The following is a 57,671-nucleotide window of genomic DNA, read 5'->3' as shown; positions in this document are numbered from 1 at the left end:
TCTCTCTATTTTCGGGGTTTTGGTTAAAGATTGCAAGGGTGCTCCCTATTTTTCTTGTGAATTTTACAAGATTTTTTGTGTTTTTTCGATCAATTTTTACAAAAATCTGTATTGAGCTTCTATTAATCCATTATAAACTCCTTGTTTCTGGATAAGTTGCTCATGGTTTCCTTCTTCCTTGATTTCACCGTGATCGAGCACAATAATGTTATCTGCATTCCGGATCGTCGAGAGTCGGTGAGCGACCATGAAAGAGGTTCTGCCTTTAAGCAGCACTTTCAGTGCTTCCTGAATTTTGAGCTCTGTCTCGGTATCGATGCTTGCTGTTGCTTCATCCAAAATAAGAATCCGTGGATCCGCGAGCAAGGCACGGGCGAAGGACAACAGCTGCCGTTGTCCCATGGACAGCACGTTTCCTCTTTCTTCAACCTCCGTATCATATCCACCAGGCAGCTTCATAATAAATTCGTGAGCATTGACTGCCTTCGCAGCCTCCTCCACTTCTTCATTTGTTGCATCCAGTCTGCCAAATCGAATATTGTCTCGAATCGTTCCGGAGAAGATAAAGGTATCCTGCAAGACAATGCTTACCTGACTGCGCAGACTCTCAACCCTAATATCCTGTATATCATGGCCGTCAATCGTCAGTCTTCCTCCGGAAATATCATAGAAGCGGCTAATCAGGTTGATAATTGTACTTTTTCCTGAGCCGGTGTGACCAACCAGTGCAATGGACTCGCCTGCTGCAGCCTTAAAGCTGATTCCTTTAAGCGCCTGTCTGCCTTTCTCGTATTCAAAAACGACATTGTCAAAAACGATATCGCCTTTAATAGAAGGAATCGGCTTCGCACCCGGTTTGTTTGCAATGCTTGGTTCCTCATCCATGAATTCGAAAATACGTTCGGAGGAAGCCATAGCTACCAGCAGTTGATTGTACATCTGGCCCAGACGGTTGATCGGATCCCAGAAGTTACCGACATAGTTGGCGAAGGCTACAAGCAAACCAACAGTTAACTGACCATCTTGAATCAGGTAGGCACCAAACCAGAACAGGATCAATGTACCGAAACCGCCGGTAATTTCAATAAGCGGTCCAAAGCCCTGGTTCATGGCTGATGCTTTGTCCCATGATTTTTTGCTGGACATGTTCATGTTGTCAAAGTATTTCATGTTTTCTTTTTCCTGTGTATACGCCTGAGTCACTCGAATCCCCTGAATGGATTCATTCAAGTGGGAGTTGATGCGGGAGTTCTTCATGCGTACATCCTGCCAGGCACGGCGGATCAATACGCGCAGCTTGGTGGAGATAATAAACATGATCGGTACCGTAATAATAACGGCAAGGCCGAGTTTCCAGTTGATAAGCATCAAAATAACGATAATTCCCAATAACTGCACGCAGTCGATCATGACGTTGACTGCACCATTGGTGAACAAATCCTGCAATGAGTTGATATCATTCGTGACACGAACGAGTACGGACCCCGCCGGTCTTTTGTCAAAAAAGTTAAAGGACAGTTTCTGAATATGTTTGAACAGATCCGAGCGAAGGTCATAAATGACCCGCTGTCCTATAATGTTGGTTAATTTGATCCGGTACGTATTGGCAGCCCATTGAATGAGATAGAGCAGGAGTACCGAACCCCCAATAATATATAACAGGGTCATGCTTGGCAGTCCGCTCTCCGGTGCTATGGCTCTGTCAATCGCCAGACTGATCAAGAAAGGAACCGATAATTTCGTGATCGTACCCAAAATCATCATCAATATGATCAGCGGCAGAAGCTGCCTTGCGTAAGGTTTCATATAGCCGAACAAACGTCCAAATTCTTTCCAGTTAAACGGTTTCTCAATGATCTCATCGTCCTGATAAACGAATCGTTCATTTATATTCTTCTCAGAGGTCCCTTTGACCTCGCGCCTGTCTGCTACCGTTTCGGCACTCATGAGTTCACCTGCTCCCCAGCCTCCCGCTTGCCGCGGGCGATGTAGTCTGCGTATTGAATTTTGTAAACATCCTGATATGGTCCAGGTTCTTCAATAAGACGTTTGTGTGTGCCGCGCTGAACGACACGCCCTTCATCCAGTACCAGGATCTCATCTGCATGTCGCAGTGAGGAAATCCGGTGTGCAATGATAAAGGTTGTTCTTCCTCGCATAACTTCCTGGAAACCGGACTGGATCTCATGCTCGGTCTCCATATCCACTGCACTAGTTGCATCATCAAGTACTAGAATTTTCGGATTTTTGAGCAAGGCTCTTGCAATCGCAATCCGCTGTTTCTGACCGCCGGAGAGACCCATGCCTCGTTCACCAACAACCGTGTCATATCCGTCCGGAAACTCCATAATGAAATCATGTGCTTTGGCCAGCTTCGCTGCCCGAATAATGTCATCCATGCTTACGTTTTTGAGACCATACGAGATATTGTTGCGTATGCTGGAAGAGAACAGGAACGTTTCCTGAAATACGGATGCGATCTGGCTCCGCAAGCTGCGTATCCCCATGTCCTTAATATTTTTGCCATCCAATTTGATGGTTCCCGAATTGACGTTATACGCACGCATCAAGAGCTGAATAATGGTGGATTTACCGGAACCTGTGCCTCCGAGGAAACCGATAACCGAGCCCGGAGGTGCATCAAAATTGATATCGGTTACGGCCGCCATTTTATTGCCATACGCAAAGGTTACAGAATCAAACGTTACATGCCCCTTTACCTGATCAGCCTCGACAATGATTGGATCTTCTGTCTCCTGCACGTCCACCGGTGTATTCAGCAGTTCAAGCACCCGTTCGCCCGAAGCTTTGGATTGCGTATAGTTGTTGATATGGAATCCAAGGTTCCACATTGGTCCGATTATGTACCAGATCAAACTGAAAAAGGCAACGAGTTCACCAAGTGACAAGGTCCGATTAATGACCATTCTTCCTCCAATGATAAGAAGGAGTACAACGCTTACAGAAGCAAGAATCTCCATGATGGGAAAATAACGACTCCACAATGTTGCAGCATGAATCTGATTCGTTTTATAACGCTCGTTGCGTGTGGAAAACTTCTCCACTTCGTAAGGCTCACGTGCAAAAGATTTTACGGTACGCACTCCAGTAATATTTTCCTGTACGGCTGTCGTCAATGAACTGAGCGCCAGTCGCATCTCCTGGAATGCAGGATGGATCTGGGATTCAAATCTTAGCGCAACAAAGGCAAGCAGAGGAATACATATGAGCGTCAGCAGGGTAAGCTGCCAACTCATCGTCATCATCATGATTGCGCCGAATACGACCATCAAAACCATGTTGAGGATCTGTGCGAAGCCAAATCCGATAAAGTTGCGGATGGCTTCCAGGTCTCCCGTGAGGCGGGACATCAGATCACCCGTCTTGGCCGTATCATAATACCGGAAGGATAAAAATTGAAGCTTTTCGTAACATGCGTTACGCAGTCGGTACGCCAGGAAGTTACCAAGCCGTCCTCCATAAAACCCGTGTAAAAACTGCATACCCGCTTTCAAAATCACAACACCTAACACGGTTAAAGCAAGTATGGGAACGTCTTCAAAATTGCGCGGTATAATTACATCATCAATCAGTATCCTGAGCAAATTCGGATACACCAGCCCGAGCGCGGTCGCTATGGCGAGGAACAAGATTGATACAAATAAATACGTGCGCTTTTCCCAAAAAAAGGTTTGCAGTTGCCTGAGAACATCCATGTTTCTCCTCCTCTTGTCTCGTTCAAAAACGGTATGAACATTTATGAAGTTTATCACCGTCCCCCATTCGCGGCAAAGCGAATAACTGACCATATTCAGGCTACTTTCTCCTTAATGCGTCATTAACAGGAATAAAAGACCACCTATCAATCAAATGTTTGAATATTCTCTTTGTTTCAGGTTGTTCGGACAAAAAAAGGCTCCCTGTATGACCTGGTCGGTCAGGAGCCTTTTTGCAGATACATATGCATACACTCTACGTGTATACTTATTCGTGTACGAATTGCTGCACTTGGGCTGAAAGACTGTACCATTCCTCTGCTGGAACGCCACTTGTCAGTGTCTCATTCAATGCGGCAACAGCTTCTTTCAGTCGCTCTTCCAACTGGCTGGCTTGATGCTGCAGCGACTGGTGCAGTTGGGCATCATAGAACTGAACCAGTTTTTCCTGTGCAGCAGGAAGAGCGCCAGCCACCATTTGTTTGATGACCGGATCGAGCGCTTCCTGGAGTCGTTGTCTCCCCTCACCTTCAAAGAATTGCTTAGGGTTGCGGAAGTAACTGAGATACGTTTTCCATCCTGACGGTTCCTCCAGCCGGATTTCCTCGAGCACAGGTGTACTCCAGTTCTCATTAAAAGCAAGCGAAAGATCCATTCCGCCTGATCGCTCTTTAAGTTCCTGAACGCAATCATCGATCTGTCTCATTAACCAGCTCTTCCCTGCCTGTTCCAGTCGGAGTGTCGTCGCAAGCAATTCCTGTTCCAGCTCTACAGCGATCATACGCAGCAGTTCACGTCCGCATGCTGCAAATGCACCTTTTAGATTACCACGGTCTTCCCGCAGAACGGAAGGATGAAACGCTTCTGCCATAAAGAGCCCCAGTCGATAACCCAGCCGCTGTCTAACATGAAAGAGCAATTCAGCCGTCTCCTGAGCAAGCTCTTCTCTCATGGAGCGCTCGGCAAGGGTTCGGATTCGCACGAGAGACTGATCCATGACGGCATGCAGTTCCTGCCTCCGCTGCTGCAGCACTTCTTCACCCTGAACCGCATCGTGTGCACGCTGATCTAACCGCTGGATAACCCTCGACAGTTCTTCGGCAGCACCTCCAACCGCAAGGTCAGCAAGTTCTGTGCCGGCAAACCGATTGAACTCTTCCTCAAAACGAAGGAAACCGGATTGCTCAAGCATATCCGCATCTCCCATGCTTTTGCCTTCCATGGCAAGCAGGCTGGAAACCGGAAACAATCGTGGGGCCCGAATCCCATTCGTTCGAAGCTGCGTACTGACATGCTCCAGTACCTGTTCAAGTTCATCTTCGGATGATGATAAGTCACTGGCATTCACCACGAAGAACATCTGGTCCATGGCCGAGCTGTCTTTCACCCGTCCCAGTTGGTTGAGAAACTGTCGATCCCCCTGGGAGAAAGCATGGTTGTAGTAGGTTACAAAGATAAGCGCATCCGCATTCTTCATATAATTGAATGTAACACCCGTATGACGTGCATTCACCGAATCGGCCCCAGGTGTATCGACCAGCACAATGCCTTGCTCCGTAACGTCACAGCTGTAGTACAGATCAATGCTGTCGACAAAGCAGGATTTCCGTTCATTGGCCACAAAATTTCGGTATCCGTTAAGGTCTACCTGAACATCTTGACCAAGCTGATCCATCGTGTCATCCCAGCCTGCAGCTGCCGCCTGCAGGAAGCTGTAGTGCGGCCGTCCTGCGGGATGTACATCTTGGGGCGATAAGGACTGGACCCGTTTCTGCCAATCCGCTCCCGGTTCGCCCAATCCAAGCAAACGGAAGGAATAGGCCAGATCTTCCTGAAACGCGGCCAGGGTCTTCATGCGGACCCGGGCCGTTCCATGCTCCGCGCCTCCGGCCGGAGCCATGATCCGGTTAATCGCCGCTGTCGTTGGATGCGGCGATACAGGGAGTACAGCTTCGCCCAGCAACGCGTTGGCGAAGGAGGATTTGCCGGCGCTGAAGGCTCCGAACAGCGCCAGAGTAAACGTGCCGCCCGCAAGCGAAGCCGCGCGTGCACGCAGGTCCCGTACCGCCGACCCCATGGCGGGGTACGGCTCTACCAGCGCAGCAGCGGCTTCCAGCCGTGCCGCAGCTGCGTCCAGGCGCCGGCGGCGCTGTGCGCCAGCCGCCGGCTGCATGTGCGCCGCAGCTTTGCGCGGCGGCGCTTCCGTCTGTGGCTGCGCAGCCACAGACGCGGATGTGCCCGGGTCAGAGCCGTGAGCTTCGCTCGGCTCTTGCGCGGGCACATGCGGGCCCTGCACCTCCGGCAACAGCCCGGAGGGGAGAGGGCCCGCAGGAGGCAGCAGGCTGCGCAGCCCTGCTGCCTCGGCGACGGCGGCGCGCTGCAGCGCCGTATAGCGCGCCGCCGCCGCGGATTGCGCCAGCACCGCTGCGCGGCTGGCGTCCAGCGCCTGAAGCGCGGCTTCGCCCTGCGCGCCCAGCGCCTCAAGCATCCGGTCGACCAGCATCATGGCCGACCTGCGGTAGCGGGCCTCAATCTCGCCCCGCACCTCCTTGCTGAATTGAAGCACATACTCGGGAGACACCTCTGCGCCAGCGCTTCGTTTCATCTCCAATAGTGCTTCATCCAGAACAGGCAATTCAGTATTCAATGCCTGTTCCCAGTCCGTGTTCCACAGCTGATGGGCTTCTCCCAGCTTCCGAAGCATGGTGCGAATATGCACTTCCACTTGACCCGAAGTTTGATCCTGCAGCATTTTAACGAGCTCAGCTGCACGGCGCTGCTTTTCCTGTTCGGTCTTCCCACCTGAGAAAAGCAATCCTACCCGAAATCCAGGTTTCCGGCTCTCAAGATAGGCTGCGGCCGAAGTACGGATATCTGCAGGAGTGAGGTTGGCATTCGATAACAGGGACTCCAGCTCCCCCCGGAACTTCTCACGCTCCCGTGAGGGCTTGGCACGAAGCTCGTCTTCTTCAGCCTTTAACTTATCCAGCTCTCGTTCAAGTCGTTCAATGCCTTCCTGTCCTCCGATTTCGTCCAGCAGAGCTGCCTCTTCGTCCTCTCGCCGTTCAGCCTGTCTGATGATGTGCTGCTCGGTGATGTGACTGGCCGAACTTGCAAGACTATGACGAATGAGTGCTTCCTTCTCGTTCAACATGTGTTGAATCAAATCAGGGAGCACATGCCATTGGTTATAACGATGATCCTTATCGCGAAGCGAAGTGAACAAGAGCCCATCATATCTGACTTCCCACGCGTCAAAAATCGCCTCTACACCTTTCACATACTCGTCAAACGCTAGCTCACGTTCCCTATGCTTATCAATCTGATTCACGATGAGAAACAGCGGCTTCCCCCAATCCGATAGGCTTTTGGCGAAAGACAAATTGCTCTCAGACTGAACATGGTTATAATCCATCACATAAAAGACCACATCAGCAAGGTGAAGCGCCGAATGTGTTGCCAAGCCATGTCCCCGGTCAGTCGAGTCCACACCTGGTGTATCGAGCAGCACAGCATCATCTGCCAGCAAAGGGATGTCATCCCACACTTCAATGGAACGATATGCACCACCATTCTTGCAGTACTCTTCCAGTTGCTCAGGAGAGACTTCAAGCGGATCTGCGAGTACTTCCTGATTGTCAGCGCTTTCGTTAGCTGCCGTATAAATCAGCGCTCGCGGCGCGCCATTGCGAATGGACACCACATTGGCACTTGTCGGCACAGGGCTTGATGGCAGCACCCGTTTACCACATAAACTATTGATCAAACTTGATTTTCCTGCAGAGAAGTGTCCACAAAACGCGATCGTCAATTGCTTCATCTCTGCCTTGCTCATCAGATCTGTTAACGCATGTACAGCAGTATGGTCCTCTGTCTGCTCCATTGCCTTGCGCAGCGAAAGCAGTGGTTCAGCCAATTCTACTGGGTAATCTGTTCTGGTCATGTCTGGCCTTCCCCCTGGCTCCTCTTTATTGTACCTGTCATGTCTTTATAATAAATGTATTTTAACATTAGACAAACCGAATTTGAACGGTTTCGTTCATTTAAAGCTAAGCGTTGCAGAAAGAAAACATCATTTTTACTTAAAAAAAATAAAACCGATCTGTCGGTTTTATCTGAATAATGGTTCTATTGATTACACAATGCTGTTCACTGTGCGCAGCTATGTATGCTGCATTCAATGCCCGCATGAACTTATGTGATAAGCTCAACGCCAGCATTGATGCAACATGTCTTGCATTGACCAGGAGAATTAGGAAACAGCATTCTCCAGGGAAGGCAGCAAAATTTCAAATACTTGTCCATGCTGCAAAATCGTAATGTCTCTTCCTTTGTCTCTCATAACCACAACTTCCGGTTTGGTAGACATACGCTCCAAATAGTGCTCAGGCACGTCGCCAGAGTGGCTTACTGTGATGCCTTCGACTTCTTTCTCTTCGTTCTCAGCCATTTCCTGTTCTACGATTTGCTCAAAAATATCGGAGAAGGCCTCAAAATTGTCAGTGTACACGGAAATGCATTTCATCATTACTCATCCTCTTCTGGTCATTAATTTATTTTTCGTTTTGGGCTTGTAGCACGTTCCTTATCTTTCCTGATTTGGGACGTTTTCATACGCTTTTTCCCTTCCCGGCATACGTCCAGCAATGGACAAATATGACACGCGGGATTTTGCGCCTTGCAATGGTAGCGTCCAAAGAAAATAATCCGGTGGTGAGTTAAAGTCCACTCATCCCGGGGTACGCGCTTCATCAGTTTTTTCTCGACTTCAAGTACGGAGTCGTCCCAGCCTGCCAGCCCGAGCCGTTTGGATACACGTTCAACATGCGTATCCACCGCAATGGCCGGTACACCAAATGCATTGGAAACAACCACATTCGCGGTCTTCCGCCCTACACCTGGCAGCGTCACAAGCTGATCATGTTCCTGCGGTACATCACCGCCATACTGCTCTATTAAAATACGGCACATGTTCTGAATATGCTTGGCCTTGTTCCGGTACAAGCCAATACGCCGGATGTCCTGTTCCAACTCTTCGAGCGGAACCGCCAGATAGTCGGCAGGACTGGTGTACTTTTGGAACAAGTCTGCAGTCACCTTGTTTACCGTTTCATCGGTACACTGGGCAGACAACAGGACAGCTACAGTCAATTCAAACGCATTGCTGTGATTTAATTCGCAATGTGCATCAGGGAACATCGCTTCCATCGTATCGAGTATGTGCCTAACCGTCGCTGCATTCATGAAGAGCTACCTCCCACAAAATCACCACACGGTGTGGAGACTTACTTTCCAAGCTTATTTCGAGTGCTCTGATGGGACGCCAAAAAGCTTGCAAAAAAAACGTCCTGATGGGGGAAAGATCCCGCATCAAGACGGTCATTCTTTTGATCCTCGAAAAAAACGATTACTGTTTTTGGATCTCCATGACTACGTTATTCAGGAGATACAATACAATATTATCATTATCTTTGAGAGATTGCACGCTTAAAGTGTTGTCACCCTGGTGAACAAATACGCCTGTACCAAGTGCAAAACGGTAATTTGTATCTGAAGTGGACTCACGTTTAACCAGGATTTGGTTACCAACGCCATCATAAGACCAGAACTGCTTACTCATAATGGTCATCACTCTGAAACGAGTGGAATTATCCGTATCCTTGGTCATTTCGACACGGTCACCCACTGTAAGGCTGTTTAACGTGGTTAATGTAGAGCCGGACTTGATTACTTTTACAGCACCGCTAACAGGTACGGTTTCGCTCTGTCCATTAAACAACTTCAGCGTTACCGAAGTCGCATCAACAGATGTCACTTCTGCCAACGTCCGTTTCACGACCTGAACCGCTTTAGGAGTCGTTCCTTCGAAAGTCACGTTAATCAAATTCCCGGCAGTCAGTTGAGAAGCTGTAATACTTTGTCCACCTTCACCTGTCAAAACAGCCTGATCCACGTAAAACTGGCTTGTCAGGGAGTCCGATTTTACACGAACACGACCATTGGTCTCTACAGATACGACTTCAAATTGTGCCACGGTGTTCAATGACACTTTTTGTACGTAATCCTGATTGGATCCAAGCGTAACGGTTACTTTATCACCAATCTTCAGGTCACTCAGACTTGCTCCAGACTTGTTGTAGATCTCTACTGCCGGAACGGTAGAATAAGGAACCGTGATGGTTTGATTACCAGACAATACGCTGATGGTTTTTTTATTTGTATCCATGCCGCTAAGCGTACCTTCGTATTTGTAAATGACTTTTACGGACAACGCTCTGGTTCCGACATACGTCAGATCGAGTTTGCGCCCTTCGTTCAATAGCGATTCCAATCCTGCAAGCGTAGGCTTGGTTGTATTGTAGTCCAGCTTCGTTTTGTCATCCAGCGTAAATACAAATGGTTTTTTGTTACTGTCAAGTACAGTCAACACTTTGGTTTTGCTGTTGTAAGAAACTACTGAAGCACCGTTCATCGGTTCCATCTGACGTCCAATAACCTGAATTCGAGTTACACGATCTTCACCATTTAGCGTCAGCTCAACCTGGTCACCATTCGTTGCATCTGTAATCAGATCTGACAATGATGCGTCCTGGATTCCGTTGATTACTACCTCCGGATTTTCCGCCAGCAGTTTCGCCTCAAGAGAGCCACCTTCACGTTTAAACGTCAATGTGGACTGATTGCCACCAATCTCCACCAGCGTGCCACGTACAGACTGCTCTACACCCTGAGACAATTCAATGCTTTGCAAAACACTGTCCTTCACGGTGTATTTTACTGCACTGCCTGCTTTAAGCTCTGCTAGAGACAGAATTCGATCCTGATAACGAATAATCAGATTATCACCATACGTAAACTGCTCTGTGGTTCCTGCTGCATTCGTGAACTTGATCGTTTTCCCGGTTGTGCTCACTTCCGCAATCACTCCGCTGTCACTTTTGTTGACAATGCCGGACTTCACGCGGATGGCCACCGTTTTTTTGTCTGCGGAGAAGGTCTCACGCTGTACTTCAATAATGCTGTCAGCTGTAATATCAGCCAACTTGATCGCATTTCCGTTCTGGTCGATAAATGCCGTTGCTTCATCATACCCGTAAGTTTCATAGTTCTCGCCAACAAAGATCCCAATTTTATTGCCCGACAACGAACGCGCAAATGTACCTTCGACGCTCTCCACCTGCGGCGTCGCATCGATGACTTCCACATAAGCTGCATTTCCAGCAGATCCAACTACCTGTACTTTGGTATAGAGTTGAACATTCGGTTCTGCCGCACGTGTCTCACTATCTTTTGTAAAATATGGAGTGCTGCTGTTCACCGTAAAGTTTGTTACTTTACCATTAACCAGCAGGCTGATCTGACCATCTTTTAATCCAGTTACATAACCCGTGTACGTGTTCGGATAAGCTGTATCTGTTAACGCTTCTCCTCTGCTAAAGAAAGTCGCTAATTGGGCCCGGGTTACCGATCCGGTTGGATTAAATTTGTTGCCTTCCACACCTTTGGCAAGCTCCAGGCTCACTGCCAGATTGACGTAACCTTTGCCATCTGTGGAGATGCTTGCATCATCGGCGAAGCCAGTGGACTGACTGTTCTGAGCCTTCGCTTCAGCCTCTTTGTCCAATGAACGGATCAGCAGCTTGGTAATCCACTCACGCGATGCAGGCTTTTGTCCCCATGTTGTTTTAGATACGTCTGCTGTAGCTTCTTCCGTTTTATCAATCAGTCCCAGTTGAAGCGCCAAAGCCACATATGGCTTGAAATAATTCCCCACTTCCATATTTGTCGGTAATGCCGTAGCCGTGCTGTCGTTCAACTGGCCTTCCTGGTTCATAAAACGGATCGCCATGGTTACAGCTTCCTGTTGTGTTACCGCATCTCCAGGACGGAACAGACCATTGTTACCGAGAAGGATACCTTGGTTTGCCAGCTTATATACATGCTTCTCAGCCCAGTATCCAACCTTGATATCACTGAACAAACCTGCAGGTGCAGTCGTATTGCTTACAGCCGCAGTCTGGCTCTGCTCCGCTTCTGTTGATTCTGCTGCCATGGCAGCTCCGCCAGCGCTAAGGGCCATCATGCCTGCAAGCACGGCTGATACTACTTTTTTAGAGTGTGATGGATTGTTATATTTAAAAGTCACCTATGATTTCCCCTCTCATGTAAAACGGTCGATATCCATTGGAAAACGGTAAAACAACATGCTGCAGGAAACTATTCGGATCTTGTCATTGGATGCTCAAGATCGACATGGCCCATCAAGCTCTCAGATTGCTGCCCGTCCACTAGCAAATCAAGCGATTTAACTTCATCAAACTGGAAGAATGTTTTCTTCAAGGCATCAATTGCATAGGCTTCTCCACCTGCACCAAGACGTGCAGTATCAGGCATATGAATGTCCAATGTAAGTGCACCTGCATCAAATTTTACGGACTTCAATTCAATATCTTTGGCCCACAGTGGAACAAGTTTGTCATCAGACGTTTGTTGTAAAGCCGCAAATGCTTCCTTGTATTTATCATCATCTGCTGCATAGGAGATACTCGCAGTGGCTTCATGCAGATCCAGCTCTTCCGGATCGGTATAAAACACCTTGATTGTTTTTTGTTCTGTACTCTGTGAAGTGCTGCTCGAATCCGTAGAAGTTCCTCCCGAAGAAGTTGTTCCTTCTGAACCTGAGCTGGAAGGTGTTGAATCCGGTGTAGATGTTGTACCTTCTGTTTCCACAGTTACAGGATCAGTAATTTCCGTATCGTTTGTCTCATTTGTCTCATTCTCATTCGTTTGATCCTCAGGGACACTAACTTCCGTACCTGCCCCTTGAGTCTGACTTGGAGCAGGAGCTGCTGTTGGCTTGCTTCCGCATCCGGCAGCAACTGCCATAACCGTTACCAGCAGTGCTGCAATCCATATTTTTTTGTTCATTCTAACTCCGCCTCCTGATCATAAGGGAAACCCTTATTTAATTCCCAGATACTCCTTGATTCCTGCAACAATACCCTTGGCAACACTGTTTTGGAAACTTTCAGTGAACAGAGCTGCTTCATCACTCTTATTGCTCAGGAAACCGCCCTCCAGCAGAACAGCTGGCATTGTCGTTTCACGGGTAACATGGAGGCTTGCCGTTTTCACGCCACGATCCTTTAATCCCGAAGATTGCAGAAGATATTTGTGCATGATGGTAGCCAATTCCTTACTAGTGGATCGAGTATAGAAGGTTTCTACACCGTTCGCAGCAGCAGGTCCACTATTGGCATGAATGGAAATGAAAATATCCGCGTTTACCTTTTCGGCAATTTTCACACGTTCACTCAAAGCAAGAAAAGTATCATCGCTGCGGGTTAACACAACGTCAATTTTAGACTCTTTTTTCAGCAGTGCTTCCACTTTCAAAGCCATTGCCAAGTTGAAATCCTTTTCTCGTTTACCGGTAACACCAATTGCTCCAGGATCGTGATCCCCGTGTCCTGCATCAATGACGACAACTTTCTTGCCATTATCTCCAACTGGAGGAGTAGGTGTCGCGCCTTGTTTGTTCAGATCAACCATAATCAAACCCGAATCGTTCTGAACGTCATAACCTTTGGCACTCGAAAGGTCAATGACAAAACGAACAGTAGAAGGGCTGTTGCTGTATAACGAATACCGAATCTTGGAAACATCGGGATAACCGCTGACTACAAGCTGTCCATTCTGGTTGCTGTCAAGAGCTTGTCCCTCACTGAAAGAATCAGCAAATGCTGTATTAGGTAAGTCGATAACAATCCGATCCGGTCCTGTCATCGTGAAGACGTTCGGCTTCGTTTCTCCGCTGGTTGCAATAAAGAAGCGGTTGTCACTGAAGCTGATGCCGTTCACCAGTACAAGACCTTCCTCATTCGTACTTCCGCCATTATTGCCGGAGTTCGGAGGAGTTGTTGTCCCGTTTCCGGAACCTGAATTCTGGGTAACTAATGTTACCGTCTTCGTAGTGTTGTTCCAACCCACCTTAAGACCCATTTGTTCACCGATAAATCGGAGTGGCACAAGAGTCGTACCATTTTTTACGAGTGGCGGGGCATCCAGGTTCACGTTACTGCCGTTCACCGTTGCCGTCTTCTGTCCTACAATCATCTGCATGGCAGTGTTGTCTTTGCTTATCGTCACGGTGCTTGTACTTTGCTTCCATTCCACACCGTACCCCAGACTCTCGGAAATAACCCGAATCGGCACCATCACTTTGCTATTGATGATTTCCGCTTTGGCATCCGATGGCTGCACAATTTCTTTCCCGTCTAGGATAATTTTCGTATCCACAGCTGCATGACTATAGCCCGGGAAAACGAGCCCAAAGACAAATAACAGTACCAAAAAACCGAACTTCTTCATCCTTCACCCCTACCATTCTCATATTTTTTCGCCGCATGTTGTGACTTACAGCTCCGACTGACCACGTGGGCATTACCAGACACCTATTAGACGCCCCGTACTCTCAAAAGTTGCGAATATATTCCAACATAACAGAAAAAAAACGTTGTAAAATCAAGCTTTTTCTACATTTTAATGTCTTTTTATTTCCTTTTTTATCAATTAAACATCTGAAAACAACGAGCTTTCCTAAACTGCGCATTTACGAATAATCGTACTTAAAGCCCTAAAAATTCTATAATTCCATCTACAATTGCTTCTGCACAACGGTTCTGATAATCTTCTGTGAGCATGAGTGCTTCATCTGTTGGATTACTCATAAAACCTAGCTCAAGCAGAACTGCTGGCATGGACGTCTCACGAGTTACATGCAGGCTGACCATTTTCACACCACGATCCTTGAGGCCTGCAACTGGCATGATATGTGTATGAAGCACATCGGCCAGCGTTTTGCTCTCCATCCGACTATAGAGCGTTTCTATTCCGTTCGGATCAGCAGTCGTAAATTTGTTCCCGTGAATGGATATGAAAACGTCCGCCTGATTAAGTTCTGCCATCTCGACTCTCTGCTGCAAGGAAAGTTCAGTATCATCCTGACGCGTGATCACCGTTTGAATATCTTCATGCTTCTGCAGCAGTGCTTGTACTTTCAAACCCACTGCAAGATTAAAGTCCTTCTCATACTTTCCGGAAATACTTACTGCTCCCGACTGCCTCCCGCCGTGCCCGGGATCAATAATCACTATTTTCTTGCCATCATCCGTTGGTAAGGCGGGTTGACTGGCAGACTCCCCATTACTTGCTGTCAGATCAACGAGCAGCACATGGTTATCTCCAAGCGACCATTTAGCCGTAGCACATTGTTTCAGATCAAACACAACACGAACCGTGGATGGTGAATGGCTGAACATGGCGTATCGCACCTTGGATACCACAGTGGAATCTGTAACGACAATGCTGCCGCTGCCATCCGAACTGAAATCCTGTCCTTGGATGAAAGACTCAGAGAACGTGGTTTCAGGCATATCCACAATAATCCGATCCGGTGCACCGAGAGTGGACAGTTTCGGCTTGACTTCTCCACTTGTCGTTATCATCAATTGATTACTGCTGAAACTTATACTTTGAAGCTCAGCCTTCAAGCTGGGAGAAGGAGTTGTGGTAGCCTCATCCTCTTCCTCTTGTTCTGCCACTGGTGGAGCGGTGCGTAGGCTGACTGTCTTGGTTCCATTGTCCCATCCTACTTCAAGCCCCATGCCTTCTCCGACGAAACGCAAGGGGACCAGCGTCGTTCCTTGTTTGACCAAAGGTGGGAAATCCAGTTCTACAAGGCTTCCATTGACTGTTGCTGTATCTTTACCGGCCGTCATTGCTATACTGCGGCTCCCTTTTTGAACCAGAACAGACTTGGTTTCCTTTTCCCACTTCACCTGATAACCGAGGTTTTCTGAAACAATGCGGATTGGGACCATCACGGCATTTCCAACATTTTCTGCTGGTGCACTTGATCGCTGATCAAGGGTTACTCCATCAAGAACAATTGAAGGCACAACGCCAGCTTGGGCTGCGATTGGAAATAAACACATGAACAGAAAGATAACGACTGCAGCCGACCATTTCTTCATAGATCATCCACCATTCTGTTGTGTTCTGTACCTACGTATTGTCCTCTATGTAACCTTCCATAATATACTAATCAGTTTATCAGATAATGGCTTTTTATCCGGTTACAACGTTGTCATATTTAGTCGGAACCACGATGAAAAAAGAAATCAAATTGGAGAAATATCTTCTTTTTAGTCCATACGAATTGAATATTTTGTCAAAAAGATCATCATTGATGCTATTATATTTTATGAGGCACCATAAGAAGACTCTCATACATAGCCAGTTGTCCAATCTACTTTGTATCGTAAAGAAAGAATGAAAGTCATTTTATTCATAGGAGGGAAACCAGTGATCACTTTGTATAAACAGGCATCCAATGGCAAGCTGCTCTACGCAGAATACTGGATCGAAGAGGATCAGGTTGTGGAGCATATCGGCGAAGTCGGTACTGTGGGTACAACGACCAGAATGGATCTTCCAGCCCCGTTTAGCGATGAGGACGAATTCAAGGTTGATTTTCTTAATCGCTACTCAGACCAGGGTTACAAACAACCTTCTGAAGACGAGGGTTACATGCTGATTATTCAATATCCGATGAAGAGTCTTACAGGCAGCAAACGTGATCTTTGGCTCAAGGATAAAGCCAGTGAGGCACTGACAAGTGAGCTAGGATGGAAAGGACTCGGTATTGTAGATGGACATGATATGGGCAAAACGGCAAATCCAGTCCCCCAGTACGCTTTGAATATTTACTGCTTTGTAATGGATGAGACACTTGGAATTCAAGCAGTGAAGCGTGTGCTCCGAGAGACGCGACTGGACTATACCAAGATCAAAATCGCATCAAGAGATTTAAAAAATGGCGGGGATTACATATTGAAGTATTCTGCAAAAAACAATCAGGAATTCTACGTATAGATCACTTGGTTTAAATGTATAATTCTAACAAGGTAGCAAGATTAATCAGCACTGGATAATAGAAAAAGCTTCTGTCTCTGATCGGAACAACGTTCCTACGGAGAAGCAGAAGCTTTTTTATTCGATATGTCAGATATTAGCCAAACAGTTTTGCGGCATGACGCTGCTCATACGCTGTAATCTCATCATCATGTTGCAATGTCAGACCGATATCGTCCAGACCTTGCAGCAAGAATTGACGACGATGTTCATCCAGATCAAAATCGATATGCAGTCCGTGTGCATCGGTAATCGTTTTGTTTTCCAGATTAACATTCAGTTCATAGCCTTCATGGGCAGCTGTACGCTGGAACAGATCTTCTACTTGCTCTTCAGACAATTTAATTGGCAGGATGCCGTTTTTGAAGCAGTTGTTATAGAAGATATCTGCAAAAGATGGTGCGATGACACAACGGAATCCATAGTCCATAATCGCCCAAGGTGCATGCTCACGGGATGAGCCACAGCCGAAGTTTGCACGGGAAATCAGAATGGATGCTCCTTCATAACGGGATTTGTTCATTTCGAAGGAAGGGTTGTTGTTTCCCTCTTCATCGAAACGCCATTCGTAGAACAAAAATTGTCCAAATCCGGTACGTTCAATCCGCTTCAGAAATTGTTTTGGAATGATCGCGTCTGTATCTACATTGACCCGGTCTACCGGTGCAACGATGCCTTGCAGTGTTTTAAATTCTTCCATGTGATCCGTTCTCCCTTCTGTCCGTTACCTGTTAGATAACTGCTTCCGTTTTAAAATTCCAGTCACGTACGTCAACGAAGTGACCTTTAACCGCTGCCGCTGCAGCCATTGCCGGAGATACCAGGTGGGTACGTCCTCCGCGTCCTTGACGTCCTTCAAAGTTACGGTTGGATGTTGATGCACAGCGTTGTCCTGGTTTCAATACATCCGGGTTCATTGCAAGACACATGCTGCATCCTGCATCACGCCATTCAAATCCTGCTTCCGTGAAGATTTTATCCAAACCTTCTTTTTCGGCTTGAATTTTAACACGTCCTGAGCCAGGAACCACGATTGCCGTAACATTGCTGGACACGGTATGGCCTTTGGCAACCTTGGCTGCCGCACGCAGATCCTCAATCCGTCCATTCGTACAAGAACCGATAAATACATAGTCTACCTCAATTTCAGAGATAGGTGTTCCAGGTGTAAGACCCATATATTCAAGCGCCTTTTCAGCTGCTTTGCGTTCATTTTCAGTTGGCAGTTCTGCCGGAACAGGCACTTTGGATGAGATATCCGTTCCCATACCCGGGCTGGTACCCCAAGTTACTTGAGGAATCAGAGACTCCACATCGATCTCTACAACACGATCAAACTCGGCACCCTCGTCTGTAACAAGCTCTTTCCAAGCTGCAACAGCTTCATCAAACTTCGCATCAGCAGGTACATATTCACGTCCACGCAGATACTCAAATGTCGTTTCATCCGGAGCGATCATGCCTGCTCTTGCTCCACCTTCGATAGACATGTTGCATACTGTCATACGCTCTTCCATGCTGAGTTCACGGATCGATTCGCCCGTATACTCAATAACATAACCTGTTGCAAAATCTGTGCCATATTTGGCAATTACTGCGAGGATCATGTCTTTTGCTGTTACGCCCGGATTACGCTTCCCGACGAAGCGAACCTCCATGGTTTTTGCTTTTGCTTGCTGCAGACATTGAGTAGCCATGACATGCTCCACTTCACTGGTTCCGATTCCGAATGCCAGTGCACCAAATGCTCCGTGTGTGGACGTATGGCTGTCACCGCAAACAATGGTTTTACCCGGGTGAGTCAGACCAAGTTCTGGTCCCATAACGTGTACAACACCTTGGTCAATCGTATCCAGATCATACAGTTTTACGCCAAAGTCACGGCAGTTTTGAGAGAGTGTATCAATTTGTTGTTTGGAGATTGGATCTGTAATATTGAAACGATCCTTGGTAGGAACGTTGTGATCCATTGTCGCAAACGTTAATTCCGGGCGACGTACCTTGCGTCCTGACAAACGCAGACCTTCAAAAGCCTGTGGAGAAGTTACCTCGTGCACAAGATGAAGATCGATATACAGAATGCTCGGTTTTCCTTCTTCCTGATGAATTACGTGATTATCCCAAATTTTCTCAAACATCGTTTTTTTACTCATCATTTTCACCTCATCTTAAGTTCGGTCCTTGGAAGAGCCTCTGTTTTTGTCTAAAACCGTGAAGCTCTTGAATGACATAAATATATCACCCTGTCCTTCATTGTTCCAAGATATAATATCTATAGATGTAATAGGTTTGACCTATAATGAGTTAAACGACAATAAACCACTGTATCCACAGCGGCTCTTAATTGATAACAATTATCATTATCATATACTGCTTATACTACGTTGCTTCACTACGAGTGTCAATGCTTTTTATCTATATTCATTATAGAAAAATGATTTATTTATCCAGGATGATATAATAGTGGCATAACGAAAGGAATGACAAGTCTTATGGAATTCAGACAACTTCAATATACGCTGCAGATTGCTGCAGAACGGAATTTCTCCAGGGCGGCAGAGAAACTTCATATTGCTCAGCCTTCGCTCAGTCAGCAATTGTCTAAACTTGAGAAAGAGCTTGGCGTTCTGCTCTTTCAGCGTAATACCAGCACGGTGGAGTTGACCCATGCTGGGGTCACCTTTGTGGAGCAAGCCCAAAAAATTGTAGATGCTGTGGAATTACTCAGACAGGAAATGTCAGATATCTCCCAGCTGCGCAAAGGCAAAGTCGTTGTGGGCAGCATGCCGATCACCGGTTCCCATCTTCTGCCGCATGTACTCCCCGCTTACCAGCAAGCCTATCCGGATATCGAAGTTACGCTGCTTGAAGACGCCGGTCTAACGCTGGAGAAGCTGACAGCCAGTGGCAAAGCTGATCTCAGCCTGCTCTCCTTGCCCTTGCAGGAACCAAGCCTGTCATACGTTGCCATCGGCGAAGAGCGAATCGATCTGGCGGTACCTCCTCATCATCCCCTTGCCGTCCGGGGGAATCCGGATCATCCGATCCCTGTGCATATGGAGGAGCTTCGGGACGAGTCGTTTGTTGTATTGAAAAAAGGACAAGGCTTCCGCAAGCTGACCTTTGATCTGTGTGAGCAGGCTGGATTCAATCCGAGTGTCGTATTTGAGAGCAATAACATAGAAACCGTGCAATCCCTTGTAGCTACAGGCATGGGCATTACCCTTGTTCCACGATTTATAGCCAGGGCACCACGCAGTGAGTTTGTACCTGTCTATGTACCACTTGCTGAACCTGTCCCAAGTCGTACTCTCGTGGTCGCTTACCGTCAGGGACGTGTACTGTCCAAGGCGGCAGAAGCTTTTATTGACACGTTTAAACAGACGGTTGCCAAGCTTTCCGAAGGAGACTATGAGAATCCTGTCTCTGTAAATTAATCATTTCAAAGATAACAAAATAAACAAAGGCTTGACCCATATGGGCCAAGCCTTTGTTCTATACTCTTCTCCCGCATAAGCAGGATCAAGTTCTTGCATGAAATCGCAGTACATCGTTACATCACAATGTTGCTGATATCATGATCTAAAGTTAACGTAGAAACGTACATAAGAGATATTCATGTCTTGTTGTTTATTTTCGCAAATTACGTTCACTCGTCAGCCTGTTCTAGTTGATTGACCAGTCGGCCTTCGTCCTGAACAGTTTGTTCAGGCGGTGATAGCCCTCCTGCTCCATTCTCTAAGAATGGCCTCAAGTGATCTTCCCTTGTGTTTTCCTGTTCCAGTCTCCTGAGCGTATCTTTCACATGGTTGTCCATTGATTGATCATCCTCCTTGGTGACGGGATAGTTATCATTACCCGCCTCCTGGAAGAATAAACACTTTACTGGAATTATTATTTTTTTTATTTTGCACCAAAATAAATACCAGGTCTGCGGTCTTCAAAAACAGGAATGCGTCCCCGCACTTCATCAACAAGGGAAGGGCGAATCAGCCCGGTCACGATCTCTTCCCCTTCTCCTCCCTCAGCCACAATTTCGCCCCAAGGATCAATAATGAGAGAGTGTCCAAAAAATTCAGTCTCTCCCCCTTTACCGACCCGGTTGCACGCAATCACATACATTTGATTTTCAATCGCTCGTGCTGTCAGCAGAGTGCGCCAGTGGTGCAAACGTGGATTCGGCCATTCTGCAGGTACGATCAATGCTCTGGCCCCATTCAATGCAAGCGTACGGGCTAGTTCTGGAAATCGGATATCATAACAGATGGACGCCCCCGCTGTCAGACCGTTCTCCAGTTCGAAAATTTCAGGATCAGCTCCAGGCTGCAAATATTTCTCCTCATCCATCAGGCGGAATAGATGCAATTTATCATAACGTGTAACCTGCTTACCTTCACTGTTGTAGGCATACATGGTATTAAAAATTTGTCCATTTCGCTTCTCTGCTATGGATCCACCGACAATTGAAATCTGATGCTTCTCGGCAAATGCCGATAACCACTCCCGTGACTTTTGCCCTTCCGGGTCAGCGAGCTCGTGGATTTGTTCCAAAGCGTAACCTGTATTCCACATTTCCGGCAGCACGGCCAGCCCCAGATCCGGATATTGTTCAACTGCTTGTTGAAGCAGAGTCTGCATATGTTTATGATTGGCCTCAGGATTACCAAGCTGAATGTCACCCTGGATCAGGGCAACACGCATTTCCCCCAATTGTTGTTTTGTCATGACGTGCACTCCTCCGAACTTTAATACCTGTTATCATAGCTTGATCCGCGTGAAGGCTGCAACAACGTTTTGATTAACCTTATTTATGACTTCAATGGCTGCTAATGGACGATTAGAGAGGATGGGCCAGTTCGTTTCAGCAATTCAGGGAACAGGCTCTGCAATCTGCTGTACGATAAGGCATCTCCCATATTCCACACCTGCTCATCCAACGTGTACACTGTTCCTTTTTTTACAGCGGGCAGCGCCTTCCACTCATTACTTTCAAACAGATTCTCCGTTGCTGCCCTGGCTGCATCGCTCTCTGGCAACATGACAAAGATATGGTCACCCGCATACTGGCTTATCGACTCTGTTGAAATCTCCTTGTAGGCTCTCCCTGCTGCTAGAGCTTCCTGCACTTTGCTTACAGGCACAAACCCCTGCGGGTGATACAGAAACGGAGCCAGTCCGATATTGCCCATGACAAACAAGCGGGCACCGCGATGATGCACAAGCACTGAAGCCGTTTCGCCAAGCTGAATCCATGGTTTTATGCTGCTCCACATCTCCTCTGTTCTCCTATGATAAGATGCTATCCATGTCTCTGCATCCAGCTCCATGCCAAACCAGCTTCCCACTTTGCGGATACGCTCCTCCAGGTTCGCATAGGAATTGTATATCAAAGTAGGAGCAATACGGGAAAGCCGTTGGTATAACTGTTCATTCGTGCTATCCAGCAAAATCAGATCCGGCTGCTTCTGCACGGTCCATTCCAAATCAATGGAAGGTAACACATCATAAGCTTTGCCATCAAGCACGGGAAGCCCCAACGCAAGTAAGTCCCCTGCCGAATCTCCATAGTATAGAATCCGCTCAGGGTGTCCAGGAATGTTTACTTCATGTCCAGCCCAATCTTGAACAAGCGTATGTCGTTGAAGAGATCGATCATATTGCCGGGGAGCCAGTCCGGTGTGCTGCCTGAAGCGTCTGCTGAAATAGTACTCATCCCGGAAGCCTACACGACCCGCAATATCGCGCAGAGGTTCATCGGAAAGGGACAGCCATTCCTTTGCCTGTTCAATGCGTACATGGTTCAGGTATTCAAGAGGCTTACGGCCTGTAATTTGCCTAAACAAAGCTGTAAATTGAGCTGGTCGAAGATTCGCGAGCCGCGCTAATTTCTGTACACTTATATCCTGAGCGTAATGCTCGTCCACGTATTGAATTGTGCTCTGTACCCTGATATCTGGGCTTTGTTCTGTTTTGGGCAGTGTATAGCGGGACACCACTAGTTCCATCAATTTTTGAAAATGTACATTTAACCGGCTATATTCCGCATCCGTTTGATAGAGGGCAGCCGATTCCAACAAATCCAGCATGCCGAATAACGCGCCGGGTGAAAAATCGTTCATCTTGTCCCTTTCTTCAAATAAAGAACGTGTGTAAAGTTCCGGATCTCCTGTTACCATGTGCACGGCATCGAAATGAAGCACCGTATATCTCAGCTCACCAGAACGGTTATGCTCCAACTGATAATTCTCTCCTGGTGCCATGGGGTATATCTTGCCGGAGATAAATGGATGTAACTCAGATCCGATATATATGCGGCCTTCGCCCTGTTCACAGAACAGCAGCGTATGCCGTTGACAGCTGACTTCAAGCATAACCTGTTCAGAAGTTTCGATATGACGCTTGATATGAACATAACGGAACAGGAATGCGGAGAAAAATAAGGGATTACCGTTTGCGATCATTTGCTGCACTTCCGTTTCACCTCATACTTACTGTAAATGAGAATGGTTATCATTAATCTATTCTGATTATACGTCGCAAAGCCTCATTATTCCAGCATATAAACAAAAGACACTGATACACGATCAGAAACATTAATAAGAGCCCTCAATGATACGCTGAAGGCCCTGTTCAGGATATGAATGGTCTTTTATTGAATCATCTGTTTCGGCAATTCTTGCAAAAGCCACTCTCTTGATGTAGCATCGCTCGATGCTTTGACGATATCAAATCGATAAACCTTGCCTTCCTTGACTGCAGGCAGATTATTCCACACCACACTATTCATCAATTCTTCCGTTGATTGTTGTGCCCCTTGATCTACTGCATTCAAAATAAATATGCGGTCTCCAGCGAACTCTGCCATTTTTTCCTGTGATATCTCAACAAATCCTACTTCTTCATCCAGTATCTTTTGGATTTCAGGGGTTGGCTTCATACCACCAGGTCCGTACAACAGCTGGGGCAATCCTGCACCCGCCATCACGAACAATCGATTACCTGGATACATGGTAAAAACCGATGCGGTTTCGTCTTCCTTCAGCCCATTTGCACGCAGCTGACTCCACATATCCTCTGTTGCCTTGGCATGAGCGGCAAGCCAGTCTTCCGCCTCCTGTTTTTTGCCGAGCAAATCTCCCAGGAATCGCATCCGTTCTTCGAGTGGCCAGAAGGAGTTGAACGTCACCGTTGGAGCAACTTTTGAAATCTGCTCGTATTGCGTTTCATCATCATTCGAGAATATGATCAGGTCCGGATTGAGTGACAGCGATTTTTCAACACTGATTGGAAAACCAACATCTTCTACATATGCCACCTGATCATCGAATACCGTACCTTCATTCTTAAGAATACCTACAGGAACTACCCCGAGAGCCAATAGATCCCCAGTAACCTCGCCGTGGTATATGACACGCTGCGGATGGGTTGGAACTTCCACTTCGTGCCCGGTCCAGTCTTTAAATATTTTCGTTTTACTCGTGTTGTCTGCCTCTGCCACCTCTTCTTGCCCGGTATTCTCTGCTGCTGCCTGCGATTCATTGGATGTTGCTGCAGCAGTTGTCTCTCCGTCACCTGAACCGTTCGTGGATGAATTGCCGCAAGCAAGCAGCAATACCGATAACGCTGCAATCATGAATGTCGTGCTCATCACACGAAAGACGTTTTGTTTCATTTTTTCTTTCCCCCTAGGTAGATAAGCGTTCTCTCAATGATATTGATTATCATTATCATAAACGATCATAAGATAAAGCATCTTCTACGACAATGGACAAACACGAATCTGGCCAATTCTGTTTTGTACAAAAACCCATTTACACGGCAGATAAAAAGACCTCAAATCACTTATCCCCTCTATACAGCTCGGGATTAGCGTGATAAATTAATGAATACAATTCCCATTTATATGAACCGGAGTGATGAAATTAATGAGTAATCTACAGCAAAATTCGGGTCGTTCCGCCTTTGACATACCTACCTCAGACGTCATGACACAGCTGCCAACGCAATTTTTTGCAACACTCGTGCAAAATGTTAACCATGAAATCGCAAGTGGTCACGACGTGATTAATCTTGGTCAGGGGAACCCGGACACTCCTACACCACCGCATATCGTAAAAACATTGCAGGAGTCTGCCGAAAATCCGCTTTATCATAAATATTCACCTTTTAGTGGACATGCCTTCCTGAAGGAAGCCATTGCCAAACGTTATCAAGAAGATTACAACGTTGACCTTGATCCGGAGACTGAAGTTGCCATTTTGTTTGGTGGGAAAACGGGGCTTGTACAGCTGCCACAAGTGCTGCTTAATCCCGGGGACGTATGTCTCGTTCCTGATCCGGGTTATCCGGATTACTGGTCCGGGGTGGCTCTTGCCAAAGCGCAAATGTCATTTATGCCTCTTTTGGAGTCGAATGCATTCCTTCCTGATTATGAGGCAATCTCGGATGAAGTTCGCGACAAGGCCAAGCTGATGTATTTAAACTATCCCAACAACCCAACATCCGCGACTGCCCCGCTGTCATTCTATGAAGATACCGTGGAATTCGCCATCCGGAACAAGATTGTCATTGCCAGTGACTTCGCATATGGTGCGATAGGGTTTGACGGACATCGTCCGGTCAGTTTCCTGCAGGCGCCTGGCGCCAAGGAAGTCGGAATTGAATTCTATACGTTATCCAAAACCTACAATATGGCAGGCTGGCGGGTTGGGTTCGCCCTGGGGAATGCGGAGATCATCTCCAAAATCAATCTGCTGCAGGATCACATTTATGTTAGCCTATTTGGCGGTATCCAGGCAGCGGCAGCTGCTGCCCTGACTTCCTCCCAACAATGTGTTACCGAACTGGTCGCGCGGTATGAATCCCGCCGTAATGCATTATATGAAGCACTTTCCTCCATCGGATGGGTGGCTTCGAAGCCCGGGGGTTCTTTCTTCAGCTGGCTGCCTGTTCCTTCCGGGTTTACCTCAGCCGAATTTGCAGATTTGCTTCTTCGGGAAGCCAAAGTCGCTGTAGCACCGGGTATCGGGTTTGGTACACATGGGGAAGGCTACGTCCGCGCAGGTTTGCTGAGTGACGAGAAGCGATTGGAGGAAGCTGCCAGAAGGATTGGCAAGCTGAACTTGTTTAAGTAATTAAAGGCCGCATACCCCTTTGCATCTGCCAAGTTTCCATGGTATGTTATTAACAAATATCGAACGAAACGTGATGACGGGACCAGTACGAGAGAACAAGCCGCGCCCAGAGAGTAAATTCCACCGGGCTGCAAGAATTTACCGCGGCTTCTCTCCGAAACCTACCCCTGAGCGGCCTGTTTATGCAGGACAGTGCCTTCTGTTACAGGGCTAGAGCCGGATGATGCAATCATCAATAAAGGTGGTACCGCGGAAGCAACAAACTTTCGTCCTTTTTACAACAAAGGACGGGAGTTTTTTTTGTACCTGAATAAAGGTCCATTGGTATCTCATTCATTATGTTTAAGGAAGTGAAAGCATGTCTTCACGAATAGTAGTCAAGATTGGGAGCAGTTCTCTTACCACCGAGGAAGGCGGCCTTGACCGCAGTTCCATATCATTTTACGCCAGTGAGATCGCTTCGCTCTATGAACAGGGCCATGAAGTTCTCCTGGTCACTTCCGGAGCCGTTGCTGCCGGATTCCGTGAAATTGGTTACCCTCAGCGTCCCAAAATGCTGCATGAGAAGCAAGCGGCAGCCGCAGTAGGTCAGGCATTGTTGATGCAGGCATATCAACAGGCTTTTGCAGCGCACCGCGTTACTACAGCACAAATTCTGCTAACCAGAACCGATTTTCACAGTCGGAAACGGATGGGAAATGCAGGCATGACCGTGGAAGAGCTGCTCAGACAACGCGTCATTCCCATTTTCAACGAAAATGATACGGTATCAGTAGACGAGTTGAAATTCGGGGATAACGATCTGCTCTCTGCGCTCGTTGCCAATTTGGTGAAAGCCCAGCATCTTGTTATTCTCACGGATACCAACGGACTCTATACGGCAGATCCCCGGAAGGATCCGAGTGCTGTACGTTATGATCGAATTCCTGAAATTACAGAAGAAATCTATGCGTATGCCGGAGGTTCAGGTTCATCGGTCGGTACAGGTGGCATGCGGTCCAAGGTTGATGCAGCCAAAGTGGCAACACGAGGAGGCGTCCCTGTCTTTGTGGGCAGCGTCAAGGAACCCGGCGACTTGCAAAACGCGGTGGAGGGCTGCGGCAAGGGGACGTATTTCGAAACTCGTCTGGCCGCACTCTCCCGCAAGAAACAATGGTTAGGCTTCATGTCAACACCTCTCGGTACAGTTGTCGTGGATGCCGGTGCCGAAGATGCCCTCGTTCACGGCGGTCATAGTCTGCTGCCAGTAGGCGTCAAACGAGTTCTTGGCACATTCCACGCAGGTGACGTTGTCGAGGTCATGGGTATGGATGAAACACTACTTGGCCGAGGCATTGTCAATTATGATGATGATCAGCTTCGCCTTATCGCAGGTTTGCCAAGTGGAGAAGTCATGAAGACCCTGAATGCCATTCATCGGCTTGAGGTCATCCATAGAGACGAATGGATTACGTTAAAATAACAAGTATTTGTATGTGTAGGTTAGAGACATGGACTTGCATAAATGAAGGAGGAATTTCAGATGAGTGAAGTAAGACAAAAAGCCAGCAAAGCTCAATCGTCTGTTCCACAGTTAAACCGTTTGAGTACAGACCAGAAAAATAAAGCCTTGCTTGCTATGGCGGATGCGCTTATTACGGAATCGGAATCCATTATTACGGCCAATGCGGAAGATCTCGAACGTGGCAGAGAGCAAGGGACACCAGAATCCATGCTTGATCGTCTCGCTTTGAACAAAGAGCGTATCGCGGGAATTGCGGAGGGATTGCGTCAGATTGTTGAACTCCCAGATCCTGTTGGTGAAGTACTGGAGTCATTTACGCGTCCAGATGGACTCCACATTGAAAAATTAAGGGTGCCGATTGGCCTGATTGGCATCATCTATGAGGCCCGTCCTAACGTTACGGTTGATGCAGCAGGACTATGCCTTAAGACAGGCAATGCCGTTCTGCTGCGTGGGGGTTCTTCTGCCCTCTCTTCCAATCGTCGTATTGTAGAAGTACTCCACCAGGCACTAGCCAAAACAGACCTTCCGCCGGATGCGCTGCAGCTCGTGGAAGACGCTAACCGCTCTTCCGTCGATGAAATGCTCAAGCTGAATGGACTACTGGACGTCATTATTCCAAGAGGCGGTGCTTCACTGATTCGCAACGTGGTGACCAATGCAACGGTACCTGTCATCGAAACAGGCGCAGGCATCTGCCATACGTATGTGGATGAAACGGCGGATCCGGTCATGGCAGCAGAAATTGCGATCAACGCAAAAGCACAGCGCCCATCCGTATGTAATTCCATGGAAACCCTACTGCTTCATCCTGCTTATGCAGAAAAGCATTTGCCTGCCTTGGCCGAACAATTCCGCGAGGTGAATGTTGTATTGAAGGGTTGTGACACGACTCGTCGTCTGGTCCCTACTGCCCTTCCTGTGACGGCAGAAGACTACGGTACAGAGTATAATGATTATATTTTGAATATACGAGTTGTGCAGGGTCTGGAAGAAGCCATGCAGCATATTGCCACGTATGGCACCAAACATTCCGAATGCATCGTCACCCGTGATACAGCTCATGCGGAACGCTTTTTGCATGATGTGGATGCTGCCGCCGTTTATCACAATGCTTCCACACGCTTCACGGATGGATTCGAGTTCGGTTACGGAGCCGAAATTGGAATAAGCACACAGAAGCTGCATGCTCGTGGTCCAATGGGACTGCCTGCCCTTACTTCTACCAAATACCGCGTTACCGGCAATGGACAAATTCGGCAATAATATCGCAGCTACAGCCATATAGGAGGAACGATAACCATGAGTCAAGAACAACAGACGTTATTACAACAAAAGATTACTTTCCACGGAGCAGGTGCCATGGCAGAAGCCATTGTGCGCGGACTGATCACCCGCCTCGTTGTACGCCCGCAGGATATTACGATGCTGAACCGGAGCAACCAGAAACGTCAGGAAGAGCTGAGTACTCGTTATGCCGTTCATACCGGAACAGCCTCCCAATCATCGGAAGTGCTCTCCGCTTCTCCCGTTATTGTATTGGCCATGAAACCGAAAGACGCAGCGGCAGCTCTTCGTGAGCTTGGTCCCCTCCTGTCACCGGACCAGCTTATCGTCTCTGTCATCGCCGGATTATCCATCCGCACGATGCAGACACTGCTCGGCCGCAAACAACCGATCGCTCGATCCATGCCGAATACATCCAGTACGATTGGACTTGGTGCCACAGGGCTTGCCTTCTCTGCCGAAATTACAGATGAGCAGCGCAGTACGGTTATGACGATGTTTGAAGCGGTGGGCATTGTCACCATTGTTCCGGAAGAGAAACTGGAAGTGCTCACGGGTATTTCCGGAAGCGGACCAGCTTATGTATACTATTTGATGGAAGCCATGATTGCCGCGGGGATCCGCGGCGGACTGTCCAGCCAGCAATCCCGCGACCTGACTGTTCAAACTGTACTTGGTGCGGCGAGAATGGTTCAGCAAACGGGAGCGGAGCCCATGAAACTTCGCAGTGATGTTACCTCACCTGGAGGCGCCACACAGGCAGCACTCAAAACACTGGATGAGGGCGATTTCTTTGAAAACGTGATTGCAGCCGTCAACCGCTGCGCAGAGCGCTCACGGGAGATGGGAGCTGCTTTGGAAGGAGATTTACGATGAACAACATGTGTACTGCCACATATCGTCTGCATGATGATCGTGCAGATTTCCGCAAAAAGGCGGAATCCATTGCAGTCGGCATGACTGTCGGCAGTTGGACTGAATTGCCGCAAGCCAAGCGTGAAGCCATGCAGAAACATCTTGGCGAAGTGATAAGCGTAGAAGTACATGAACATGAGGGCATGGCTCCAGGAGAACGATATGCAGATATTACGATCGGTTATCCTGATGTGAATTTCAGCCGCGATATTCCGGCTCTGCTCGTTACCGTCTTCGGTAAAATTTCGATGGATGGTCGGATCAAGCTGACAAGACTGGGCTTCTCGGACGGATTCCTAAGTGCATTCCCAGGTCCCAAATTCGGACTGAATGGGGTTCGTGATCTGCTTGATGTTCATGATCGTCCTTTGTTAATGAGCATCTTCAAATCAGTCATTGGTCTGGATGCAGATGAGCTGCGCGAACAGTTTATCCGTCAGGCTCTGGGCGGAGTTGATCTGATCAAGGATGACGAAATTCTGTTTGAAAACAAGCTGACACCTATCGAGAAAAGAGTCGAGGTTTGCATGAAGGCTGCTGAGCAGGCCCGCCAGGAGACTGGCAAGAAATTGCTCTACGCCGCCAACCTGACCGGCCCAACTTCCCGCTTGAAGAAGCAGGCTGAACGAGCGATTGATGCGGGTGCCAATGCCCTGTTGTTTAACGTTTTGTCGTACGGATATGACGTTCTGCATGAGCTTACAAGCGATCCGGACATTAACGTGCCAATCATGGCGCATCCTGCCCTTGCTGGCGCACTGTACCCTTCACCGCATTACGGGATATCCGCTTCGGTGCTGCTGGGTCAACTGATGCGTCTTGCCGGAGCGGATCTCGTTCTCTTCCCTTCGCCTTACGGATCGGTGACCATGCCAAAAGAAGAAAATATGGCCATTACGGAGCAGCTGCTCTCCAAAGATCTCCCGGTCAGAACCAGTATGCCGGTTCCATCCGCTGGGATTCACCCAGGTCTTGTGCCATTAATTCTCCGTGATTTTGGCACGGATGTTATCGTGAACGCAGGTGGAGGTATCCACGGACATCCAATGGGTACTGAGGCAGGTGGGCGTGCATTCTTGCAAGCCATTGAGGCGGCACAGCGCGGAATTCCGCTTGCAGAGTATGCATCTGAGCACCCCGAGTTGAAAAGTGCACTGGACCTGTGGGGTGGAGAACGATGAGAAGTGACAAGAAAACGGTCATTTTCTGTGATTTTGATGGCACGATTACCCTTTCGGACAATATTGTGGCGATCATGAAGCACTTTAAGCCTGAAGGATTTGAGGCAATCATGAAAGATACGGTGGATCAAAGCATTACCCTGCGTGAAGGGGTCGGAGCCATGTTTGCTCTGCTGCCTGCATCGCAAAAGGATGAAATTGTTGAATTTGTGCTTGGACAAGCAGGCATCCGCGAGGGATTTGGCGAGTTTCTGGAATATGTTCGGAACGAAGGCATTGAATTTAATGTGACCAGTGGCGGTATGGACTTTTTTATCGAACCACTGCTTGCACCTTTTAACATTCCACATGATCACGTCTATTGTAACGGTGCAGACTTTACAGGTGATTTCATCCGAATTGAATGGCCTAATCCATGTCAGCCCCCTTGTGATAACGGCTGTGGTATGTGCAAAACGACGGTCATCCGCACATTCCCCGAAGAACAATATAATCGGATTCTGATCGGAGACAGTCTAACCGATTTTGAAGGTGCCAAAATTGCCGATCTAGTGTACTCCCGTTCCATCCTGACGGACAAGTGCATCGAACTTGGTGTAGACCATGTCCCATTTGCTACCTTTTACGATATTATGGAAGACATGAAACAGAAGCAAACACAAGGAGTGCTGTAAAAATGGGTTTTGAGAAGATTACATTGGAACACAAACGTCAGGTGCTGGAGGAACTTGCTGATATTAAAACCCTCTTTGCCAGCCGCAACTGGTTCCCTGGAACAAGTGGTAACCTGTCGATGCGTGTGGGAGAGTTTGATCCCGAGCAATTTTATTTTGCCGTTACGGCTTCAGGCAAGGACAAATCTCTTCGCACGCCGGAAGATTTCCTGTTTGTGGACAAGCATGGTAAAGCGATCGAAACAACAACCCTGAAGCCAAGTGCAGAAACACTGATTCATTGTGAAATCTATCGGTTGACTGGCTGCGGGGCTGTATTCCATGTACACACTGTATTTAACAACCTGATCAGCGAGTTCTTCGGCGGAGAAGGTCATGTGCCGATCCAAGGCATTGAACTGATCAAGGCTTTTAACATTTGGGAAGAAAATGCCGAGATTCGTGTGCCGGTACTGCCTAACTTTGCTGATATTCCATCCATTGCCGAACTGGTTCCAGGTGTGCTTGACTCAAAAGTGCCGGGAATTTTACTGCGCAATCACGGCATTTATGCCTGGGGCAAAGATGCATTTGAAGCCAAAAGGCATCTGGAAGCGTTCGAGTTTCTGTTTGAAGTGATGTATCGTCAGCTGCTTCTGAAAGGTATTTCGAAATAGCCATCATTTTCTAACTGTTATTCAGGACCAAATTAAAAACACGCTATGACTGAATGTTCAGCTCATAGCGTGTTTTTTTGGTTTGGGGCTCCTACAAGCCCGAAATTCATCTTAATTTACAATCAATTATCCCGATCCTTGAACAGGAACAGATTAGCCGAATCGTCTTCTTTTCCGTTTAGTCCGCTATGCTGCGCAATTGGACGCTGCTTGCCAAAGAGCAGCTTCAATCCGCCAAAAATAAGCAATAGCGAAACAATAACCGTGTTCACATAGGAACGAATTTCATACGTCATAAACAGATTAGGGAACATTTCGTTCAGTTGTGGAATGACAAGCCGGATTGCCAGATAATACACGCCAAGTGCTGCAATGCCGAATCCAATCAAACGCTGATGTTTAGCCCAATCCTTAAATATCGGTTGATCCGTAAGCGGTTCCCGGCCATATCGGCTTGAACATTGCAGTCCATCAAAGAAGCTGTAGAACCAAACCAGCGGAATCATGAACAGGAAAACGGACAAATGCAGCAGGTCCAAAATATAAATGCTGCCGAGGAACAGGAACATTAATTGCATTCCTCGCTTCTGAAGACCCAGGTATAGATGACCTGCCCCTGGAAATGCCGACAAGAGGGTAGCTAACACCTTGCTGCGTCGTCCAGATGCTCTGCCCATTTCCAATTCTTCGAACAATGTACGGTCCTGCAAGACTTCACCTGCCTGCTTTCGATGTACATGTTGTACAGCGTCAAACATGCAGTAAACCCAAATGACTGGCAGAATAAGCAGAAACATCAGAAAGGTCTCTTCATTGGTAATGGAAGCAACAAAGACCATCATCGCGAAAGAGCCAAAGAATGCGATCAAAAAGGATAGTCCCCGATGAAGCAGCCCCAGATGAAGATGTCCCAGACCTGGGATGAAAGACAGTAAAATAGTAAAGAATCGTTCACCTTCACTGCCTTTGCGATAAACGGGGTGGCCGTATGTACCCTCAGGAATACCATAGCCATTGGCAGAATGCTGACCCATCTCTTCCCCATTCATTGGCTCCATAACGCCATTTGGATCCGGATAGCCCTGTTCATATGGACCTCCTGGATATGGACCATATTGAGCCTCGTAGCCCCTGTAATGAGCATTACGTGCAGAAGGGGTACGCAGCAGAACTATGATGATGTCCAGCATGTTGATGCACCAGAAGAAAAAGGCAGCGAGTGCTCCGAATATCATCAGGTCCCGTTCATCGCCAATTACTGCCAACATGAAGGCACCTATCAAAGAGCCAAACACGAGTAATGGGTAAATCATCGCCTTAGCGGTTCGACCCCAATAGAGAAAACCAAGACCCGGGATCACATTTAATAAAAATGCAAATATTTTGTTGCGATCTGATTGCACAGTCGTCATCCTTTCTTTTCAGGCAATGCGTATGATTTATGGTTTAGGCTTGAAGTTATCCAGCCAATTGGTGGCGGCTTCCGTCCATTTTTGTGTAAAAGATCCCCGCTGCTCGCCGTCATTGAACTTGTGATAGGGCGCTACCTTATCAAACACTCCGGAGGAGAGAAAGATCAGCGTCAGGCAAGCCGCTACAGCATAATGAAACACCTTGTGCTCCAGCCAGCGTCTACTTCGGCCTGAACGTGATTTGCGCTTGCTTCCTGACTGGTTCAGATCCGTAATACGCTCCATGATGGAATCGGCAAAATGGGCCGGGTTCTCCAGTTGTGGCCATGTTTGATGAATCCCCATCGCTTCCAGATAGTTATCCATGGCTTCCGGATCTTCAATGATAGCCTTTTCCATGGTAACAGCTTGGTCACCGGTAACTCGTCCTTCAATATAATCCGTCCAGTCCTGCACACTGTACATCTCGTTTTTACTCACGCCACTCATCCTCCTTCCAATGACTTCTGATCCACTGCCGGGCACGGTACAAACGGGATTCCACGGTTTTGACAGCCACCTGGGCATCATGTGCGATCTGCTCATAATTTTTTTCGCTTAAATAATACGCAGTAATAATGTCCCTATGCTGGGCAGGCAGTTGGTTAATTCGTTCACGCAGGGTTTCCTTGCGCTCTTCCCGAACGAGCCGGGCCAAAATATCTTCCTCGCTTCCAGGCAGGTTGATTATTCGTTCTTCTCCACCCAGATCTTCACTGCTTCGCCGGCCTAACTTGCGTTTTGCATCAATGGCTTTGTGAAAGGCAATTCGGGTAAGCCATGTTTTGAAGCCTTCGGAACGGTACTCGGGGAGAGATTTATACATCTGAATGAACGCCTCCTGAGCTGCATCCTGCGCCTCCTGATCGTTCCTGAGTACGGAATATGCCACATGATATACATGCTGGCTGTACTTATCGATCAACAAGCGAAATTTGGATGCATCTCCTTGACGGATTTGTTCGATTAAGCGCGCTTCGTCAATGACTCTCCCCTCCTCTCCACTACAATAGACGACAACGTTCTGGGCTGCCCCTGCGTATTTATATAAATTTTTTAAAAATTCTTATCATAACAGTGCCTGAATAGATGATGAGTTCATCAATCACTTCATTGTAGACATCCTTATTTCCTTCCAGCATCAAAAAACAGGCTCAGAATGTTTCTGGCCTGTTCCTTGATTTTCCTTTGCACTCAGACTAGCGTCCACCGCTGCGAAAACGCTGCGTGTATGCCTTCGCGTCCTGAACATTCTTCACCCGGTTGCGACTCCACTCCAGCAAAATGCGGTCAATATAGCGGAAATGTACTTTACCGGCAAATACCGCTTCCTTCAGGGCCATCAATATGAGTTCTTCCTGATAACGGTCCTGATCCAGCCAGCTGGAGATCGTTTCGCATTCCATGGGTGAAAGCGGGCGACCAAATTCTTTCTCGAAGATGGAAAACATATTACGTTCTTCCTCTTCTATTTGAACACTGTTCGAATTAGGACGTGCTGTCATGCTCATTTGCTGTTGCCTTGCGGCTGCCGCATCTTCAGCAACACACATTGCGAGTTTGGCATACAATCCATGCAGATCGTAACGCTCATACTGAATATCCCGCTCTTCGTCCCGATGCTCATCAATGGATATATATCCATCCCGCATCAACCGCTGGAGCATTCGGGCTATGCCTTCGGGGGCAAGTCCCATTCGTCCCGCGAGTTCTTCCAGGGTAGGAAACTCATTGAATTCTGCCTGACGGTAGCCGAGCAATTGAATCAGCAGAAGCACTTCGGCATCTGATAATCCGAGTTGGTGATAAAAACGCAACAAAGCATACGGGAGCTGTGCTGTCCCAGACGTTAACCCGTAAGCTACACCACTGAGCCACGCTTTGGAGCCGGTTTCTTCCATAGACTCGCGATTAATCATTAAGGGTACAGACGGTAGAGCATACGCGGGAATGCAATTGTCTCACGTACATGATCCAACCCGCAGATCCATGCTACTGTCCGCTCCAATCCCAGACCGAATCCGGAGTGAGGTACCGATCCGTATTTACGCAGATCCAGGTACCATTGATACGCCTCGTCAGACAATTTGTGCTCTTCAAAGCGCTGCTGCATCAACTCGGGATCATCGATACGTTGGGATCCGCCAATGATTTCGCCGTAACCCTCTGGTGCGATCATGTCAGCGCAGAGAACCACTTCCGGACGATTCGGGTCCGGTTTCATGTAAAATGCCTTGATTCCAGCCGGGTAATGCGTAATGAATACAGGAGTATTATACTTCTCCGCAATCGCTGTCTCGTGTGGAGCACCGAAATCTTCTCCCCAAGGAATATCGAAGCCTTGTCCATTCAAGAACTCAATCGCTTCATCATACGTAATACGAGGGAATGGAGCTGTGATTCCTTCCAGTTTGGATACGTCACGCCCGATGGATTCCAGTTCGGCACGGCAGTTTTTCACGACAGACTGAACCACGTGTGCAATAAACTTCTCTTGTACTCGCAAACTTTCTTCGTGATCCACAAAAGCCATTTCCGGCTCAATCATCCAGAACTCGATCAGGTGGCGGCGAGTTTTGGATTTCTCAGCACGGAACGTTGGTCCGAAGGAATATACTTTACCCAGCGCCATTGCCGCAGCTTCCATGTACAATTGGCCACTTTGTGTAAGATAAGCATCCTCATCAAAATATTTGATGTGGAACAGGTTGGTTGTTCCCTCAGCGGACGAAGGTGTCAGAATCGGAGGATCAACCTGAGTGAATCCGTTACCATCAAAAAACTGCTGAACTGCACGGATAATCTCTGCACGAATCACCATAACAGCACGTTGCTTCGTAGAGCGCAGCCATAGATGACGATGATCCATCAAGAAGTCCACACCATGCTCTTTCGGTGTAATCGGATAGTTTTCAGTCAAATGAATGATCTCCACGCCCGTAACCGTCATTTCATATCCGGATGCGCTGCGCGGTTCTTCACGAATAATTCCCGTTACATACAAGGAGCTTTCTTGCGTGAGGCTTTTGGCATCATTCCATACCTCTTCGCTAACTTCACTCTTTACGACAACCCCTTGAATATATCCGGTTCCATCGCGCAGCTGCAAAAATTGAATTTTGCCGCTGGAACGTTTGTTATTAATCCAGGCACCGATCTTCACGGTTTCGCCCACATGCTCATTCACATTACGAATTACACAATCCGTACTCATGCCCATATCTCCCCTTGGTTCCTAAATTTGAAAATGCAGCGGGCAGGCCTCAGCCTGTCCCCTGCACTTCCTTGACATGCTATATTCACTTTACAATTAGATTACTGAGAATTCAATACGATTCGGTGTGTATCACGTGCAATCACCAATTCTTCATTGGTAGGTACAACAAGAACTTCCACCTTGGAGTTTGCTGTTGTGATCCGGCGCGGTTCGCCGGAACGGATGGCATTGAGAGCTTCATCCACTTCCACACCCAGGTAAGTAAGCTGTTCGCATACTTTTTGACGAAGAACTACGGAGTTCTCGCCCACACCTGCTGTAAATACAATCACGTCCACACCGTTCATTGCTGCCGCATACGAACCGATGTATTTACGCAAACGATATTCGTACATTTCGAATGCAAGGGTGGAGTTCGCATCACCGTTCTCCATTCCTTCCGTAATCTCACGCATGTCACTGCTGATGCCGGAGATAGCCAGCAGTCCGCTGTGTTTATTCAACATGGAGTTCACTTCGCTCACGCTCAGTTCTTCCTTGTTCATCACATAAGGCACGATGGCCGGGTCAAGGTCACCACTGCGCGTTCCCATCATCAGACCTTCAAGCGGAGTCATACCCATGGATGTATCTACGGATACGCCACCTTTTACTGCCGTTACGCTACCACCGTTACCGACGTGGCAAGTGATGATTTTGAGGTCTTCTACTGGACGGCCTAAATACTCAGCTGCAGTCTTGCTTACGTAGTCATGGGAAGTACCATGGGCACCGTAACGACGCACTTTGTATTTTTTGTACAGTACACGCGGAATCGCGTAGAGATATGCTTTCTCAGGCATCGTCTGATGGAATGCTGTATCAAATACCATGACCTGTGGTACACCTGGCATATTGAGTTCAGCCGCACGAATACCCATCATTGCTGCTGGGTTGTGAAGTGGTGCCAAATCGAACAAGCGGCGAATTTCAGCCTTCGCTGCATCGTCAACCAGTGCGGATTCCTTGAAGGCTTCCCCGCCGTGAACGACACGGTGTCCAACAGCCTGAATCTCATCGACTGAACCGAGCACACCGTTTTCTTTATCTGTCAAAATATCGATAACTTTACGAATTGCCGTTGTATGCTCCAAAATTTCACTAACTTCTGTAACATCCTCACGGCCAGTCGGTTTGTGCGTAAGAATGGAGGAATCCATCCCGATCCGTTCAACCAGTCCTTTAGCGAGTACGGACTCATCCGTCATGTCATATAATTGATATTTAAGCGAGGAGCTCCCCGCGTTGATTACGAGTATTTTCACAGCCGGTCACCATCCTTGTCGTACTTGAAGAATCCTTCGCCCGTCTTAACTCCGAGATGTCCTGCACGTACCATTTTCTTCAATACGGTAGAAGGACGATATTTGAGTTCTCCGAATTCACGGAACATTCTTTCCAGCGCAGCTTCAACGGAATCCAATCCAAAACGGTCAGCCATTTCAAGCGGGCCATGCTGGAAGTTGTATCCGATACGCATTGCATCATCGATATCTTCAGCAGAAGCCACGCCCTCTTGAAGAACATGAAGAGCTTCATTGATCAGCAAGCAGATCAGTCTGGACGTAACGAATCCCGGGGATTCGTAGATCATTACACCTTTTTTGTCTACAACCTCTTCCACAAATCTTCTTGTTTCATCGAAAGTGGAATCGGATGTTTTCAAACCACGAATGATTTCTACAAGGTCAACCCGGGAAACCGGGTGAATAAAGTGCATACCAATAACACGCTCTGGGTATTTGGTCGAGCTTGCAAGCTCGGTCAAACTCAGCGTGGATGTGTTACTTGCAAGAATAACGTTGCTTGGGCAAACTTGATCCAATTGGCTAAATACCGCCTTTTTGGCTTCCAGGTCTTCCGAGATCGTTTCGATAACCATATCGCATGATCCCAGTTCTGCCAGATGAGCTACTTTGGTAATACGGGATAAAATCAATTTTTTCTCGGCTTTGGTAATAGCCCATTTCTCTAATTGCTTATCGAGGTTTGTTTCAATCATGTCATATGCATGGTTAAGCTTCTCCGCCGTATGCTCCACCAGAAGCACATCAAGTCCTTTGGCTGCAAGCATTTGGGAAATGCCTTGTCCCATGGTGCCGCCGCCGACAACTCCTATTTTTTTAAAAAACATGGTTCTGCTCCATCCTTTCGGTTCTCTATTTCTCTATTGTACCCTGTTCGCCGAAAATTACAAATTTCGACCCAACATATAATAATATCTTAGCACGAGTGAAAAGTAAAAAAAAATAACCGGCATAAATAATTTATGCCGGTAAAAGGGCGCTGTCACGAAATTGACAACGAAATTGCTCCCCAGACAAAACTTCTTCTCTCATCAGCGTATCCAATGAATTGTCGAATATTGTCCGTTGTTCTTCGAGCAGACGTTTGGTCTGATCCATCAGATCCTGCAGAATCATTTTATTTTCGCGCATGAGCTCTTCTGTTGTAACCATATCCATGTTTACAATACCAAGCGAGGTCAGACCCGAAGCCATCATGGTCTGTACAACATTGGTCGCCTGTTCAAAGTCATTACGTGAACCGGTACTGCGACCACCATAGTACATTTCTTCAGCTGCTGCACCGCCAAGTGCAATCATGATCTGTTCTTCCAGAAAACGCTTGGTGTATAGGAATTGCTCCTGCTGCGGATTGTGACGTACATAACCGAGTGCCTGTCCACGCGGGCTGAGAGCTACCTGGCTTACGCTGCCAGGACGTACGAGCTCTGCCATGATGGCATGTCCCAATTCGTGAATGGCTACCCGTTTTTTCTCTTCAACACTGGATTCACGATCTGTCTTCTCACCCATCATGACTTTATCAATCGCCAGAGACAAGTGGCGCTGTTCAATGTTGAGCAGTCCATCTCTCATGGCGTAGATTGCTGCTTCATTCATGACACTTTCAAGCTGTGCACCTGAAAAGCCGTAGGATTCCTCTGCTGTTTTCTCCAGGTTTACACCTTCCATAAGAGGTTTATTCACCGCATGAAGCTCTAAAATATGTTTTCTGCCTTTCTTGTCAGGCAGGTCCACCTGGATATGACGGTCAAAACGTCCCGGACGAGTTAAGGCGCTGTCCAGCATTTCCTTACGGTTTGTTGCTGCAATAACGAGAATACGTGGTGTATCAGATGTATAAATTCCGTCCATTTCCGTCAACAGCTGATTGAGCGTCTGGTCATACTCACGCTGCTGTCCGCCTTCACGTTTACCACCAATAACATCAATCTCATCGATAAAGATAATGGCATTCTCTTTGTTTTCTTTGGCGGCACGTGTTCTGGCATCACGAAACAAATCACGAATTCTTCCTGCACCTACACCGACGTACATTTCTACAAACTCACTGCCTGAAGCAGCAACGAACACGGAATCGGTATAATGAGCAGCCGCTTTGGCCATCAATGTTTTCCCTGTTCCCGGAGGCCCCGTAAGCAGGATCCCCTTCAATGGGCGAATCCCGAACTTCTGAATTTCTTCATGTTTGATGAGAAAATCTAGAGCTTCCCGTAGTTCCTGCTTGGCACTATCCTGGCCGCCAATTTCTTCAAACGTCAGCTTGGAAGGTCCTTTTTTCTTGCGCTTACGTTCCTGACCCGCTCCAACCGTAATGCCACCACGCATCTGCATCATAAGCAGCAATCCGCCCACAACCGCAGCTGCGATCAGAATCGGAAAGATATTCACACCAATAAAAGCGAGAAAGATAATCAACACGGGGACAAAACCAATGGCAACTTCCTTCGTCCATTTAGGCATTAGGCCACACTCCTATCTGGCCGGGTACACGCGGCAGAATAATAAACTTGCTGGCATCTCCGTCTCTAAGACTTACATATACGTTATTGTCATCCATGGCTGTATTCACTTGAATACCATTGGTTGCCATCTTGGATAATGTTGGTGTAATTTCGGTGTACTGCTTGTTCTCCATCGCCTGAGCAACGGTAAACATCGCATCGCCCCACCAGTTCTCCAGGGCTTCATTCGAATGATCAACGACATCAAGTTTCAATGAGCGCGAGCCGATCAGGGTCTGTCCTTCTTTCTGAATATATTGAACCAATCTGCCCAAATCTACATTTGGCTGCAAATCAAGTTTCAATTGTACATCATTGCGGTTAATAGTTAACTGAACATCATTAACCCCTTCATACTGGGTTACCATTTTTTCAATCGGATTCTGCATGGCCACCTGACGATACACAAACCAACCTCCAAACAACACAACGGCTGAAATGACGGCAGTTAAAGCAATAGGCAATACTTTTAGCTTCAAGTGAGTTTCCCCTCCCAAATTTTGGCCCATCCTATGGCTTATAGGCATATTATGAATTGTGTACGAATGACCTGTGATGTGCCCAACAGGTTTTATTCCTGTTTGATGTAACCTTGAATACATATTTGAGTATATCACATCGTATATACAATTTCGAAGGCGAAAATATGAATAAATTATTAATTTTAACTATTCAAATCCAGAATATTTTTCGAGATACGTCAAAAAACCGGATCAGGCGGGGTTCCGTCTGCCGGTTCTTTGAAGATTTTACCTAAAAAATCTCTGAATATATTTAACTGTTTGGAATCGTATAGACCAAATCAACCTGTTCTCCATTGCTGAAGCGATAGAATCGATAATAGTTGTGCGTATCATCATTGTAATAAACTTGCCATACATAGACGCCATTGACGACTCCAGGCATAATTCGTTTGATCTCTCCGCCCGGTACTTCAGAGCTGAATCGATTGCGAACTTGTGCTTCCGATAACCCGTTCTGCAGCAATTCACTGTGCACAGCATTGCTTCCTGTGACCGGTTTATTGGTTGCATCAAACTTAACCCAGACGGCGATGTCCTGATTATCTTTATTTTTGGCCATCATCGTCCAGTAAATGTTATCTTCGCCTTCTTTTTGGCCCCAGACGTATTTTCGGAGATCCTCATAAGAAGTTATCCCGAGCTGCTCCTGTGCCGCTTGAATAGCTAGCGCTTCTTCGTTGCGCTGGTCCTGGGTAACATAGACATAGAAGCGCTGTAATCCAAACAGAATCAAAACCAGGATAAGCAGCGAGATCCAGATCCATTTCTTTTTTCTTTTCAAAAGCCGAACTTCCTTTCCCCTATGACGCTGCTGCTATTCTGAAATTAACGGGCGAGCAGTCCGTCAAATGCAAGTTGAGACTCGCGCAGAATGCGCTCTTCATCCATAGTAAGACATTCACCATGCTTCACCAGCTGTTTGCCGTCAACCCATACATGCTCCACATCCTTGGCTGAAGCCGAGTAAATGGTATGAGAGATCAGATCCGTGTGCGGATAGAAGTGTGCTTGTTCAATATTTAGCGCAATGAAATCCGCCTTCATGCCGACTTTAAGTGCTCCCGTATTGTTCAGGAAGATGGATTTGGCACCATACCCCGTTCCAAGTAGCAGCGCTTCTCCCGCTGGAACCGCTGTTGGGTCACCGGATACTCCCTTGTGAATCAAAGCAGCCAGTCTCATCTCTTCAAACATATCCAGGTTGTTGTTGCTTGCTGGTCCGTCTGTTCCCAGAGATACGGTTACTCCAGCTTTCAGCAGATCCGGAACACGCGCAACACCCGAAGCAAGCTTCAGGTTGCTTCCCGGATTGTGAGAGACCGCTACATCATGGCGTGCCAGAATTTCAATCTCCTCATCATTCAAATGCACGGCGTGAGCTACGAGAGAAGGACGAGAGAAGAAACCGAGCTTTTCCAGATGTGCCACTGGACGCAGTCCATAATCCGTTACATTCTGTTCGACTTCGCGAAGGGTTTCCGACATATGGGTGTGCAGCGGCAGATCCAGATCATGTGCAACCTGTACCAGCTTCTCTATGTAATCCGGAGGGCAAGTATACGGCGCATGCGGTGAGATGATCGTCGTAATTCGACCACCAGCCTGTCCGTTCCACTCGCGTGCAAACGCAGCCGATTCTTGCAGTTTGCGCATTTGCTCTTCTTCGGAACAGAGACCAATGACACCACGTGCCAATGCGGCACGAATACCGGATTGTTCAACCACTTTTGCCACCTGGTCCATATGATCGTACATATCCAGGAATGCCGTTGTTCCGCCTTTCAGCATTTCTAATACAGAAAGGGAGGTGCCCCAATACACGTCCTCAGACGTCATTTTCGCCTCCATAGGCCACATTTTTTCCTGAAGCCATACTTGCAGGGCCAGATCGTCCCCGTGACCTCTCAGAAGCGACATGGCTGCGTGACCATGCGTATTGATCAGACCCGGCAAAAAGACCAGTCCTTTGCCATCAACCTTCGGCAGGCTCTCATCTCCATCCGGCAGTGTCTCACCAATATGCACAATCTTGTCATCTTCGACGACCATATATCCTTGAACCACTGTCCATTCCGTACCACGGTTTACAGCAAATTTGCCGTTATGAATTACCCATCTATTTGTCGTCATCTTCCTCGTCGTCCTTTCCGTTCTCCAGATAATAAGCCAGGCTAAGCAGATCCGTTGTAAAATCAGCATGATGAATACGGACGTGCGGTGGTGTTTTCAAGATGGTAGGTGCAAAGTTCAGAATCGCTTCAATACCGGATTCCACGAGCTGATCGGCTACGTTCTGAGCTTCGGTATCCGGAACGGTAATGATTCCAATACGAATATTATCTTTTTTGACCGAATCCGTTAGTTCATTCATGGGCTGTACTTTCAAGCTGTTAATCTGACTGCCGATCTTAGGACCGTATGCATCGAAAACAGCAACAATTTTCATGTTGTCTTTCAGATAGGCGTTGTAATTGGACAATGCATGTCCCAAGTTACCAGCTCCGACCAGAGCAACGTTGATTTGCTGATCAATTTTCAAAATATGACGGATTTTCTCGATTAGATACGACACGTCATATCCAATGCCTTTGCGACCGAAGTCCCCAAAGTATGCAAGGTCTTTGCGAATCTGGGCAGGATTAAGATCCAGGCGTAGTCCCAGTTCCTGTGATGACACCGTGCCTACCTCACGTTGATGCAGTTCATTCAAATAGCGCAAGTAAACAGGCAATCTGCGTACCACAGCTTCCGAAATTTTATCTGATTTCATTACATTACTCCCCCTTACCAAGGCCACAATAGATAAATAAAAATGTAGCATCCCGCATAACCTTTTTCGTTTCCGAATGAAATCATGCAAGATGCCTTATAAAATATCAAGTTAAAAGTGCTTCAAAAATAATTCACACTCTAATAAAGTTTACAGCGAGAAGCCCTTATTACGCAACGACGTCATACCTAATTCGCCGTAGTTTCATCCTGTGCTGGTGTTTCCAGCCACTCGCTAATCCGTGGAACCATCTGTTCAGTCAGCATATGTTCCATTTTGGGACCGGGTAATGAATATAGGAAATACTTTCCGTAATAAGACTCAATCACCCGTGTATCGTAAACGATGACAATGCCCCGATCCTTGGCCGTACGAACAAGCCTGCCGAATCCCTGCTTGAAACGGATGACGGCCTGTGGAACAGACAGCTTCATAAACGGATTCTTTTTCTGTTCCTGCAGCAGTTCACTCTTCGCCTCGACAAGCGGATGGTTCGGTGGCTGGAAGGGCAATCTCACAATCGCCAGACAGGTTAACGCCTCGCCAGGGATATCTACCCCTTCCCAGAAACTGCTGGTGCCCAGCAGAACGGTTGCTTTTGCATCCTGGAACCTGCGGGTTAACTTGGAACGACTGCCACTATCAACGCCTTGACCAAGCAGCGAAATATCGTTACCCGACAGCGCTTCTTTTAATGGGTCATACACCTGGCGCAGCATTCGGTATGAAGTAAAGAGCACCATCATGCGGCCCCTTGTCGCAATAGCCGTTTCGGCCAGAGATCGTACAAGCATGTCGACAAAGTGAGCATCCCCCACACTGCCTTTTACGCTTGGGAAATCACGAGGGATGACCAGCAAAGCCTGGTCCCTATACCGGAATGGCGATGGCAGCATGGACGTCAACAAACGGTTATTATCGGCTGCTTCCTGCAAACCAAGCTGTTCAATCATGAACTGAAATGACTTATCGACCGAGAGCGTAGCCGAAGTAAGGACAACGCTTTTCTTTTTATCGAAGAACATGTCCTTCAACTGTGCACTGACATCGACAGGAACGGCATACAGCTGCAGTGATTTGCTGCGGAATTGGCCGCTTGCCTCCATCCAGTATACCGTTTTGGCATCATCCATTCGCATGAAGAAACGAAGGTTTTCTTTGAGCGTTGCCAAATCCTTAAGCAGACCTGTAATGTCCGTGATCAAGCTATCCGATTGATAATCGTCCTGGTCTTCTTTGACTTCAAGAAGCAGCTTGTCTCCCTTGCGGATCAAGTCCCCCAGTGTGACATAAATCTGGTTCTCGTAATCCTGCAGCTCCTGCCACTTCGCCGGTTTCATTGAAGGCTTCAGTCTGAGGGAAAATTGCCCCGTTTCTCCCGGAGAAGCATCACTCCGCTCAGGCAGCAGGTTAAACAAGGCATCGCTCAAACGATCCCACATTTCTTTGACTTCAACAGCGAGCGGAAACATCTGGTCAATGACTGAGCCCCACTGCACCGAATTTTCATGCCCCGCCAGTTGTGTTCGCAGCATGGGAAGCTGACCGTTCCGACTATCCTTAAACAATCGGGTCAGGGTATGAACCAACGTGAAATATTTCATGTGAAGACCCAGGTGCTTACCCGCCACATCCTCAAGATGATGAGCCTCGTCGATTACGAGACTATCGTAAGCAGGAAGAAGCTGGTGAGCTGCTTTTACATCCGTAAACAATTTGGAATGATTCGTAATGACGATATCGGACAATCCTGCTTCATGCTTCGCCCGATGGTAGAAGCACTTCCTGAACCAAGGACAAGAACGTCCCAGGCAGGATTCCGATTCGCTCTGTACCGTTTCCCAGAAGTCCCCACCGCGCGCACTGAGGTTCAGCTCCTCGTCATCTCCAGTCTCTGTCTGGGTGAGCCACACAATCATCTGAGCCGCTGTAAAATAATCTTCTTTCGGTGTAGCGAACTCACGTTTGTTGATCTTGTGCTCAAACTTCCGCAGACACAGGTAGTGCCCCCGACCTTTGAACACGGCAGCCTTAAACGGAAAAGGCACCACTTTGGTCAGCAGCGGGATATCTCGCTCCCGAAGCTGTTCCTGCAGGTTGATTGTATGCGTGCTAACCATTACTTTTCGTTCCTGCTTCACACTTTCATATATGGCCGGCAGCAAGTACCCCAGGGATTTCCCCGTACCCGTACCTGCTTCAATTAACAAATGCTTTTCTTCGTCCAGCGCTTGCCTTACACTGCTGAACATCTGTGTCTGTGCCTCGCGTTCTTCATAGTGATCCAGGGTATCCTGCAGATTGGCCCGGACCTGATCCATATACTGCTCAAAACTTACACCTTCGAGCGGATTACCTTCGCGTTCATCGCGTGGAGCACCGATCTCGGTCCAATCACTCACATTCAAGGCCAATTGGCGGTAATACGTATGTCCATCCAGATCCTGTATGGGCTCTGCTTCCTTCTCACTGCGCATGCCGTCGAAGAACCAGCCCAGATCGCTGTCCTCAGGTGCAAACAGGTCGCTGAGACGCTGTATCGTAATCAATGGCAGTTGACGCAGTTCATCCAAACACTTCAGGAGCACATAGGCCGTTGCCAAAGCATCACTGTCTGCCTGATGAGGACGGTCGTGCTGGAATCCGAATTCTGAAGATACATACCCCAGTTGATAAGAACCAAGTGAAGGAAATGAAATTTTGAGAAAATCAATGGTATCCAGAATACGTCCGGTGAACGGCAAGTAGCCGCATCGGTCAAGCGCATTCTGAAGGAAATGAAAATCAAAAGCCACGTTGTGTCCCACCAGGACAACATCGTCAAGCAGCGGAACCATCTCCATCATCATCTCTTCGAGTGAGGGAGCGTCCGCCACATCTTCGTCAGTAATCCCGGTTAATCCCGTAATAAATGGAGGAATAGGCACACCAGGGTTTACATAAGAACTATATATTTGAGTTATGCTGTAGTCATGATCTATGATGGCAAGTCCGGCTTGTATAATCTCACCGTCGGACTGCGTGCCGGTTGTTTCGAAATCCAATACGGCAAATTTCATTGCAATGTACAAGTCCCTTCCATTCCAGTCTATGTTACAGCATAGCAAAAAAACGGGCATTTGAAAATTAACTGACAAAAAAGGCGGTGTTCCCTCCATGATCTTAAAGGAGAAAACACCGTCTTGATGCCGCTGCACTGCACTTGAATTTCAAGTACGGTCAGCTTATTCCATATTGCAGTTGTCCGCTGTTCAGCCTGCAGGCTTCCATATTATACAACGGTTCGGTCAACGTCGGGTCATGCTGGAGTGCCTGTGCAAACAAGGAACATGCTCCTTTGGGATTCGCCATCTTGGCTTCGAGGCAGCCCAGTGCATTACAGGCTAACCCCTTCAGCCTCGGAGAACCATTCAAGTGTACGATGAGCCGCAGGTGACTTCCCGCTTCCGCGGTTTGATTGAGGTTCATATGCGCAAGTCCCAGATAGTACCGAGTCAGTGCACTATCCGGATATTCGGCAATAATTTGTGAGAACTGCACAATCGCCTGTGGATACATCTGTAACTTGAAGTATCCCTGACCGCGACTAAAGGATTCCAAATGGATTTCAGGCAGAGCCGTGACGGCTTCCTGTTCCGGTTGGAGTGCCACTGGCTGTTCTAAATCCCTGACCTGACTCATCTTCTCCTCAAACATCAGCCACTCATCAATCATCCCGTCACTCATCCGCTTCAGCAAGTTCCACTTTTGCAGCAGTTCCTGTTTGTTCAGACCTTCAGCGGAAGGGTAGCGCTTGATAATTTCATCTAACATGTCGTTCATTTCGGCGAAAACATGCTGGAACATCGATGCATCCCCACCCTTGAAAAAATGGATTAGTGCGTGACCTGTACTCATTTTTTGCAAGGTGGACCGATTTCATTCCCCTTACCAGCGGATTACATAATTGTCGCGTGAACTTCCTGCTTCATGGTTTGCACAGGTTTGTTTTGACCGTCCACAAAAACCACAGTAGGTTTGTGCGTATTCGCTTCTTCCTGAGACATCATTGCATATGAAATGATAATAACCGTGTCTCCTGGCTGCACAAGCCGTGCAGCTGCACCATTCAGACAGATTACTCCGCTGCCGCGTGGTCCGGGAATTACATAGGTCTCGAGCCGTGCACCATTGTTGTTGTTTACAATTTGTACTTTTTCATTTTCCATCAGATCAGACGTTTCCATCAGATCTTCATCAATGGTAATGCTCCCCACATAATTCAGGTTGGCTTCCGTAACGGTGGCACGGTGAATTTTGGATTTCATCAATGTTTTAAACATGGGACAGTACCTCCGCTCTTTGCAATCTTGTATTATCAATCAGTCTCGTTTTGCCAAATTTCACAGCCAGCGCCATCAGTATATCATCTCGTCCATGCACTTTTTCCTGATCAGCAAGCGGCTCCAGACTCGGAAAAGCCTGAATCTCGGCATAATCAATAACAGCACGGGACGAACGCCCGATGTTCTCACGCAGAATACGCCGTATATCCGCAGCTGTTGTGTCAGCACTTATATCCACTGCTTCTTGAGCCGCACGCAGCGCCTTGGACAGGACCAAAGCTTCCTGACGATCTTCAGCACTCAAATAGACATTACGCGAACTAAGTGCCAAGCCATCCTGCTCCCGTACAATCGGACATGGAACAATCTCAACAGGCATATTCAGATCATTGACCATTTGCTGGATAACCGCTACCTGCTGTGCGTCTTTCATTCCGAAAAATGCGCGCTGTGGCTGCACAATGTTAAACAGCTTCGACACCACTGTTGTCACTCCGTCAAAGTGTCCTGGACGGGAAGCACCGCACAGCCGGTCAGTCAAGCTTGACACCGATACTGTTGTTTGTGTCTGCTGTGGATACATCTCTTCAACGGAGGGAATAAATACGATATCCACTCCCTGCGCACGCGCCGTCTCCACATCCCTGGCTTCATCCCGAGGGTAGCTGTCAAAGTCTTCATTTGGCCCAAACTGAATCGGATTTACAAAAATACTTAATACAACAATATCACTTTGCTGTTTGGCAGCATGCATCAGGCTAGCATGACCTTCATGAAGATAACCCATCGTAGGCACCAAGCCTACAATAGACTCTCTGGATTGTGTAGCTTGACGCTTCAAACCAATTTCCTGTCTAAGTTCTGTGATGGTCCGAATCACTTTCATGAGTTGCTCTCCACCTTTTCTTTGCGATGTCCATACAGCTGCTCCACAACGCCGTCTGCGGCAGTAAATACATGCTCCTCCGCAGGGAAGGAACGGTCTTTGACTTCCTTGACATAAGCTCCAATGCTGTTACGAATCAGCGTACCTACATCGCCGTATGTTTTGACAAAGCGTTTCGGCATGTATGGAGAGGCATACTGAACCACATCATGGAATACCAAAACCTGACCGTCACATCCACGTCCTGCGCCAATACCAATTGTGGGAATGGACAGTTCCTCCGAAATAGCTCTTGCCACTTCTTCGGTAACGAGTTCAAGCACAATGCCGAAGGCTCCCGCGGCTTCGAGTGCCTTCGCTTCATCCATTAGTCTTCTGGCATCTGCTGCATCCTTACCCTGGATCCGATATCCCCCGATCTGATTCACCGATTGCGGTGTCAGTCCGATGTGTCCCAGAACCGGTACGCCGGCTTGCACTACAGCCTTAACGGTATCCGCGATCTCCACGCCGCCTTCCATTTTGACTGCATGCGCATGACCTTCCTGCATCAAACGACGAACACCCTTTAGCGTTTCATCCACGCTGCCATGGTAGGTCATGAACGGCATATCCGCTACGATGAATGTACTTCCAGCACCCCTCACAACGGAGCGGGTATGATATACCATATCGTCTATCGTCACAGGCAGGGTGGAATCATAACCCAGCACTACATTGCCGAGCGAATCCCCGACCAAAATCATGTCAATGCCTGCTTCTTCCGCAAGCAGGGCCGTTGGATAATCGTAAGCCGTAATCATGCTGAGCGGCACGCCATCCTGCTTGTATTTTTTCATTTTCACAATATTCAACGCTTGTTTGTTAGCCATTTTCTTCATGGCTCCTTTCTCCTTTTCATTTAAGAACGCAACAAAAAAACCTTTTAGTTTTCCACTAAAAAGTCCCGAAAAGTCAAAAAAGAGTCACTTGCGATCGTCCCTTCTGTCTCGGTCCTCTTCGGCTCAGAGCAGAATCCAACAACTCACTTAACACATTTTCCATTTTGCTATGCATCTGTTCATCATCAAGCCAATCAGGCATACTGTTGCCGGAGTGCAATTCGGTCTGCAATAGCCGATATCGCCTCACGAACACAGTATACCAAAGATCAGCCCAAACTTCACGTGTTATGTTCATTATTTTAGTGGAAATTCGACAATTTCCTTAATTGATCAAGGATATTTCTCCTGATACTACGGTTATCCGTTCGCCACTTCTCTTTTCTACAATCAAAGCCCCTGAAGGATCTAGCCCAATGGCTGTTCCCTCAATGTCTCCCTGCGGGTTCGAAACCTTCACTTCCCGATGAATCGTAACGGAGAGAGCTTCCCACAATGACGCGATTACACCGAAACCTTCCCTTTGATACAAAAGGTAAAGATGTTCCATTTCATTCAAAATGGCAGCAGTTAACTTCGTTCGATCCACCTGCTGTCCGGTCTCGACTTTGATTGAAGTCGCAATGGACGTCAGATCCTCCGGATAATCCGTAAGATCAAAATTCACATCTACCCCAATACCTGCAATGCAGTATCGCAGTTCATGATCTTCTACCGCTGACTCTAGCAGGATGCCACACATTTTGCGTCCGTTGATCAAAAGATCATTCGGCCATTTGATGCCTGCATCCGCCCCAGTATGTGCCCGTACAGCCCGGCAGACGGCTACCCCCGTCAGTAATGTCAGCTGTGGCGTATTCCGAAGCGGCTGCTCCGGACGCAGCAATATGCTCATCCAGATCCCCTTGCCAGGAGGTGAGAACCATTTACGCCCGAATCTTCCCCGTCCACCTGTTTGTTCCTCGGCAAGAACTACCGCACCTTCTGCCTGACCCTGTTCGGCCATTTGCTGAACATCGCCTTGCGTAGACAAGGTTGAATCTAGGATGAGTGCTTTACGGCCAAAGACAGCCGTTTGCAGAGCCAGTTGAAGGCCTGCTGCATCAATGCTGTCTGGTCTCGTGATTAGGCGGTATCCTTTGCGGGAGACAGCCTCAAATTCGTATCCGAGATCGCGTAGCTTGTTCACATGTTTCCAGACTGCTGTTCTGCTAATGGACAGGTTCCGGCTGACCTCTTCCCCTGATACAAAACGTCCATCCGCATTCATGAGCATATGTAACAGTTCTTCATGCTTGGTCATCTGCAGCCACCCGTTTCACTTCAGCGGTCAGCGCTTCATGCTGATTCGCTATATTTCCAATCGCTGTTTCACGTAACAAATGCTTCATCAACTGGCCAAGCCAAGGCCCACCCTTGCGCTCGAGTAGCCCAAGAACATTCTCTCCGGTAATATGGAGATCCTTCAGCTCATGCACCGGCATGGATCGACTCCAATCCGCTGCGTTAGCAAGAATCGCTTGATATGATGCCTCTGCTGAAGCGGAAAGGAGATGGCCAGCGGGGAGAATAAGTTGAATCTTGAGCCAATCCGCAGCGGCTTGACGTCCGCACGTCAGTTCAGCACTAATCCACTCAGATCGTAATGACACTTGATCCTTATGGTTTTGCACAACCGTCTTCAGTAACTCATCAAACTGTAAAACCCCGGTAACGCGCAAACGATCATCGTTGGAAAACGTCCACTTGCGTAGTAAAGCATCGGCTTCATCCTTCTTATATTGACCTGCGATCAACAGAAGCGACCAGCGCAGTAAGGAATCATTATCTTTCAGTTCCCCGATTCGAAGTAGCAGATTCCTATTGAATCGGCTGCCTTGCACCGGAGCCTTGATATATTCCAGTATATTACTGTGCAGCAGCAAATCCAAACCTCGCAGCGGATGAGGACCAGCCATCATCTTCACCATCTCGGTACGGACTCGCTCCATGGCAATATGTTGCAGCAAGTCTCTCTGCCTCATGAGACCTTTCCACGTGTTATAGGCAATGCTGAAGTCAAAAACCGAAGCAAACCGGACACACCGAAGCATGCGAAGCGCATCCTCACCGAATCGCTCACTCGCTGCGCCCACACATCTGACTCGTTCTTCACGAATATCCACTTGTCCACCAAAAGGATCAACGATTTTACCCCTTCTATCCATGGCCAGGGCATTCATTGTAAAATCACGCCGCTGCAGGTCTTCTTTGATATCCTTGACAAACTGGACTTCAGACGGTCTTCGATTGTCTTTGTATTCCGATTCCGTACGGAATGTTGTGACTTCGAAGTAATACCCCCCTGAACGTACAGTAACCGTCCCGTGCTGGAGTCCTGTCGGAATACAGTCTGCAAACAGTTCCATCACTTGTTCAGGAGATGCCGAGGTTGTAATATCCATATCATCTACATTGCGACCTAACAGCTCATCCCGAACACAGCCACCAACCCAAAAGGCATCATAGCCCTCTTCATTCAACTTGAGCAGCACCTGTTCACTTTGCTCAGCCATCTCGAGATCAACCCTTGTCCATTGCACCAAACCAATCACCTCATTACTTGCCTGTTGCTTGATCATTCTGTATCGCTGCTTCTATCGAATAAATAGAAGTTCAACCGCAAACGGGTTTTAGATTGGGAACTTCTCTTCCCAGTACCCGATAGTATATTTGTTCATATTCATGACGGATGGCATCATTGCAAAAATCATGATGTGCCCTATGAAGACAGGCTTCTCTGAAATCTGCTGCCAGTCGATCGTCGGTCAACAAGCGAATGGCGTTTTCAGCCATGGACTGTGTATCGCCGATGGGTGATAAATATCCGGTTTTCCCGTGTAATACGAGTTCAGGAATGCCTCCTGCCTGTGATCCAATGGTCGGCACACCGCAGGCCATCGCTTCCAGGGCCACAAGTCCGAAGCTCTCTTTCTCCGAAGGAAGCATTAGGATGTCTGCCATGGATATGACTTGTGCAATGTCATCCTGTTTACCTAGGAAATGAACTTTGTCATTCAGGCCCAGTTCATTAATTTTCCATTGGATTTTAGGCAAATCCGGCCCCTCTCCAACAAACAGCAATTTGGCTGGAACCTGCTCCTGGACCTGACGAAAAACTTCAACAACGTCCTGTGTCCGCTTTACCGGGCGGAAGTTGGAGATATGCATCAATATTTTCTCGTTTGGAGCCGCAAAATCCCTGCGCAGACTGGCCGCATCCCGAGGATAATAAATTCGTTTATCAATAAAATTATATGTCAGATCAATTGGACGTTGAATGTCCAAAAGTTCAACCGTCTCCCGAATCAAATCCTGTGATACCGCAGTTACAGCATCACTTTCGTTGATCGCAAGCCGAATGAGATCTTTCAGAGATTCATCCTGTGCCAGTACGGTAATGTCTGTACCATGCAGAGTTGTGACAACCTTCAGATCGTCGCCCACCATCTGTTTGGCCAGGAAAGCACATACTGCGTGCGGAACTGCATAATGCACATGCAGCAAATCAAGCTGCTGGGCTTTGGCCACTTGAGCCATCTTGGTTGCCAAAGACAGGTCGTATGGTGGATAGCGAAATACATAATAATCATTCACTTCAACTTCATGGTAAAAGATATTTTTCTGAAAAGTACCCAGTCGGAACGGAATACTATTCGCAATAAAATGAACCTGGTGACCCTGTTCGGCAAGCAATTTGCCGAGCTCCGTTGCGACAACGCCAGACCCTCCGAGGGACGGATAACAGGTGATACCAATCTTTAGCTTTTGATCCATCCGGTGGACGCTCCTTTCATCTCCCGCGTGTGCGAGTTGATGTAATGCTGGCGGAATTCATATTTATATTAGGGTAAGAGCTTGCGCAGCAACGTATTATCTAGCTGCTGCGCCAAACTGCCCAACGACATAAGGTGTAATACTCGCAAACCCTTCTGCGAAAGAAATCAAACTCCGCTGACCCAGTAAGGAGTCTCTTGCTCTTACGCGCTCGATGTACCCCTGATTCAACGGGGTAGAAACTGTTCCTGCCCCTATCTCAAATTGGGAACGATAACTGAGCAGCGATTTTTCCTTTTGCTCATAGTGTTCCGTAATATCGACAATCAAATCCACCGGTCCCATATCGTTAATGAAGTAAAAATACAGCTCCTTCACTTGGGTGGCAGGCATGTTCGGCATATAATTACGCAGCTTGGCATTGAACACCGCTTCCTGCACAAGCTTGCTGCACATGACATGATCCGGATGACGATCTTCCCAATAGGGTGCAAATACAATTTTCGGGGCATGCCTGCGAATCTCAGCCGTCACTGCCTGTATGTGCTCAGGGGTTATGTATAAACCACGATCTGGCAAGCCCAAATTGGTTCGACACGAAAGACCGAGGACGCGGGAGGCTTCCTCCGCTTCCTCGGCTCTGCGCTCTACAGTCCCGTTGGACGACATTTCTGCTTTTGTCAGATCACACACGCCCACTTTCATTCCCGCTGCAGTATGTTTGGCGATCGTTCCCGCCATTCCAATCTCCGCATCGTCTGCGTGTGCCCCGAAAATCAGAATATCAAGACTCATTCGGAATCACCAGTTGTGACTCCAGCTTCCGGTTTGTATTTATGCACGAGCTCTCTCCATGCAAAATCGCCGCGATCCAATGCCTTAACCAGAATTTCAGCCGTTGCAATGTTGGTTGCGAGCGGAATACCCTGTACATCACACAAACGAAGCAGGGCATTAATATCCGGTTCGTGTGGCTGAGCCATCAGCGGATCACGCAGGAAAATAATTAGATCCATCTCATTCTGAGCTACTAAAGCACCAATCTGCTGGTCTCCTCCAAGAGGACCTGATTCAAACCGGTGAATCTTCAAGGAAGTTCCTTCCATAATGCGAAGTCCGGTAGTGCCTGTCGAATACAATTGGTGATCTGTGAACACTGGTTCATAAGCTGTTACAAAGTTTACCATCTCTTCTTTTTTGCGATCATGGGCAATAAATGCAATTTTCAACATGACAATCTCCTTTAGTCGATAAAGTGATCAAATCCATAGATGAGTCCTGTATATTCCATAACCTTCTGTACACCGATTTTTACACCGGGCATGTAACCTGCACGTTCGTATGAATCATGACGAATTTTGAGCGTTTGGCCAAAATCGCCAAATACCACTTCCTGCTGCGCAAATACGCCTGGTAAACGAACACTGTGAATTCGGAATCCGTTATAATAACCTCCGCGGGAGCCTTCAATGGTTTCCTCTTCATTAGGGTTGCCCTGACGGATTTCCTCACGGTTGGCTGCAATCAGCTCAGCCGTTTTAATTGCTGTTCCTGAAGGCGCATCCAGTTTTTGATCTCCATGATACTCAATGATTTCAACGTTAGGCATATGTTTGGCCGCTTGTGCCGCGAATCTCATCATCAAAATGGCACCAATGGAGAAGTTCGGGGCAATCAGACCTCCGATCCCTTTGTCCTGACACTGCTTGTCCAGTTGTTCGATCTGCTCCGTCGTGAAGCCGGTAACTCCCATGACGGGTCTGACTCCATAACGGATCGCAAGTTCTGTATGAGCGAAAGCATATTGAGGTATTGTAAAATCAACCATGACCTGCGGTTTCGTCTCTGCAAAAGCCATTTCGATATCGTCGGTTACAAGCACTCCGCATTCCGGAAGACCGACCAGGGTTCCGGCATCAATACCCGCGCCGGAGCGGTTAACCGCGGCAGCAAGCTCCAGTTCCGGGTCTTGAAGAACCAGCTTCACCACTTCCCGGCCCATTCGGCCAGCCGCTCCGATTACGGCAACTCTTATTACTTCACTCATCTTGGCTGCATCTCCTCACTGTATGTTGGTTCAGTCACTAGAAAATTCATTTTCGTCAGCTTTCGCGTCAGATGAAATGAATTTCTTATTGAATAGAATTCTTACGCTGCTTAATTTGTTGGTACATTTGATGCAATTGTGCGTTCTGCGGATCCAGCGATATCGCATCACGAACAGCCTTGATTGCACGATCAAATTCATTCAAATCGCTATAGGCCAGCGCAAGCATCACATGCGCTTCGACAGACAGCGGATCAAGCTTAACCGCTTCTTTCAGCAGAGCAGCAGCCGAAACATATCGTTCGTGTGTTCCGCTGCCAGCCTGTTCCAGCAAAACCTTCGCCTGTGTACTTAGCTGTTTGGCTTCCAATGTCTGCAGATGCAAAACATATTCTTCTGTGCCACCGGACAGCTCAGCTGCCTTACGGGCATGTTCCAGTGCCGGACCAAGGTGCAAGCTGCGGGCATGTGTAATGGAACAACGGTAGTGAAGCTCCGCATGTTCCGGGTAAGCAAGAATAGCCGATTCAAACCAACGGATCGCTTGCTCAAAATCATTTTGCAAAATACAGCGGTAAGCCTGCTGCATATAATCTTCCGGCTTCATCATCCAAGCTGTCCCTCCCCAATCGGGTGATGGTACAGCATATGTAATCTACGCCTAATCGGTGTTTTTTGGAGTCCACCGATTTGCATCGCGTGTATTAAATTTATGCATGACTTTGTCGTGTGCCTGTGCCAGGTCAATCCCGAGCGAGTTGGCAAAACAAATCGTGATAAACAAAATATCCCCGAGCTCCAGCTCAATGGAATTGTCTGCTTCAGAAGCCTTCTTCGGCTTTTCACCGAACTCGTGATTGACTTCCCGAGCTAGCTCTCCCACCTCTTCCGACATACGCGCCAGCATGGCCAGCGGACTGAAGTAGCCTTCTTTGAACTGGGAAATGTAGAGGTCAACCTCGCGCTGCATTTCTGCGATGCTTTTCTCCATGAGAACGGATTCTCCTTTTGAAATTGTGTCGTATTTGTTCCTAATATATCAGTTATTTAGTTTGACTTCCACCATCCTGACGCACAAAACATTTTTAAAGAATCAATAAATAGGTATACTAAGATGGCAAGTATTGCTTCATCATTAATTTACATATGGAGAGGGATCTAATGAGCACTGCCAAAACTTGGATTCAAATCAAACTGATTCTCCCTATTTTGCTAGGTACTGCTTTGTATGCTTTTGGCCTGCTGTACTTCATTATCCCTAACAAACTAATGGAGGGCGGCGTCACCGGGGTTACCGTACTGCTCAATTATGCGTTTGACCTCTCTCCGTCTCTGACGACCCTTGTTATCAATGTCCCGCTATTCCTGATCGGGCTCAAGATATTGGGCGGCAGACAGATGGTCTATACAGGGGTGGGCATTGGTGCCCTTACGGTGTTTCTGTGGTTGTTTGAGAAAATGATTCACTCGGGATGGATTGAGCCACTGCACACGGAGAATGATCTCCTGCTGGCAGCCCTTTATGCAGGTGTCACTCTCGGGGCTGGTTTGGGCATCGTATTCCGCTCAGGCGGTACGACAGGTGGTTCAGACATCATTGCACGGATTCTCAATCGAAAATATGGATGGAGCATGGGCCGAATTTTGCTCGGTATCGATTTTATTATTATCGGCATTTCACTAATCTACATTCCAAAAGAAAAAATACTCTATACGCTGGTTGCCGTCTTTATCGCCTCCAAGGTCATTGACTTCATTCAGGAAGGGGCTTATTCCGCTCGGGCATTCATGATCATTAGTGACCACGCTCCTGAAATTGCCGATCTGATTACCCGGGAAATGGACCGCGGTGTAACTCTGAT

Annotated in this window: 50 protein-coding genes (1 of these 50 running past the window's edge); 10 read left to right on the top strand and 40 right to left on the bottom strand. The window is 47.6% G+C overall.

All coding sequences use genetic code 11. The annotated features are described in order from the left end of the window. Window positions 1-96: 96 nt before the first annotated feature. The 9 genes from PIL01S_RS25890 to PIL01S_RS25850 all read right to left on the bottom strand — a co-directional run bounded on the left by PIL01S_RS25890 (window position 97) and on the right by PIL01S_RS25850 (window position 15,751). Entirely contained in the window at window positions 97-1,947 is a 1,851-nt protein-coding gene (locus PIL01S_RS25890; protein WP_127540388.1) for an ABC transporter ATP-binding protein, read from the bottom strand. After that, the gene (locus PIL01S_RS25885) at window positions 1,944-3,716 is read right to left on the bottom strand and encodes an ABC transporter ATP-binding protein (RefSeq protein WP_127540386.1); all 1,773 of its coding nucleotides are present in this window, start codon (window positions 3,714-3,716) and stop codon (window positions 1,944-1,946) included. Before PIL01S_RS25885 ends, PIL01S_RS25890 begins: the two co-directional genes overlap by 4 nt. Window positions 3,717-3,984: 268 nt before the next feature. Further along, window positions 3,985-7,659, bottom strand: coding sequence for a dynamin family protein (locus PIL01S_RS25880; RefSeq protein ID WP_127540384.1), 3,675 nt, complete (start codon window positions 7,657-7,659; stop codon window positions 3,985-3,987). A gap of 309 nt (window positions 7,660-7,968) precedes the next feature. Next, window positions 7,969-8,241 carry an NAD/NADP transhydrogenase alpha subunit gene (locus PIL01S_RS25875; RefSeq protein WP_095292936.1) on the bottom strand — a complete coding sequence of 91 codons (273 nt, stop codon included), beginning with the start codon at window positions 8,239-8,241 and terminating at the stop codon, window positions 7,969-7,971. 23 nt (window positions 8,242-8,264) lie between these two features. Further along, complete coding sequence (nth, locus tag PIL01S_RS25870; RefSeq protein WP_127540382.1) at window positions 8,265-8,960, bottom strand: endonuclease III; 696 nt, start codon at window positions 8,958-8,960, stop codon at window positions 8,265-8,267. Between the two features lie 163 nt (window positions 8,961-9,123). Then, entirely contained in the window at window positions 9,124-11,862 is a 2,739-nt protein-coding gene (locus PIL01S_RS25865) for an S-layer homology domain-containing protein (protein ID WP_127540380.1), read from the bottom strand. 71 nt (window positions 11,863-11,933) lie between these two features. Further along, entirely contained in the window at window positions 11,934-12,644 is a 711-nt protein-coding gene (locus PIL01S_RS25860; protein WP_127540378.1) for a GerMN domain-containing protein, read from the bottom strand. Between the two features lie 33 nt (window positions 12,645-12,677). Beyond that, a complete protein-coding gene (locus PIL01S_RS25855) occupies window positions 12,678-14,087 on the bottom strand; it encodes an N-acetylmuramoyl-L-alanine amidase family protein (protein ID WP_127540376.1) in 1,410 nt (469 codons plus the stop codon). A gap of 257 nt (window positions 14,088-14,344) precedes the next feature. Next, window positions 14,345-15,751, bottom strand: a complete 1,407-nt coding sequence (locus PIL01S_RS25850; protein ID WP_127540374.1) for an N-acetylmuramoyl-L-alanine amidase family protein — start codon at window positions 15,749-15,751, stop codon at window positions 14,345-14,347. A 331-nt stretch (window positions 15,752-16,082) separates the two neighbouring features. Here PIL01S_RS25850 and PIL01S_RS29955 point away from each other — a divergent pair, with 331 nt between their 5' ends. Continuing rightward, complete coding sequence (locus PIL01S_RS29955; protein WP_246058565.1) at window positions 16,083-16,652, top strand: hypothetical protein; 570 nt, start codon at window positions 16,083-16,085, stop codon at window positions 16,650-16,652. Window positions 16,653-16,788: 136 nt separating this feature from the next. Here PIL01S_RS29955 and leuD read toward each other — a convergent pair whose 3' ends face one another. Both leuD and leuC read right to left on the bottom strand, forming a co-directional pair. Beyond that, a complete protein-coding gene (gene leuD, locus PIL01S_RS25840) occupies window positions 16,789-17,391 on the bottom strand; it encodes a 3-isopropylmalate dehydratase small subunit (protein ID WP_095292742.1) in 603 nt (200 codons plus the stop codon). Window positions 17,392-17,422: 31 nt separating this feature from the next. Next, on the bottom strand, window positions 17,423-18,844 hold the full coding sequence (leuC, locus tag PIL01S_RS25835) for a 3-isopropylmalate dehydratase large subunit (RefSeq protein WP_127540372.1): 1,422 nt from the start codon (window positions 18,842-18,844) through the stop codon (window positions 17,423-17,425). Window positions 18,845-19,183: 339 nt separating this feature from the next. Between leuC and PIL01S_RS25830 the strand changes: the two genes are divergently transcribed. Then, window positions 19,184-20,128 carry a LysR family transcriptional regulator gene (locus PIL01S_RS25830; protein ID WP_127540370.1) on the top strand — a complete coding sequence of 315 codons (945 nt, stop codon included), beginning with the start codon at window positions 19,184-19,186 and terminating at the stop codon, window positions 20,126-20,128. Between the two features lie 212 nt (window positions 20,129-20,340). Here the strand turns inward: PIL01S_RS25830 and PIL01S_RS29625 are convergent, their stop codons facing one another. From PIL01S_RS29625 to PIL01S_RS25815, 4 genes are all read right to left on the bottom strand, one after another. Continuing rightward, window positions 20,341-20,508 carry a hypothetical protein gene (locus PIL01S_RS29625; protein ID WP_164764348.1) on the bottom strand — a complete coding sequence of 56 codons (168 nt, stop codon included), beginning with the start codon at window positions 20,506-20,508 and terminating at the stop codon, window positions 20,341-20,343. Between the two features lie 86 nt (window positions 20,509-20,594). Beyond that, on the bottom strand, window positions 20,595-21,416 hold the full coding sequence (locus PIL01S_RS25825; RefSeq protein WP_127540368.1) for a carbon-nitrogen family hydrolase: 822 nt from the start codon (window positions 21,414-21,416) through the stop codon (window positions 20,595-20,597). Window positions 21,417-21,517: 101 nt separating this feature from the next. After that, window positions 21,518-23,152 (bottom strand): AraC family transcriptional regulator, encoded by a 1,635-nt coding sequence (locus tag PIL01S_RS25820; RefSeq protein ID WP_246058568.1) that lies wholly within the window; start codon window positions 23,150-23,152, stop codon window positions 21,518-21,520. 188 nt (window positions 23,153-23,340) lie between these two features. Continuing rightward, a complete protein-coding gene (locus tag PIL01S_RS25815) occupies window positions 23,341-24,363 on the bottom strand; it encodes an ABC transporter substrate-binding protein (RefSeq protein ID WP_127540364.1) in 1,023 nt (340 codons plus the stop codon). 253 nt (window positions 24,364-24,616) lie between these two features. Here PIL01S_RS25815 and PIL01S_RS25810 point away from each other — a divergent pair, with 253 nt between their 5' ends. From PIL01S_RS25810 to PIL01S_RS25780, 7 genes are all read left to right on the top strand, one after another. Continuing rightward, the gene (locus PIL01S_RS25810) at window positions 24,617-25,825 is read left to right on the top strand and encodes a pyridoxal phosphate-dependent aminotransferase (protein WP_127540362.1); all 1,209 of its coding nucleotides are present in this window, start codon (window positions 24,617-24,619) and stop codon (window positions 25,823-25,825) included. 358 nt (window positions 25,826-26,183) lie between these two features. Next, window positions 26,184-27,287: a glutamate 5-kinase gene (gene proB / locus PIL01S_RS25805; RefSeq protein WP_127540360.1), complete on the top strand. Its 1,104-nt coding sequence runs from the start codon at window positions 26,184-26,186 to the stop codon at window positions 27,285-27,287. A gap of 60 nt (window positions 27,288-27,347) precedes the next feature. Further along, the gene (locus PIL01S_RS25800) at window positions 27,348-28,595 is read left to right on the top strand and encodes a glutamate-5-semialdehyde dehydrogenase (protein ID WP_127540358.1); all 1,248 of its coding nucleotides are present in this window, start codon (window positions 27,348-27,350) and stop codon (window positions 28,593-28,595) included. Between the two features lie 36 nt (window positions 28,596-28,631). Beyond that, window positions 28,632-29,492, top strand: a complete 861-nt coding sequence (proC, locus tag PIL01S_RS25795) for a pyrroline-5-carboxylate reductase (RefSeq protein ID WP_174818731.1) — start codon at window positions 28,632-28,634, stop codon at window positions 29,490-29,492. Beyond that, window positions 29,489-30,712, top strand: coding sequence for a 2,3-diketo-5-methylthiopentyl-1-phosphate enolase (locus PIL01S_RS25790; RefSeq protein ID WP_174818730.1), 1,224 nt, complete (start codon window positions 29,489-29,491; stop codon window positions 30,710-30,712). Before proC ends, PIL01S_RS25790 begins: the two co-directional genes overlap by 4 nt. Then, a complete protein-coding gene (locus PIL01S_RS25785) occupies window positions 30,709-31,386 on the top strand; it encodes a 2-hydroxy-3-keto-5-methylthiopentenyl-1-phosphate phosphatase (RefSeq protein ID WP_127540353.1) in 678 nt (225 codons plus the stop codon). Before PIL01S_RS25790 ends, PIL01S_RS25785 begins: the two co-directional genes overlap by 4 nt. 2 nt (window positions 31,387-31,388) lie before the next feature. Next, complete coding sequence (locus PIL01S_RS25780; RefSeq protein ID WP_127540351.1) at window positions 31,389-32,042, top strand: methylthioribulose 1-phosphate dehydratase; 654 nt, start codon at window positions 31,389-31,391, stop codon at window positions 32,040-32,042. Between the two features lie 122 nt (window positions 32,043-32,164). Here PIL01S_RS25780 and PIL01S_RS25775 read toward each other — a convergent pair whose 3' ends face one another. The 25 genes from PIL01S_RS25775 to PIL01S_RS25655 form a co-directional block, all read right to left on the bottom strand. Continuing rightward, on the bottom strand, window positions 32,165-33,445 hold the full coding sequence (locus tag PIL01S_RS25775; protein WP_246058564.1) for a multi-tm2 domain protein: 1,281 nt from the start codon (window positions 33,443-33,445) through the stop codon (window positions 32,165-32,167). A gap of 36 nt (window positions 33,446-33,481) precedes the next feature. Next, window positions 33,482-33,934: a hypothetical protein gene (locus PIL01S_RS25770; protein ID WP_127540347.1), complete on the bottom strand. Its 453-nt coding sequence runs from the start codon at window positions 33,932-33,934 to the stop codon at window positions 33,482-33,484. Next, a complete protein-coding gene (locus PIL01S_RS25765; RefSeq protein WP_236146820.1) occupies window positions 33,927-34,418 on the bottom strand; it encodes an RNA polymerase sigma factor in 492 nt (163 codons plus the stop codon). Before PIL01S_RS25765 ends, PIL01S_RS25770 begins: the two co-directional genes overlap by 8 nt. 274 nt (window positions 34,419-34,692) lie before the next feature. Then, a complete protein-coding gene (locus PIL01S_RS25760; protein ID WP_127540345.1) occupies window positions 34,693-35,394 on the bottom strand; it encodes a DnaD domain-containing protein in 702 nt (233 codons plus the stop codon). 17 nt (window positions 35,395-35,411) lie between these two features. After that, the gene (gene asnS / locus PIL01S_RS25755) at window positions 35,412-36,707 is read right to left on the bottom strand and encodes an asparagine--tRNA ligase (protein ID WP_127540342.1); all 1,296 of its coding nucleotides are present in this window, start codon (window positions 36,705-36,707) and stop codon (window positions 35,412-35,414) included. Between the two features lie 101 nt (window positions 36,708-36,808). After that, entirely contained in the window at window positions 36,809-38,014 is a 1,206-nt protein-coding gene (locus tag PIL01S_RS25750; RefSeq protein ID WP_127540340.1) for an acetate kinase, read from the bottom strand. Continuing rightward, entirely contained in the window at window positions 38,011-38,883 is an 873-nt protein-coding gene (locus PIL01S_RS25745) for a 3-hydroxyacyl-CoA dehydrogenase family protein (protein WP_095292788.1), read from the bottom strand. Before PIL01S_RS25745 ends, PIL01S_RS25750 begins: the two co-directional genes overlap by 4 nt. Window positions 38,884-39,016: 133 nt before the next feature. Beyond that, complete coding sequence (locus PIL01S_RS25740) at window positions 39,017-40,519, bottom strand: AAA family ATPase (protein ID WP_127540338.1); 1,503 nt, start codon at window positions 40,517-40,519, stop codon at window positions 39,017-39,019. After that, window positions 40,512-41,039 carry a hypothetical protein gene (locus tag PIL01S_RS25735; RefSeq protein WP_095292793.1) on the bottom strand — a complete coding sequence of 176 codons (528 nt, stop codon included), beginning with the start codon at window positions 41,037-41,039 and terminating at the stop codon, window positions 40,512-40,514. Before PIL01S_RS25735 ends, PIL01S_RS25740 begins: the two co-directional genes overlap by 8 nt. A gap of 295 nt (window positions 41,040-41,334) precedes the next feature. After that, a complete protein-coding gene (locus PIL01S_RS25730; RefSeq protein ID WP_127540336.1) occupies window positions 41,335-41,865 on the bottom strand; it encodes a hypothetical protein in 531 nt (176 codons plus the stop codon). A 44-nt stretch (window positions 41,866-41,909) separates the two neighbouring features. Then, the gene (locus tag PIL01S_RS25725; RefSeq protein WP_127540334.1) at window positions 41,910-43,214 is read right to left on the bottom strand and encodes an amidohydrolase; all 1,305 of its coding nucleotides are present in this window, start codon (window positions 43,212-43,214) and stop codon (window positions 41,910-41,912) included. Beyond that, on the bottom strand, window positions 43,201-43,854 hold the full coding sequence (locus PIL01S_RS25720) for a redox-sensing transcriptional repressor Rex (RefSeq protein ID WP_127540332.1): 654 nt from the start codon (window positions 43,852-43,854) through the stop codon (window positions 43,201-43,203). Before PIL01S_RS25720 ends, PIL01S_RS25725 begins: the two co-directional genes overlap by 14 nt. A 188-nt stretch (window positions 43,855-44,042) precedes the next feature. Beyond that, window positions 44,043-46,913 carry an ATP-dependent DNA helicase DinG gene (gene dinG / locus PIL01S_RS25715; protein WP_127540330.1) on the bottom strand — a complete coding sequence of 957 codons (2,871 nt, stop codon included), beginning with the start codon at window positions 46,911-46,913 and terminating at the stop codon, window positions 44,043-44,045. A 160-nt stretch (window positions 46,914-47,073) separates the two neighbouring features. Next, window positions 47,074-47,700 (bottom strand): tetratricopeptide repeat protein, encoded by a 627-nt coding sequence (locus tag PIL01S_RS25710; protein ID WP_095292805.1) that lies wholly within the window; start codon window positions 47,698-47,700, stop codon window positions 47,074-47,076. A 92-nt stretch (window positions 47,701-47,792) separates the two neighbouring features. Continuing rightward, entirely contained in the window at window positions 47,793-48,176 is a 384-nt protein-coding gene (gene panD, locus PIL01S_RS25705) for an aspartate 1-decarboxylase (protein WP_127540328.1), read from the bottom strand. Continuing rightward, a complete protein-coding gene (panC, locus tag PIL01S_RS25700) occupies window positions 48,169-49,065 on the bottom strand; it encodes a pantoate--beta-alanine ligase (RefSeq protein WP_127540326.1) in 897 nt (298 codons plus the stop codon). Before panC ends, panD begins: the two co-directional genes overlap by 8 nt. Continuing rightward, complete coding sequence (panB, locus tag PIL01S_RS25695; RefSeq protein ID WP_127540457.1) at window positions 49,062-49,937, bottom strand: 3-methyl-2-oxobutanoate hydroxymethyltransferase; 876 nt, start codon at window positions 49,935-49,937, stop codon at window positions 49,062-49,064. Before panB ends, panC begins: the two co-directional genes overlap by 4 nt. A 334-nt stretch (window positions 49,938-50,271) precedes the next feature. After that, complete coding sequence (locus tag PIL01S_RS25690) at window positions 50,272-51,249, bottom strand: biotin--[acetyl-CoA-carboxylase] ligase (protein ID WP_127540324.1); 978 nt, start codon at window positions 51,247-51,249, stop codon at window positions 50,272-50,274. Further along, complete coding sequence (locus PIL01S_RS25685; RefSeq protein ID WP_127540322.1) at window positions 51,236-52,567, bottom strand: CCA tRNA nucleotidyltransferase; 1,332 nt, start codon at window positions 52,565-52,567, stop codon at window positions 51,236-51,238. Before PIL01S_RS25685 ends, PIL01S_RS25690 begins: the two co-directional genes overlap by 14 nt. 34 nt (window positions 52,568-52,601) lie before the next feature. Next, window positions 52,602-53,762 carry an N-acetyl-alpha-D-glucosaminyl L-malate synthase BshA gene (gene bshA, locus PIL01S_RS25680; protein WP_127540320.1) on the bottom strand — a complete coding sequence of 387 codons (1,161 nt, stop codon included), beginning with the start codon at window positions 53,760-53,762 and terminating at the stop codon, window positions 52,602-52,604. Between the two features lie 96 nt (window positions 53,763-53,858). Beyond that, the gene (bshB1, locus tag PIL01S_RS25675; protein ID WP_127540318.1) at window positions 53,859-54,557 is read right to left on the bottom strand and encodes a bacillithiol biosynthesis deacetylase BshB1; all 699 of its coding nucleotides are present in this window, start codon (window positions 54,555-54,557) and stop codon (window positions 53,859-53,861) included. Continuing rightward, window positions 54,554-54,994 carry a methylglyoxal synthase gene (gene mgsA, locus PIL01S_RS25670; protein ID WP_095292821.1) on the bottom strand — a complete coding sequence of 147 codons (441 nt, stop codon included), beginning with the start codon at window positions 54,992-54,994 and terminating at the stop codon, window positions 54,554-54,556. Before mgsA ends, bshB1 begins: the two co-directional genes overlap by 4 nt. A gap of 11 nt (window positions 54,995-55,005) precedes the next feature. Continuing rightward, entirely contained in the window at window positions 55,006-55,809 is an 804-nt protein-coding gene (gene dapB / locus PIL01S_RS25665) for a 4-hydroxy-tetrahydrodipicolinate reductase (RefSeq protein WP_095292823.1), read from the bottom strand. A gap of 85 nt (window positions 55,810-55,894) precedes the next feature. Beyond that, window positions 55,895-56,419, bottom strand: a complete 525-nt coding sequence (locus tag PIL01S_RS25660) for a tetratricopeptide repeat protein (protein ID WP_127540316.1) — start codon at window positions 56,417-56,419, stop codon at window positions 55,895-55,897. 51 nt (window positions 56,420-56,470) lie between these two features. Beyond that, window positions 56,471-56,800, bottom strand: coding sequence for a nucleotide pyrophosphohydrolase (locus tag PIL01S_RS25655; RefSeq protein ID WP_056696770.1), 330 nt, complete (start codon window positions 56,798-56,800; stop codon window positions 56,471-56,473). Between the two features lie 170 nt (window positions 56,801-56,970). Here PIL01S_RS25655 and PIL01S_RS25650 point away from each other — a divergent pair, with 170 nt between their 5' ends. Next, window positions 56,971-57,671, top strand: partial view of a YitT family protein gene (locus PIL01S_RS25650; protein WP_127540314.1) — the 5' portion only. Its footprint extends 169 nt past the window's final position; 701 of the gene's 870 nt are visible here — the first part of the coding sequence; it begins with the start codon at window positions 56,971-56,973; its stop codon lies beyond the right edge, outside the window.

The organism is Paenibacillus illinoisensis NBRC 15959 (assembly GCF_004000925.1).
Classification (GTDB): domain Bacteria; phylum Bacillota; class Bacilli; order Paenibacillales; family Paenibacillaceae; genus Paenibacillus; species Paenibacillus illinoisensis.
The sequence above is the reverse complement of the archived record's forward strand: the minus strand, read 5'-3'. Positions and strand labels throughout refer to the sequence as shown.

What these genes read in the sequence shown, in the direction of transcription:
- PIL01S_RS25785 (WP_127540353.1), top strand. Translation starts at nt 30,709, where the DNA reads ATGAGAAGTGACAAGAAAACGGTCATTTTCTGTGATTTTGATGGCACG.
- PIL01S_RS25885 (WP_127540386.1), bottom strand. Translation starts at nt 3,716, where the DNA reads ATGGATGTTCTCAGGCAACTGCAAACCTTTTTTTGGGAAAAGCGCACG.
- PIL01S_RS25690 (WP_127540324.1), bottom strand. Translation starts at nt 51,249, where the DNA reads ATGACCAAGCATGAAGAACTGTTACATATGCTCATGAATGCGGATGGA.
- bshB1 (WP_127540318.1), bottom strand. Translation starts at nt 54,557, where the DNA reads ATGAGTCTTGATATTCTGATTTTCGGGGCACACGCAGACGATGCGGAG.
- PIL01S_RS25850 (WP_127540374.1), bottom strand. Translation starts at nt 15,751, where the DNA reads ATGAAGAAATGGTCGGCTGCAGTCGTTATCTTTCTGTTCATGTGTTTA.
- PIL01S_RS25800 (WP_127540358.1), top strand. Translation starts at nt 27,348, where the DNA reads ATGAGTGAAGTAAGACAAAAAGCCAGCAAAGCTCAATCGTCTGTTCCA.
- proC (WP_174818731.1), top strand. Translation starts at nt 28,632, where the DNA reads ATGAGTCAAGAACAACAGACGTTATTACAACAAAAGATTACTTTCCAC.
- PIL01S_RS25875 (WP_095292936.1), bottom strand. Translation starts at nt 8,241, where the DNA reads ATGAAATGCATTTCCGTGTACACTGACAATTTTGAGGCCTTCTCCGAT.
- PIL01S_RS25760 (WP_127540345.1), bottom strand. Translation starts at nt 35,394, where the DNA reads ATGGAAGAAACCGGCTCCAAAGCGTGGCTCAGTGGTGTAGCTTACGGG.
- nth (WP_127540382.1), bottom strand. Translation starts at nt 8,960, where the DNA reads ATGAATGCAGCGACGGTTAGGCACATACTCGATACGATGGAAGCGATG.
- PIL01S_RS25790 (WP_174818730.1), top strand. Translation starts at nt 29,489, where the DNA reads ATGAACAACATGTGTACTGCCACATATCGTCTGCATGATGATCGTGCA.
- dinG (WP_127540330.1), bottom strand. Translation starts at nt 46,913, where the DNA reads ATGAAATTTGCCGTATTGGATTTCGAAACAACCGGCACGCAGTCCGAC.
- PIL01S_RS29625 (WP_164764348.1), bottom strand. Translation starts at nt 20,508, where the DNA reads ATGGACAACCATGTGAAAGATACGCTCAGGAGACTGGAACAGGAAAAC.
- PIL01S_RS25855 (WP_127540376.1), bottom strand. Translation starts at nt 14,087, where the DNA reads ATGAAGAAGTTCGGTTTTTTGGTACTGTTATTTGTCTTTGGGCTCGTT.
- mgsA (WP_095292821.1), bottom strand. Translation starts at nt 54,994, where the DNA reads ATGTTGAAAATTGCATTTATTGCCCATGATCGCAAAAAAGAAGAGATG.
- PIL01S_RS25860 (WP_127540378.1), bottom strand. Translation starts at nt 12,644, where the DNA reads ATGAACAAAAAAATATGGATTGCAGCACTGCTGGTAACGGTTATGGCA.
- PIL01S_RS25830 (WP_127540370.1), top strand. Translation starts at nt 19,184, where the DNA reads ATGGAATTCAGACAACTTCAATATACGCTGCAGATTGCTGCAGAACGG.
- PIL01S_RS25780 (WP_127540351.1), top strand. Translation starts at nt 31,389, where the DNA reads ATGGGTTTTGAGAAGATTACATTGGAACACAAACGTCAGGTGCTGGAG.
- PIL01S_RS25725 (WP_127540334.1), bottom strand. Translation starts at nt 43,214, where the DNA reads ATGACGACAAATAGATGGGTAATTCATAACGGCAAATTTGCTGTAAAC.
- panB (WP_127540457.1), bottom strand. Translation starts at nt 49,937, where the DNA reads ATGGCTAACAAACAAGCGTTGAATATTGTGAAAATGAAAAAATACAAG.
- proB (WP_127540360.1), top strand. Translation starts at nt 26,184, where the DNA reads ATGTCTTCACGAATAGTAGTCAAGATTGGGAGCAGTTCTCTTACCACC.
- PIL01S_RS25825 (WP_127540368.1), bottom strand. Translation starts at nt 21,416, where the DNA reads ATGACAAAACAACAATTGGGGGAAATGCGTGTTGCCCTGATCCAGGGT.
- panD (WP_127540328.1), bottom strand. Translation starts at nt 48,176, where the DNA reads ATGTTTAAAACATTGATGAAATCCAAAATTCACCGTGCCACCGTTACG.
- PIL01S_RS25745 (WP_095292788.1), bottom strand. Translation starts at nt 38,883, where the DNA reads ATGTTTTTTAAAAAAATAGGAGTTGTCGGCGGCGGCACCATGGGACAA.
- dapB (WP_095292823.1), bottom strand. Translation starts at nt 55,809, where the DNA reads ATGAGTGAAGTAATAAGAGTTGCCGTAATCGGAGCGGCTGGCCGAATG.
- panC (WP_127540326.1), bottom strand. Translation starts at nt 49,065, where the DNA reads ATGAAAGTGATTCGGACCATCACAGAACTTAGACAGGAAATTGGTTTG.
- leuD (WP_095292742.1), bottom strand. Translation starts at nt 17,391, where the DNA reads ATGGAAGAATTTAAAACACTGCAAGGCATCGTTGCACCGGTAGACCGG.
- PIL01S_RS25655 (WP_056696770.1), bottom strand. Translation starts at nt 56,800, where the DNA reads ATGGAGAAAAGCATCGCAGAAATGCAGCGCGAGGTTGACCTCTACATT.
- PIL01S_RS25720 (WP_127540332.1), bottom strand. Translation starts at nt 43,854, where the DNA reads ATGAAATCAGATAAAATTTCGGAAGCTGTGGTACGCAGATTGCCTGTT.
- bshA (WP_127540320.1), bottom strand. Translation starts at nt 53,762, where the DNA reads ATGGATCAAAAGCTAAAGATTGGTATCACCTGTTATCCGTCCCTCGGA.
- asnS (WP_127540342.1), bottom strand. Translation starts at nt 36,707, where the DNA reads ATGAGTACGGATTGTGTAATTCGTAATGTGAATGAGCATGTGGGCGAA.
- PIL01S_RS25820 (WP_246058568.1), bottom strand. Translation starts at nt 23,152, where the DNA reads ATGATCGCAAACGGTAATCCCTTATTTTTCTCCGCATTCCTGTTCCGT.
- PIL01S_RS25685 (WP_127540322.1), bottom strand. Translation starts at nt 52,567, where the DNA reads ATGATCAAGCAACAGGCAAGTAATGAGGTGATTGGTTTGGTGCAATGG.
- leuC (WP_127540372.1), bottom strand. Translation starts at nt 18,844, where the DNA reads ATGAGTAAAAAAACGATGTTTGAGAAAATTTGGGATAATCACGTAATT.
- PIL01S_RS25880 (WP_127540384.1), bottom strand. Translation starts at nt 7,659, where the DNA reads ATGACCAGAACAGATTACCCAGTAGAATTGGCTGAACCACTGCTTTCG.
- PIL01S_RS25815 (WP_127540364.1), bottom strand. Translation starts at nt 24,363, where the DNA reads ATGAAACAAAACGTCTTTCGTGTGATGAGCACGACATTCATGATTGCA.
- PIL01S_RS25710 (WP_095292805.1), bottom strand. Translation starts at nt 47,700, where the DNA reads ATGTTCCAGCATGTTTTCGCCGAAATGAACGACATGTTAGATGAAATT.
- PIL01S_RS25660 (WP_127540316.1), bottom strand. Translation starts at nt 56,419, where the DNA reads ATGATGAAGCCGGAAGATTATATGCAGCAGGCTTACCGCTGTATTTTG.
- PIL01S_RS25810 (WP_127540362.1), top strand. Translation starts at nt 24,617, where the DNA reads ATGAGTAATCTACAGCAAAATTCGGGTCGTTCCGCCTTTGACATACCT.
- PIL01S_RS25740 (WP_127540338.1), bottom strand. Translation starts at nt 40,519, where the DNA reads ATGCCTAAATGGACGAAGGAAGTTGCCATTGGTTTTGTCCCCGTGTTG.
- PIL01S_RS25890 (WP_127540388.1), bottom strand. Translation starts at nt 1,947, where the DNA reads ATGAGTGCCGAAACGGTAGCAGACAGGCGCGAGGTCAAAGGGACCTCT.